51 protein-coding genes (1 of these 51 running past the window's edge) are annotated in these 57,671 nt (G+C 46.6%); 43 read left to right on the forward strand and 8 right to left on the reverse strand.

The window, feature by feature from the left end:
* Positions 1-43: 43 nt before the first annotated feature.
* Positions 44-919 (reverse strand): helix-turn-helix domain-containing protein, encoded by an 876-nt coding sequence (locus tag ACE3K2_RS06780; RefSeq protein ID WP_421888410.1) that lies wholly within the window; start codon positions 917-919, stop codon positions 44-46.
* A gap of 191 nt (positions 920-1,110) precedes the next feature.
* Between ACE3K2_RS06780 and ACE3K2_RS06785 the strand changes: the two genes are divergently transcribed.
* Positions 1,111-2,628, forward strand: a complete 1,518-nt coding sequence (locus ACE3K2_RS06785) for a tagaturonate reductase (RefSeq protein WP_421888413.1) — start codon at positions 1,111-1,113, stop codon at positions 2,626-2,628.
* Entirely contained in the window at positions 2,625-4,139 is a 1,515-nt protein-coding gene (locus tag ACE3K2_RS06790; protein ID WP_421888415.1) for a UxaA family hydrolase, read from the forward strand. Before ACE3K2_RS06785 ends, ACE3K2_RS06790 begins: the two co-directional genes overlap by 4 nt.
* Positions 4,140-4,239: 100 nt before the next feature.
* Here ACE3K2_RS06790 and ACE3K2_RS06795 read toward each other — a convergent pair whose 3' ends face one another.
* The 3 genes from ACE3K2_RS06795 to ACE3K2_RS06805 all read right to left on the reverse strand — a co-directional run bounded on the left by ACE3K2_RS06795 (position 4,240) and on the right by ACE3K2_RS06805 (position 8,381).
* Complete coding sequence (locus tag ACE3K2_RS06795; protein WP_421888418.1) at positions 4,240-4,926, reverse strand: AlkZ-related protein; 687 nt, start codon at positions 4,924-4,926, stop codon at positions 4,240-4,242.
* A 19-nt stretch (positions 4,927-4,945) separates the two neighbouring features.
* The gene (locus tag ACE3K2_RS06800) at positions 4,946-5,917 is read right to left on the reverse strand and encodes a helix-turn-helix transcriptional regulator (RefSeq protein WP_421888420.1); all 972 of its coding nucleotides are present in this window, start codon (positions 5,915-5,917) and stop codon (positions 4,946-4,948) included.
* Between the two features lie 436 nt (positions 5,918-6,353).
* Complete coding sequence (locus ACE3K2_RS06805; RefSeq protein WP_421888423.1) at positions 6,354-8,381, reverse strand: beta-galactosidase; 2,028 nt, start codon at positions 8,379-8,381, stop codon at positions 6,354-6,356.
* A 129-nt stretch (positions 8,382-8,510) separates the two neighbouring features.
* On the opposite strand from ACE3K2_RS06805, the gene ACE3K2_RS06810 reads away from it, so the two are divergent.
* The 16 genes from ACE3K2_RS06810 (at position 8,511) to coaD (ending at position 28,067) form a co-directional block, all read left to right on the forward strand.
* Complete coding sequence (locus tag ACE3K2_RS06810) at positions 8,511-9,344, forward strand: AraC family transcriptional regulator (RefSeq protein ID WP_421888426.1); 834 nt, start codon at positions 8,511-8,513, stop codon at positions 9,342-9,344.
* Positions 9,345-9,488: 144 nt separating this feature from the next.
* Entirely contained in the window at positions 9,489-10,277 is a 789-nt protein-coding gene (locus ACE3K2_RS06815; protein WP_421888429.1) for an alpha/beta hydrolase, read from the forward strand.
* Between the two features lie 36 nt (positions 10,278-10,313).
* Entirely contained in the window at positions 10,314-10,976 is a 663-nt protein-coding gene (locus ACE3K2_RS06820; RefSeq protein WP_421888432.1) for an SGNH/GDSL hydrolase family protein, read from the forward strand.
* 15 nt (positions 10,977-10,991) lie between these two features.
* Entirely contained in the window at positions 10,992-11,873 is an 882-nt protein-coding gene (locus tag ACE3K2_RS06825) for an SMP-30/gluconolactonase/LRE family protein (protein ID WP_421888435.1), read from the forward strand.
* A 392-nt stretch (positions 11,874-12,265) separates the two neighbouring features.
* Positions 12,266-15,346, forward strand: a complete 3,081-nt coding sequence (locus ACE3K2_RS06830; protein ID WP_421888438.1) for a X2-like carbohydrate binding domain-containing protein — start codon at positions 12,266-12,268, stop codon at positions 15,344-15,346.
* Positions 15,347-15,619: 273 nt separating this feature from the next.
* Positions 15,620-17,167, forward strand: coding sequence for a response regulator transcription factor (locus ACE3K2_RS06835; RefSeq protein ID WP_421888441.1), 1,548 nt, complete (start codon positions 15,620-15,622; stop codon positions 17,165-17,167).
* Positions 17,168-17,185: 18 nt separating this feature from the next.
* The gene (locus ACE3K2_RS06840) at positions 17,186-18,955 is read left to right on the forward strand and encodes a sensor histidine kinase (RefSeq protein ID WP_421888444.1); all 1,770 of its coding nucleotides are present in this window, start codon (positions 17,186-17,188) and stop codon (positions 18,953-18,955) included.
* A 351-nt stretch (positions 18,956-19,306) separates the two neighbouring features.
* Entirely contained in the window at positions 19,307-20,590 is a 1,284-nt protein-coding gene (locus ACE3K2_RS06845; RefSeq protein WP_421891043.1) for an extracellular solute-binding protein, read from the forward strand.
* Positions 20,591-20,721: 131 nt separating this feature from the next.
* Positions 20,722-21,621: a carbohydrate ABC transporter permease gene (locus tag ACE3K2_RS06850; protein ID WP_278295763.1), complete on the forward strand. Its 900-nt coding sequence runs from the start codon at positions 20,722-20,724 to the stop codon at positions 21,619-21,621.
* Positions 21,614-22,444 carry a carbohydrate ABC transporter permease gene (locus ACE3K2_RS06855; protein WP_421888448.1) on the forward strand — a complete coding sequence of 277 codons (831 nt, stop codon included), beginning with the start codon at positions 21,614-21,616 and terminating at the stop codon, positions 22,442-22,444. Before ACE3K2_RS06850 ends, ACE3K2_RS06855 begins: the two co-directional genes overlap by 8 nt.
* Before the next feature lie 163 nt (positions 22,445-22,607).
* Positions 22,608-25,655 carry a glycoside hydrolase family 2 TIM barrel-domain containing protein gene (locus ACE3K2_RS06860; RefSeq protein ID WP_421888451.1) on the forward strand — a complete coding sequence of 1,016 codons (3,048 nt, stop codon included), beginning with the start codon at positions 22,608-22,610 and terminating at the stop codon, positions 25,653-25,655.
* A 174-nt stretch (positions 25,656-25,829) separates the two neighbouring features.
* Positions 25,830-26,135, forward strand: coding sequence for a hypothetical protein (locus tag ACE3K2_RS06865; RefSeq protein WP_062833752.1), 306 nt, complete (start codon positions 25,830-25,832; stop codon positions 26,133-26,135).
* Positions 26,136-26,177: 42 nt separating this feature from the next.
* Entirely contained in the window at positions 26,178-26,459 is a 282-nt protein-coding gene (locus ACE3K2_RS06870; protein ID WP_421888454.1) for a hypothetical protein, read from the forward strand.
* Positions 26,460-26,502: 43 nt separating this feature from the next.
* Positions 26,503-26,649 carry a hypothetical protein gene (locus ACE3K2_RS06875; protein ID WP_421888457.1) on the forward strand — a complete coding sequence of 49 codons (147 nt, stop codon included), beginning with the start codon at positions 26,503-26,505 and terminating at the stop codon, positions 26,647-26,649.
* A 301-nt stretch (positions 26,650-26,950) separates the two neighbouring features.
* A complete protein-coding gene (rsmD, locus tag ACE3K2_RS06880) occupies positions 26,951-27,559 on the forward strand; it encodes a 16S rRNA (guanine(966)-N(2))-methyltransferase RsmD (protein ID WP_421888459.1) in 609 nt (202 codons plus the stop codon).
* Between the two features lies 1 nt (position 27,560).
* Positions 27,561-28,067: a pantetheine-phosphate adenylyltransferase gene (gene coaD, locus ACE3K2_RS06885; protein ID WP_085981453.1), complete on the forward strand. Its 507-nt coding sequence runs from the start codon at positions 27,561-27,563 to the stop codon at positions 28,065-28,067.
* On the opposite strand, the gene ACE3K2_RS06890 is transcribed toward coaD, so the two are convergent.
* The gene (locus ACE3K2_RS06890; RefSeq protein WP_421888461.1) at positions 28,045-29,373 is read right to left on the reverse strand and encodes a nucleoside recognition domain-containing protein; all 1,329 of its coding nucleotides are present in this window, start codon (positions 29,371-29,373) and stop codon (positions 28,045-28,047) included. The two genes, coaD and ACE3K2_RS06890, sit on opposite strands and share 23 nt — an antisense overlap.
* 314 nt (positions 29,374-29,687) lie before the next feature.
* On the opposite strand from ACE3K2_RS06890, the gene ACE3K2_RS06895 reads away from it, so the two are divergent.
* Complete coding sequence (locus ACE3K2_RS06895) at positions 29,688-30,728, forward strand: SepM family pheromone-processing serine protease (protein ID WP_421888464.1); 1,041 nt, start codon at positions 29,688-29,690, stop codon at positions 30,726-30,728.
* 323 nt (positions 30,729-31,051) lie between these two features.
* Here the strand turns inward: ACE3K2_RS06895 and ACE3K2_RS06900 are convergent, their stop codons facing one another.
* Both ACE3K2_RS06900 and hmpA read right to left on the reverse strand, forming a co-directional pair.
* Positions 31,052-32,284 (reverse strand): nucleotidyltransferase, encoded by a 1,233-nt coding sequence (locus ACE3K2_RS06900; protein ID WP_421888467.1) that lies wholly within the window; start codon positions 32,282-32,284, stop codon positions 31,052-31,054.
* A 225-nt stretch (positions 32,285-32,509) separates the two neighbouring features.
* On the reverse strand, positions 32,510-33,745 hold the full coding sequence (hmpA, locus tag ACE3K2_RS06905; protein WP_421888469.1) for an NO-inducible flavohemoprotein: 1,236 nt from the start codon (positions 33,743-33,745) through the stop codon (positions 32,510-32,512).
* Positions 33,746-34,204: 459 nt separating this feature from the next.
* Between hmpA and ACE3K2_RS06910 the strand changes: the two genes are divergently transcribed.
* The 21 genes from ACE3K2_RS06910 to ACE3K2_RS07010 all read left to right on the forward strand — a co-directional run bounded on the left by ACE3K2_RS06910 (position 34,205) and on the right by ACE3K2_RS07010 (position 54,182).
* A complete protein-coding gene (locus ACE3K2_RS06910; RefSeq protein WP_315936351.1) occupies positions 34,205-34,711 on the forward strand; it encodes a DUF177 domain-containing protein in 507 nt (168 codons plus the stop codon).
* Between the two features lie 65 nt (positions 34,712-34,776).
* The gene (gene rpmF, locus ACE3K2_RS06915; protein WP_017689233.1) at positions 34,777-34,950 is read left to right on the forward strand and encodes a 50S ribosomal protein L32; all 174 of its coding nucleotides are present in this window, start codon (positions 34,777-34,779) and stop codon (positions 34,948-34,950) included.
* Positions 34,951-35,322: 372 nt separating this feature from the next.
* On the forward strand, positions 35,323-35,871 hold the full coding sequence (gene fapR, locus ACE3K2_RS06920; protein ID WP_062833760.1) for a transcription factor FapR: 549 nt from the start codon (positions 35,323-35,325) through the stop codon (positions 35,869-35,871).
* Positions 35,868-36,863, forward strand: coding sequence for a phosphate acyltransferase PlsX (plsX, locus tag ACE3K2_RS06925; protein WP_017689231.1), 996 nt, complete (start codon positions 35,868-35,870; stop codon positions 36,861-36,863). Before fapR ends, plsX begins: the two co-directional genes overlap by 4 nt.
* A gap of 8 nt (positions 36,864-36,871) precedes the next feature.
* On the forward strand, positions 36,872-37,861 hold the full coding sequence (locus tag ACE3K2_RS06930) for a beta-ketoacyl-ACP synthase III (protein WP_421888473.1): 990 nt from the start codon (positions 36,872-36,874) through the stop codon (positions 37,859-37,861).
* Positions 37,862-37,886: 25 nt separating this feature from the next.
* Positions 37,887-38,828: an ACP S-malonyltransferase gene (gene fabD / locus ACE3K2_RS06935; protein ID WP_421888475.1), complete on the forward strand. Its 942-nt coding sequence runs from the start codon at positions 37,887-37,889 to the stop codon at positions 38,826-38,828.
* A 211-nt stretch (positions 38,829-39,039) separates the two neighbouring features.
* Positions 39,040-39,789, forward strand: a complete 750-nt coding sequence (fabG, locus tag ACE3K2_RS06940; protein ID WP_017689228.1) for a 3-oxoacyl-[acyl-carrier-protein] reductase — start codon at positions 39,040-39,042, stop codon at positions 39,787-39,789.
* Between the two features lie 152 nt (positions 39,790-39,941).
* On the forward strand, positions 39,942-40,175 hold the full coding sequence (gene acpP / locus ACE3K2_RS06945; RefSeq protein WP_024630176.1) for an acyl carrier protein: 234 nt from the start codon (positions 39,942-39,944) through the stop codon (positions 40,173-40,175).
* Positions 40,176-40,353: 178 nt separating this feature from the next.
* Positions 40,354-41,592, forward strand: coding sequence for a beta-ketoacyl-ACP synthase II (fabF, locus tag ACE3K2_RS06950; protein ID WP_062833763.1), 1,239 nt, complete (start codon positions 40,354-40,356; stop codon positions 41,590-41,592).
* 13 nt (positions 41,593-41,605) lie between these two features.
* A complete protein-coding gene (gene rnc / locus ACE3K2_RS06955) occupies positions 41,606-42,310 on the forward strand; it encodes a ribonuclease III (RefSeq protein ID WP_091031948.1) in 705 nt (234 codons plus the stop codon).
* Between the two features lie 218 nt (positions 42,311-42,528).
* Positions 42,529-46,098 carry a chromosome segregation protein SMC gene (gene smc / locus ACE3K2_RS06960; RefSeq protein ID WP_421888478.1) on the forward strand — a complete coding sequence of 1,190 codons (3,570 nt, stop codon included), beginning with the start codon at positions 42,529-42,531 and terminating at the stop codon, positions 46,096-46,098.
* Positions 46,099-46,207: 109 nt separating this feature from the next.
* On the forward strand, positions 46,208-47,221 hold the full coding sequence (gene ftsY, locus ACE3K2_RS06965) for a signal recognition particle-docking protein FtsY (protein ID WP_421888480.1): 1,014 nt from the start codon (positions 46,208-46,210) through the stop codon (positions 47,219-47,221).
* Between the two features lie 147 nt (positions 47,222-47,368).
* On the forward strand, positions 47,369-48,016 hold the full coding sequence (gene trhA, locus ACE3K2_RS06970) for a PAQR family membrane homeostasis protein TrhA (RefSeq protein ID WP_421888482.1): 648 nt from the start codon (positions 47,369-47,371) through the stop codon (positions 48,014-48,016).
* Positions 48,017-48,274: 258 nt separating this feature from the next.
* Complete coding sequence (gene ylxM, locus ACE3K2_RS06975) at positions 48,275-48,625, forward strand: YlxM family DNA-binding protein (protein WP_017689221.1); 351 nt, start codon at positions 48,275-48,277, stop codon at positions 48,623-48,625.
* Positions 48,626-48,694: 69 nt separating this feature from the next.
* Positions 48,695-50,071, forward strand: a complete 1,377-nt coding sequence (gene ffh, locus ACE3K2_RS06980; RefSeq protein ID WP_062833767.1) for a signal recognition particle protein — start codon at positions 48,695-48,697, stop codon at positions 50,069-50,071.
* A gap of 53 nt (positions 50,072-50,124) precedes the next feature.
* On the forward strand, positions 50,125-50,397 hold the full coding sequence (gene rpsP, locus ACE3K2_RS06985; RefSeq protein WP_017689219.1) for a 30S ribosomal protein S16: 273 nt from the start codon (positions 50,125-50,127) through the stop codon (positions 50,395-50,397).
* A gap of 23 nt (positions 50,398-50,420) precedes the next feature.
* On the forward strand, positions 50,421-50,651 hold the full coding sequence (locus tag ACE3K2_RS06990; protein ID WP_017689218.1) for a KH domain-containing protein: 231 nt from the start codon (positions 50,421-50,423) through the stop codon (positions 50,649-50,651).
* A 292-nt stretch (positions 50,652-50,943) separates the two neighbouring features.
* Positions 50,944-51,456 (forward strand): ribosome maturation factor RimM, encoded by a 513-nt coding sequence (gene rimM, locus ACE3K2_RS06995; protein WP_091031941.1) that lies wholly within the window; start codon positions 50,944-50,946, stop codon positions 51,454-51,456.
* 1 nt (position 51,457) lies between these two features.
* Positions 51,458-52,225, forward strand: coding sequence for a tRNA (guanosine(37)-N1)-methyltransferase TrmD (gene trmD / locus ACE3K2_RS07000; protein ID WP_421888486.1), 768 nt, complete (start codon positions 51,458-51,460; stop codon positions 52,223-52,225).
* A 185-nt stretch (positions 52,226-52,410) separates the two neighbouring features.
* Complete coding sequence (locus tag ACE3K2_RS07005) at positions 52,411-52,785, forward strand: VOC family protein (protein WP_421888488.1); 375 nt, start codon at positions 52,411-52,413, stop codon at positions 52,783-52,785.
* 149 nt (positions 52,786-52,934) lie between these two features.
* Positions 52,935-54,182: a hypothetical protein gene (locus ACE3K2_RS07010; protein WP_421888490.1), complete on the forward strand. Its 1,248-nt coding sequence runs from the start codon at positions 52,935-52,937 to the stop codon at positions 54,180-54,182.
* A gap of 3 nt (positions 54,183-54,185) precedes the next feature.
* On the opposite strand, the gene ACE3K2_RS07015 is transcribed toward ACE3K2_RS07010, so the two are convergent.
* Positions 54,186-55,151, reverse strand: coding sequence for a polysaccharide deacetylase family protein (locus ACE3K2_RS07015; RefSeq protein ID WP_421888492.1), 966 nt, complete (start codon positions 55,149-55,151; stop codon positions 54,186-54,188).
* Between the two features lie 401 nt (positions 55,152-55,552).
* On the opposite strand from ACE3K2_RS07015, the gene rplS reads away from it, so the two are divergent.
* The 3 genes from rplS to ylqF form a co-directional block, all read left to right on the forward strand.
* Entirely contained in the window at positions 55,553-55,894 is a 342-nt protein-coding gene (rplS, locus tag ACE3K2_RS07020; RefSeq protein WP_024630190.1) for a 50S ribosomal protein L19, read from the forward strand.
* 304 nt (positions 55,895-56,198) lie between these two features.
* A complete protein-coding gene (gene lepB, locus ACE3K2_RS07025) occupies positions 56,199-56,819 on the forward strand; it encodes a signal peptidase I (RefSeq protein WP_421888494.1) in 621 nt (206 codons plus the stop codon).
* Between the two features lie 30 nt (positions 56,820-56,849).
* Positions 56,850-57,671: the 5' portion of a ribosome biogenesis GTPase YlqF gene (ylqF, locus tag ACE3K2_RS07030; protein WP_036670353.1), read on the forward strand. It continues 42 nt past the right edge of the window; 822 of the gene's 864 nt are visible here — the first part of the coding sequence; it begins with the start codon at positions 56,850-56,852; the stop codon falls past the right edge of the window.

Genomic DNA, 57,671 nt, shown 5'->3' on the forward strand with positions numbered 1-57,671 from the left:
ACACGCCCTAGAGCCAGGAAGCTACCTCCAGGCTGGTTCTATTTTAACGTGAACTGTTCATGGTTCTGCGGTAAACAGCCGGAGTTGTACCAGTTAATTTTTTGAATTGACGGTAAAAGTGGGGCAGACTGTCGAACCCGCAAGCATCGGCCACCGCTGCCATCGTCTCATCGCCTTGCACCAGATGTTCTTTCGCCATAATGACCCTTCGCGCTAATGCGTAATCCGTTAGAGTCATGCCGGTGTATCGTTTGAAGGCACGACTGAAGTGGGCGGGTGATACCGCAGCATACTGAGCGAGTTCAGGCAGGGAAAGGCCATTCCGCAAGTTATTGTCAATATGAGAGATCGTAGAAGAGAGCCATGAGGGACCCGGAGCGGTTTTACCCGGATTCGCAGGTCCCGCAGCTTCCAGACGTTCCAGAAAAATGAGCAACAGTTGTAGCCTTAACAGGGCCGCATGTGCACTTAGATGATGACCGAGCTGGAATTCGGTCTGAATATCATCAATAAGGGATGCTACCTGTAATTGCTCCTCTGTATTCAGATGTCTCTTGTACACTCGTTGTCTACGACAACGTTCAAACAGGTTTAACAAGGAAGAAGCAGCGCCTCCAGCGGTAGATCCCAGCAATCCCGGGCTGAAGAACAATGCGGAAGATGTGACAGGATTTCCTTCATCCGGCAAGGCGCGATGAACCGTGCTGCCCGGTATAATGAACAGATCTCCTTCCTGCATATTTTCAAGTCCTGTATCAATAAAGATGCTTCCCTGACCCCGATATACATAGATAATTTCATGCCAGTCATGAAGATGATCTGGCAGTTCGTTCTGAGGGGATTTGGTGTCATTGTACACCAGGCGGAACGGAATACCGGATTCTGCCTGAATCGTCGTACGAACAGGTGAACGTTCCATAAAGACTCCTTTCCAGACGATCTTCTTCAACGAGATGGATTCCTGGTCATGAGAGAGTATATTTACCGCAATATAAGCAATTTAATTTCCTTTTATTGATGATACAATGAATTTAAAGCGTTTACAATAAAAGGGTGCAGAGCCTTTGAACTGCACTCCGACAGTACAAATAATCGATGAGGTGAGTGTCCATGTCGGCAAGCACAAAACGGCCAAGGTTAAAGCTGAATTTACTGGGGAGCGATGGTCAGCGCAAGTGCAAGGAGATTATGGAGCGTCCCGTGAAGGTTTTGCAGATCGGAGAAGGTAATTTCTTGCGGGGATTTGCAGACTGGATGCTTCATGAGAGTGCCAGACAAGGCAAATTTCATGGAAGTGTAGCTGTGACGCAACCGCGACCGGGAGGCAAAGCCAAGCTGGAGCAGATTCGTGATCAGGACGGGTTGTATACGATGATTACGAGAGGGCTGTCTCAAGGGAAACCAGTTGAGCGAACAGAGTTGATCTCCATTTTCTCACAGTGTATTAATCCGTATGAGGAATGGGATGACTTTCTGAACTTGGCGGAACTTCCTTCACTTGAGTTTGTTATTTCCAATACAACCGAATCAGGATTGAAATATACGTATGCGGACTATATCGAGGGTGAACCTGTTCAATCATTTCCGGGGAAATTAACGGTTTTCCTGCATCGGCGATATTTGAAATTTGATGGTGATCCATCCAGAGGTTTGATTCATCTGCCATGTGAGCTGCTTGAAGGCAATGGGAATGTGCTGCGCAGTTGTGTCCTCCAGCATAGTGAGGATTATGGGTATTCAGATGGTTTTCGTTCATGGATCGAGAATCATAATCATTTCCTGAACAATCTGGTAGATCGAATTGTGACAGGTGCGCCGACCCGGGAGGAAGCTGATTCCTTGACGAATCGCTGGGGGTATGAGGATCAGTTGATTAATACGGCAGAGCCATATCATTTCTGGGCCATTCAGGGTGATGAATCATTGGACAAAAAACTTCCTCTCAAACAGGCAGGTCTCAATGTACATTGGGTGAAAGATCTGAAGCCTTTCCAGATACGCAAGGTTCGTATTTTGAATGGGGCACATACCTTAATGTCATCCCTCGGCATTCTGCAAGGCAAGCAGCATGTGAGAGAAACGATGGAAGATCCACATTTTGGCTCATGGATCAGGGAAGCTGTGCATCAGGAGATCGTCCCTGCTCTGGATATGCCCGATCATCAACTGGACCAGTATGCGGAAGAAGTCTTCGAACGCTTCCTTAACCCGTATATTGATCACAAATTGCAAGATATTGCACTGAATACGATCGGAAAATTCAAGGTTCGTGTGCTGCCTACACTTTTGTCTTACGAGCAAAGTCAGGGAAGTTGGCCAGAACGTTTAATTCAAGGGTTTGCTGGATTATTGTGTCTCTATCGTGCTGTAAATACGCCAGAAGGTTACAAGGGACAACGACTGAATGGGGAAGCTGTTCTGCTGCGGGATGACCCGGATGTCCTGGCTGCTTTGGCTGCACACTGGGACGGTTATGACACGCTCAACAGGGATCAGAAGCAACTGGATAATCGGGTAGCGGCTGTGTTGTCAGATGCTCTGATCTGGGGCGAAAATCTGAATGCAAGAAAAGGGCTGCGTACAGCACTTGTTCGTGAAATCGGTATGTTGGAAGGTGAAGGGAAATGAACACCACAAGTACAATCAATGACTGGATTGCCATTCAACCGCAGGATGATGTTATTATAGCGCTTCGGAATTATGTCAAAGGAGAAAGCATTACACTGCCGGACGGTGTTTCCTTTACACTGCTGGATGATGTGCCAAAGGGGCATAAAATTGCTGTGCATACCCTGGCGCCAGGTGATGATGTGATGAAGTATGGTTTCTCTATCGGGATTGCCCAGGAACAGATTGAGCAGGGAAGCTGGATTCATAGTCACAACCTGAAGACGGGGCTGCACGGATTGCTTGAATACGAGTACCAACCGGGAGCCCAGGTTCAGACGGATATGCCTCCGGAACATCTGCGCTCATTTGATGGATATTTACGTCCCAATGGTGAAGCAGGTATTCGCAATGAGATCTGGATTGTGAATACGGTTGGATGTATCAATAAAGTGTGTGAAGCTTTGGCACGTATGGGTCAGTCCCAGTTTGGAAGCCGGGTAGATGGTGTATATCACTTTCCGCATCCATTCGGATGTTCACAGCTTGGCGATGATCTAAAGTATACACAACAGCTGCTAGCCTCCTTGGTTGAACATCCGAATGCAGGAGGTGTGCTGGTCATCGGTCTGGGTTGTGAGAACAATCAGATTGACCAGTTCCGTGAATGTATTGCTCCAGAATATCGGGGTAAAGTGCGGTTTCTCAAAGCACAGGAAGCGGATGACGAGCTTGAGGAAGGGCTTCGGCTGATGGAAGAACTTGTGGAGATCGCCGAACATGAACATCGGCAGCCGCTTCCGCTCAGCAAACTCAAGATTGGTTTGAAGTGTGGCGGTTCCGATGGTTTATCCGGCATTACAGCCAATCCCCTGGTCGGTGCGGTTGCAGATATGCTGGTTGCTGCCGGGGGTACGGCTATTCTGACTGAAGTTCCTGAGATGTTTGGTGCGGAGACGATCTTAATGAACCGGGCTGCCAATGAGCAGGTATTTCATGATTTGGTGGACCTTGTGAATGGTTTCAAGCAGTATTTTGTGAACCATGGGCAGAACATCTATGAGAATCCTTCACCTGGTAATAAGGATGGTGGCATCACAACGCTGGAGGAAAAGTCACTTGGATGTACGCAAAAGGGAGGACGTTCTTCCGTAGTTGACGTTCTGCGTTATGGCAAACGTGTAACTCAAACCGGTCTAAACATTGTAGAAGCACCGGGTAATGATCTGGTGTCTGTTACTGCACTGTCTGCTGCCGGAGCACATATTGTGCTCTTCACCACAGGGCGGGGGACACCATTCGGAGGTCCGGTACCTACCGTGAAGATTGCAACTCAATCCGATCTTGCGAACCGCAAAAAACACTGGATTGACTTCAACGCAGGTCAGCTGTTGGAGGGGCGAACGATGGATGAGGTCAAAGTACAGCTGTTCAGCCAGCTGATTGACATTGCTTCAGGACGATCACATACACTCAGTGAGCAGCATGGATTCCGGGAGATTGCCATATTCAAGGATGGCGTGATTCTCTAGATCCATTCTGGGTGGAGGGTGCTTATCTCTGCGAGACATTATATGGTGAACCACAGCCACTCCCGGTTGAAATGTGCACGACAACCGGGAGTGGCTTTATTTAGATTTCACGGATGCCCAGCGCTTTGGTAATGCTTGATAATGCGGCGGATGATGCGTGTTTCTGTAGTTGCGCAATCAATCGTTCACGTGCCTCTTCTACGCTGCCTTCAAATGGCTTAATGCCATGACGTTGCATCCAGTGATCTGCGGTCTCATATGCGGAGCTGTTCCAGGCGACTTTACCTTCTGCGAGCCCTTCTTTTTCCTTGGTTCCGCTGATCACAATGGTTGCACAGCCCTGAAGGTCGAGAAGTCCACGGTCAAATGTTTTTTTCTCCTCTTTTGCCCCGAATCCTGCCTGAGAACGAAGCGCACGTCCATCGATGCCTTCCTGTTCTGCAATTAATGCATAGAGTTTGAACGCTTCACGGGAGAGCAACCCTGCTTCATACTGTTCCTCGATCGTTCTGGAGTCGGCAAGCAGTCGGTGTACCCAAGGGAAGTATTCACGCGAGACAAGAAGCGCTTTCTTTTTGACGAATTTTCCATATGCAGCCATGCCTTCTTCAGCCATGCGTGAACGCCATAACCAGGGATCGAGTTCATCATCCTTGTGCCAATGTTCTTTGGGGGTTAGCGATGACAGAGAAGGATATTCGGCAAATAGTGGTGCCAAAGGGAGCAGCCCTATAGACTGGATACGCTGCACTGCTTCTTCGTACGTAATAACGGGTTCATATGTCATGATATCAGTTGGCTCCTTTTCATATGTAGTCAGGATACGACTTCGTTGAAGCAAGGTATCTTCGGCTCACTTCCTCGGCATGCTGACGAATCTCGCTGCGAAGTTGGAGAGGTTCAATCACTTCGGCTTCACGTCCCAATCGGTAAAAGAATCGTACAGCCCAGTCCCATTCTCCTGGTGGACAGAGAAATGACAATTCCCAGAGATCCGGGGCAATTTCAGTCATCTTTTCACCGATATGCTCGTCCTGTTCGGCTTCAATCATGCCCCGATAACTCAGTCGCACCCTAACCAGGGTTGGCGGCTGTTCTGGGGGGATCGGCTTGCTGCGCTGTTGCTGCACCTGTCCGTTAAGCTCCTGTGCATCCTGGGGTTCGATCGCCTTAACTTCGATCATTCGGTCGACCCGGAACAGGCGCTGTTCACCATGTTCGATGGAATATGCTTCACAGTACCAGAAGCCGGAGGAAGCATATACCCGTGTGGGACAGAGATGAAGCCATCGCTGACGCGATACGGAGCGGTACAGCACACTCAGCCACCCTTGTTCAGGTATGCAGGCCAGCAATGGGTCGAGGTGATGAAGGATGTAATTGCGATCTGGAATGTGATGGTTCAGTTGTTTGAGCATGGGGTCAATTCGGGCCATGATATCATCCGGAATGATGGTCTTAACTTTGTTCATCAGGGTCCAGCGTTTCTCATGAAAGGGCGTGTCGGCGTAACGACTCAGACCCTCAAGAGCGAAGATGAGCGTTGCTGCCTCTACCGGGTCAAGCTGTAATGGGGGCAATACGTAACCTTCCATAAGTCTGAAACCGCCTCCCGGCCCGGAAATGGCAATAATGGGCACATTCATCTCCGAGAGGGACTGAATATCCCGGAGAATCGTGCGGCGGGAAACTTCAAATTTCTCGCCTAATGAGTATGCCGTTTCGTGACCATGCTGTAATGCCATTACGATGGCAGCAAGCCGATTTGTTCTGTTCATGTCAGCCACTCCGTTTCGATCTTTACGCCGCCGGAAAGTGATGTCGTAGTTATATCTCTATTGTAACAATGAATAAGTGACATCATGAGTGTCACCAATATTTCAGTTGTTCAACATTTTATAATGGATCAGCAACAGGGTTCACAAGCATGTTCCGGCAGGCTTTGTTAAAATGTGTGTCTCGTCCATTTCGCTTTGCATAGTGATATTTCCTTCTATCAAAAAGACCACAGATCATGCCAAAAACCCGCATCCGGTGTAGACAGATACGGGAAGTAGCAGCTTTTAGCTTGCAGAAGACAATTAAGGTATGAAATCTATACCAATATGCTCGCTGAAGACAATAACAAGACAAAAGGAATGAATATGTGACACTTTGTATCACATGTTTTCCTTTGTATAAATGATTCCATTATTACCAATAAAGTGAAGTCACTTATTTCATTTCGAGCAATTGCACCCCGCGGGCTTCAATCTCAACATTCCCCGAGAGCTCGCGATCGGTGAGCAGATCATGTGCCTTGGCTGTACCGAGGTGATAGGATTGCGTGGTTGCGTTATGGTTCATGACAAACAGGTAAGGTTTGCCGTCTTTGGTACGTGAGCTTACTTCAACACCTTCCGGTGTCTCAAGCAAGGATTCCACGTTCTTGGCTGCTGCAAGCTGTCCCAGCAAACCATCAAGGAAGCGCTCATCCGGGTCGGATGCAACGTACCAGGCTTCACCTTGACCAAAGATATTACGAGTCACAACAGGCATGCCTTTATAAAAATCGTCTCCATACTCCGCGATGACTTCCGCTCCTTCACTGTGCAGCAGGTCACACAGCATACCGCAGCCATATTCTCCTTGAAGATCACCGTAGGTTTCTTTGAGGACAATGCGGTTTTTTTGCTCAGGCAGCAGCGCATCAATCTCTTCCACCCAGATTCCGAGCAGTTTGCGGAGTTCTCCCGGATATCCACCTGTGGTCACGAGATCGTTCTCGTTGACAATGCCACTGAAGAAGGTTGTCAGGAATGTTCCACCGGCTTCAACAAACTTCTCCAGTTTGGCGGCAAACCCTGGTTTAACCATGTAAAGAACAGGGGCAAGGACAATGTCGTATTTGCTCATGTCCGTATCTACACTGATGATATCTACTTGTATGTTACGACGGAAGAAGGCTGCGTAGTATTTATGGATCTGATCCACATAGTTCAGGGCAACCGTAGGTCCGCTTGATTTTTCGATGGCCCACCAGTTATCCCAGTCAAACACAATTGCTACTTTGGATTCAACAGACGCATCCAGTGTGGTGTCACCAAGGAGCTGCAATTCCTTGCCAAGCTCAGCAACTTCGCGGAATACACGGGTATTCTCATGTCCAGCATGCTCAATAACTGCACCATGATACTTCTCACAGGCACCGATGGAACGGCGAAGCTGGAAGAACATGATGGTATCGGCCCCGTGCGCAACAGATTGATAACTCCACAGACGCATTACACCTGGACGTTTCAGTGAGTTATATGGCTGCCAGTTCTGCTGACTTGGTGTTTGCTCCATAAGCATGAACGGTTGCCCATCCTTAAGTCCGCGCATAAGGTCATGAGCCATTGCCGTGAAGCTAACGGGTGTTGCGAGACCGGGATAGCTGTCCCAGGATACAATATCCAAATATTTTGCCCATTTGAAATAGTCCAATTGCTTGAAGAATCCCATCAGATTGGTAGTTACAACGGAGTCCGGAATGTGTTTTTTGATCGCATCGTATTCCAACAGATAACAATCCAGCATGCTGTCGGAGTTGAAGCGGGAGTAGTCCAGCGAGATTCCCTGGAACGTTGAATTGTTGTTACCCCAATGTTCGCTCAGGTTGCTCGGCAGTACAATCTCGTCCCAATCGTAGAAGGTATGCCCCCAGAAATTGGTGTTCCATGCTTTGTTGACCTGTTCCAGAGACTGATAGCGTTCTTTCAGATATACGCGGAATGCTTTCTCACAGTTCTCACAGTAACATTCACCGCCATATTCATTGGAGATGTGCCATACGAGAACTGCGGGGTGATCCTTGTATCGTTCGGCCAGTTTATCTGCAATCTTCTCAGCGTATTTGCGATAGGTCGGGCTGTTGGGACAGGAATTATGGCGCCCACCAAATTTGCGTTTGCGTCCATCGGCATCTACACGAAGCACATCAGGATATTTCTTTGCCATCCAGGCCGGATGGGCAGCCGTGCTTGTTGCAAGGCATATATAGACACCATTCTCATGAAGACGATTAATCAGTTGGTCGAGTTCTTCAAAACGGTAAGTAACTTCATCAGGCTGAATCAGTGCCCATGAAAATACGTTGATTGTGGCCATATCAATGCCTGCCAATTGGAACATGCGCAGGTCTTCAAGGTGGGTTTCGTGGTCCCACTGTTCGGGGTTATAATCGCCGCCGTAGAACATTTTGGGTAGTTTGCTGCTGATCAATTGTGTTCACCTCTTGTATAAGAATAATCCTATACTATAGGATACATATGACTTTTAAAATATAATAAAAGTAATGACCGATATAAGAATACGGAAATATAATTCAGCTTATACCCAAGGAGGCCCCCCATGTTTATCTCACCCAGACATCAACGATATTTCATGACATCACGTGATCAGCCGCTGCCTCTTTATATTGAGAGCCTGGGTTATAACGGTAATCAGGAGAAGGTGTCCAGACCTGCGGGGTATCCCTGTTATCACTGGCTTCAGACCGTGAAGGGAGCCGGAGAATTCAAGTTTGCCGGGTCCACGGTCATACTGGGGGAAGCATGCGGTATTTTGCTGCCGCCAAATGAACCGCATGAGTATGTGCGCGCCCAGGGAGAATGGGAGACACTTTACATTACATTTGGTGGTTCCCAGTGTCCGGCAATCATGGAGTCGCTTGGTCTGAGTGAAGCGGCGTTCCATCAATGGGAGCAGAGCAGCCCGTTCAATGATTACGGTCAGGAAGTGCTGAATTCGATCAGAAGTGATCAGGATTTGTCGGGACTCGAGGCGTCAGCGGATATATACCGATTTTTGATTTTGCTCAAAAAACATGGCATGACGGGCAATCGTTCTTCCATCTCACATGCCGTGGAGAGACTCGCTCCGCTCATTGCATTCATGGAACAGCAATATGCGAATCCCGAGATTGGACTCGAACATATGGCTGCCGTAACGGGGATCTCATCCAGACATCTGAACACCTTGTTCAAGCAGTCCTTTGGCATGACAGCCTACAGTTATTTCATTCTGCTGCGTATTCGCAAAGCCAAGGAAATCATGACCGGGGATACCGCCCTGACGATTAGGGAAACGGCAATTCGGGTTGGCTTTCGGGATTCCAGCCATTTTGTTGCTACCTTTCGCCGGATTGAGGGAGTCACTCCTGAACAGTTTCGTAATTTGTACTAACCTGTACCCAATTGAACAAAAAGTGATGCCAGGAAGGTATTGATGCGTTAGGGTCATTACCGTTATGATGGTATCGATTCCTGAGATTCGAAAACGTTTAAACGGACACTTAGTATCCGTTCTACTTGGAGAGGATGATTGAAGATGACAACCACGATACCCTTATGGGATGATGCTGCACCTTACGCCGCCCAGGGCCATGAAGACGACATGCCACATTTGATTCCATTTCTTCAGCCTGGTTCCGAGAGCGCTGTCATTGTATGTCCCGGGGGTGGTTATGGATTTTTGGCTGATCATGAAGGTGCTCCAATAGCCGAATTGTTGAACCGTGCAGGCATCAGTGCATTTGTCCTGAAATATCGGGTGGCGCCTCACCAGCATCCTGCACCGATAACTGATGGTCAGCGTGCCATACGTTATGTCCGTGCGCATGCCGATCAGTATGGTATCAATCCAGCCAAGATTGCCGTGCTTGGTTTCTCCGCAGGCGGGCATCTTACTGCAACACTGGGAACGCTGTATGACGATGGACAACCGGATCATGAGGATCCGATTGAACGTCAAAGTTCACGCCCGGACCGGGTTATTCTCTGTTATCCGGTCATTACGATGGAGTCCTATGGACATGCCGGTTCCCGTGAAAATTTGCTTGGGCCTGACGCGAGTGCTGAGCAGATTAAGGCTTTCAGCGCGGAGCAGCAGGTGAGAGCGGATGCTCCTGAAGCGTTCATCTGGCACACTAGCGATGACCAAGCAGTGCCTGTAGAGAATAGCTTGCGTTATGCACTTGCGTTGGGTGCGCACGGCATTCCTTATGACTTGCACGTTTTTGAGAAAGGCTCACATGGACTTGGATTGGCTGAGGACAACCACGCGGTTCGGGTATGGTCGGATCTATGCTTGACGTGGCTTAAAAATCAAGGCTGGTAATTATAATAGTGCTTTAGAGCGAAGGAGAAAACGAAGATGAAATTACAGAAAAATGACAAGCTTCTGTTTATCGGAGACTCGATTACGGATTGTGGTCGGCAGCATCCTGTAGGTGAAGGCAGTTCAGGTCTGGGCCATGGTTATGTTGCGCAAGTTTATGCCCTGTTGCGTTCCATCTATCCGGAATTGATGCTGCGTGTCCAGAATGTGGGTAATGGTGGAAATACGATTCGTGATCTGAGACAGCGCTGGGATCGTGATGTGCTTGACCTTAAACCGGATTGGCTGACGATTATGATCGGTATTAACGATGTATGGCGTCAGTTCGACAACCCATTATCAACAGAATCACATGTGTTTCTTGAAGAATACGAATCCACATTGCGTGAACTGGTGGCTTCGGTTCGTCCCAACCTGAAAGGTCTGGTACTGATGACGCCTTATTATCTTGAGGCCAATCCGGAAGACCCGATGCGGGCAACGATGGATATCTACGGAGAAGCGGTACGCAGGGTAGCGAGTGAGTATGATGCGGTGTATGTGGATACGCAGGCTGCATTTGCTCCATTTTGGGATCATTTCTATACGTCTGTGCTGACTTATGATCGGGTACATCCGGATGCAACGGGCCATATGGTATTGTCCAAAGCATTTTTGGATGCCATCGGATTCGAATGGTCAGGCGGCGTCAAATCTTAATAAGGACGTGATGGCATGAGCAACGTAACTGTAGCAGTACAAACCCCGGCATTACTGGGGGAAGGTCCAAGCTGGGATGCGGAGAACAATCGATTATTGTGGGTAGATATTGAAAGCTTCAAGGTACATGTGTATGATCCGGCTACAGGGCAGGATCAGGCTTATGATGTCGGTGAACATGTCGGCGCTGTTGTTCCTTATCGTGGTGACGAAGTTGTGGTTGCTTTGCGCAGTGGATTCCACACGTATAACTTGCTTACGGGTGCGCTGCATGCCATTGAGGATCCTGAACAAGAGAAGGATACCAATCGATTTAATGATGGCAAGTGTGATGCGCAGGGGCGCTTCTGGGCAGGTACGATGAGCATGAATAACGAGAGCAAAGCCGGATCACTGTATTGTTTGGAGCAAGGACACCCTGTGCGCACGATGGTACAAGGTGTATCCACATCCAACGGCCTGGGTTGGAGTCCGGATCGGCAGACCATGTATTACATTGATACCCCGACACGTTCTATTGACCGGTTTGATTTTGATCTGACGGGAGGTACGATACAGAATCGGACAAGTGTCATTCACATACCGGAGGACTTTGGTTTTCCGGATGGGATGACGGTTGATGCTGAAGGCATGCTGTGGGTTGCGCACTGGGGCGGAGGAAGAGTCACTCGCTGGAACCCGGATACATCAGAACTACTGCAACAGATCGAGGTGCCGGCGGATCAGGTAACATCCTGCTGTTTTGGTGGACCGGATCTCGAAGAGTTATACATTACAACAGCACGTATAGGGATTAAAGAAGAACGTCTGAAAGAGACACCGGATGCGGGCTCACTTTTTGTCATCAAACCGGGAGTTAAAGGCCAAGAGACTCACGTCTATGGTAGCTTGAAATAAACAGGTGCCAATCATGTAGTGAATCTCTGCCTGGTTTGCCAGGTAAGAAACGATTCCAATTTGTAATCTTATATTAAATGTCGAAGATGCTGTTCTAATAGCATCTTTTTTTTTGTATAAAACACGTTTAAATACTGAAAATATTTTACAAAAATCGGAATTTAGACAGAGGGGTTTGGTGATTGCCATCGAATGTTATTTATTGAAAGTATTATCCAGAAAACCGCGAATTAATAACATTTATGTAAGCGCTTAACACCATGACGGGAAGGGGGTGAGGCTTCTTGTATGAAGGATTGCATTGATTCGTCTGGCACGCCATCATCAGCACGATGAGACAGCGGGGATAGACCGAAATGCAGTGACAAAGTGAAAGAGGAGGATGAGTTGATATGAGAACGTTTATGGGGAAATTACGAATCATGAGCCTGACGGTTGCTGTAGTAACCGCTTCATTAGGAGGACTTGCTGGAACTACATCGGCGGCACCGAGTGAAGCCTATGAGTGGAAAAATGTGGTGACTGGTGCAGGAGGCGGTTTTGTACCTGGCATTATTTTCAACGAGTCGGAAAAGGATCTGATCTATGCCCGCACGGATATCGGGGGAGCCTATCGGTGGAATGCGGCTGACGAGAGCTGGATACCCTTAACGGATTTTGTCGGCTGGGATGATTGGAATAAGAATGGTGTGGACGCACTGGCTACGGACCCGGTTGATCCTGATCGGGTGTATATGGCCGTTGGGACGTATACGAACTCGTGGGACCAAAATAATGGTTCCATCTTGCGCTCTACGGATCGGGGAGATACATGGCAGACCACAACACTTCCGTTCAAAGTGGGCGGTAACATGCCAGGACGTTCGATGGGAGAACGCCTGAGCGTGGACCCGAATGATAACCGTATCCTGTATTTCGGTGCACGAAGTGGTCATGGATTATGGAAAAGTACCGATTACGGTGTGACCTGGAACGAAGTCACAAGCTTCCCGAATCCGGGAAATTATGTGCAAGACCCATCGAATGAGTATACCAGTGACATCGTAGGTCTGACATGGATTACGTTTGACAAAACAACAGGTTCGGCAGGACAAGCAACCCAGACAATCTATGTGGGTGTTGCAGATAAAGCTCAAAGTGTATATCGCAGCACCAATGGCGGCCTGACCTGGTCAGCTGTCGCCGGTCAACCTACAGGGTATATCCCGCATCATGGTGTGCTTGATTCAGATGGCAGCCTCTATATTACGTACAGCGATGGAGTTGGACCTTATGATGGGACGAAAGGCGATGTATGGAAGTTGAACACCTCAACAGGTGTCTGGACCAACATCAGTCCTGTTCCGAGCAGCAGCACGGATAATTACTTTGGATATGGCGGATTGGCTGTTGATGCACAGAATCCGGGTACATTGATGGTTGCGACATTGAATTCCTGGTGGCCGGATGCCACGTTGTTCCGCAGTACAGATGGCGGAGCGACGTGGACACGCATATGGGAATTTGAAGGATATCCGAACCGAAAGTTACGGTATACACAGGATATTTCGGCAGCGCCATGGCTCACATTTGGCACGAATCCTGCCCCGCCCGAAACAACTCCAAAGCTGGGCTGGATGATCGGTGATCTGGAGATTGATCCGTTTGATCCGGATCGCATGATGTATGGAACAGGGGCTACGATCTATGGAACGAAGAACCTGACAGATTGGGATGATGATGAAAAAATCAATATTTCAGTGATGGCGAAGGGTGTCGAGGAGATTGCCGTACTGGATCTGATCAGCCCGCCAAGTGGTGCACATTTGGTAAGCGGATTGGGGGATGTCTCTGGATTCCGTCATAACAATCTGGACCAGGCGCCAGCGACCATATTTACGAGTCCGAACTATCCTTCCACAGAAAGTCTGGATTTTGCAGAGTTAAGTCCGAATACGATGGTTCGCGTAGGGAAAGCAGATTATGCTGCCGATCCAAATGCAAGATCCATTGGTTTATCCAGTGATGGAGGTACTACGTGGTATAAAGCGAGTGCAGAACCTGCCGGCACAACCGGAGGGGGAACTGTAGCCATCTCTGCGAATGGTAACCGATTGGTGTGGAGCACGTCAGACAAAGGTGTACATTACTCAACTGGCGGCAACTCCTGGACGGCAAGCACGGGGATACCTGCACAGGCGAAAGTGATTTCTGATCGTGTCAACCCAAACAAATTCTATGGATTTGCAGCGGGCAAAATCTATGTCAGTGTGAATGGTGGTGCTACCTTCACGGCATCACCAGCCACCGGACTTCCGATGGAAGGAAATGCCGATCTGGATGCCGTTCCAGGTGTGGAAGGCGAACTCTGGTTTGCAGGGGGGAGTGAGGACGAAGGTCCTTACGGATTATGGCATTCCACCGATTCAGGGGCGACATTCACGAAGCTTGCCAATGTAGAGGAAGCAGACAGTATCGGATTTGGTAAAGCGGCCCCTGGTCAGAGCGTTGTTGCATTATACACGGTTGCACAGATCGATGGAACACGTGGATTTTTCCGCTCCGATGACGGTGGTGCCCATTGGGTTCGTATCAACGATGATCAGCATCAGTATGCTCGTGTAACCACAATCACGGGTGATCCGCGTCTGTATGGCAGAGTATATCTCGGAACGAATGGTCGTGGAATCCTGTATGCTGACCGTGTCGGAGGTAACGGTGGAGGAGACGACGGGGGTACAACACCAGTGACCGACGCTGTGATTACACCAGTTACAGCCGAATTTGATCGCAAAGCAGGTAATCAGGTAAATATTCCGGTTACGTTAACGCTGAATGGCAATACACTTGTATCCATTCGTAACGGGAATGCAACGCTGGTTTCAGGTACAGATTACACATTAACAGGTAATGAGGTCGTATTGAGTAAAAACTATCTGGCTTCTCTGCCAAATGGCGCAGCGTCACTAACCTTCCAATTCAGCGCAGGCGCTCATGCGACCTTGAATCTGCTCATTAAAGACACCACAGCTGCACCAGCGGGAACCATACGCATTGAGATGTATAATAGCAACACTTCAGCGACGGGCAGTTCGATTAGCCCCAAATTCAAACTGACGAATACGGGGACTACAGCATTAGATCTGTCTGATGTAAAAATCAGGTACTATTACACGATAAACGGTGAACAGCCTCAGAACTTCTTCGCTGACTGGGCGACTGCTGGCAGTGCGAATGTAACAGGCACGTTCAGTGCAATCAATCCAGTACGGACAGGTGCTGATCACGTGCTTGAGATTGGTTTCATGGCTTCGGCTGGAACATTAAATGCGGGACAAAGCACAGAAATCCATACTCGCATCTCCAAGAACAATTGGACCAACTATACACAAACGGATGATTATTCTTTTGCAGGTAGTCAGACTTCCTATGCGGACTGGACCAAAGTTACCGGTTATATTGCGGGAAGTCTCCAGTGGGGTATTGAACCATAAGTGAGCGATTTAAACGAAATAAAGGATTGAAAATAGGGGTCCTGATTAGCCAATTGATCGAATGGCGATTCAGGGCTTCTTATTTTGTCGAAATATAGTGTAAACTATAGATAGTTACCATTGAATAAAGGATCATTTTAGGATATAAAAAGATGTACAATCAATAAAAATTTAATGTAACCGCTAACACTGGAAAGTGTTTATAACCGATATATAATAATAGGTATAGCCTGTACAGATATAGAGGAAAGATTAGACAAGGGGGTCGCGATCATGAACCGGTTGTGCAAGGTGCTGATTGTTGACGATGAGTTTCTGGTAAGACAGGGCATAAAGCATCATATGAACTGGGAAGCAGAAGGATTTCTCATTGTGGGTGAAGCTTCCAACGGTGAAGAAGGATTACAGCAGGTGAGCCTGTTAAAACCGGATATTGTGATTACCGACATTGTCATGCCTGTCATGGATGGCGAAACGTTTGTCCGTACACTAAAAGCCAGTAATCCGCAGATTGAAGTTATTGTACTTAGCAGCTTCAGTGAGTTCGAGTATGTACGTTCTACGCTTCAGCACGGGGCAGCCGATTATATACTGAAACCAAAGCTGGATACGAATGAATTATTGCAGGTCCTTCAACGCACAGCAGGTAAAATTCCAGAGCTACAGTTTGAGCCTTCGCACGATGGCTGGAGACTTGGACAACTGATGGAGAAGATGTTATCCGGATTTACACTGGACGAGAATAGTGAAATGCCGATTATTCGAGACACTTTTCCGTATGAATCTTTTCGTTTGCTTGTGTATAAACCGATGGATGCTGGAGGGAATCCACTGAAGCTGGACAAGGAACAGATGGAATCCAAGCTTCGCAGTGATCTGCCTGATGTGGAATGTGCAATGGTTCCCGCAGAGGGGACATCACCTGTGATGCTTCTTAATGTTGATCCTGCGAGAGACGGATGGATGCTTGAACGGATTAGGCAGTTGGCCAGTGAAAATGCAGCAGGAGAAGGCAGTCCTGGTTGGGTGCTTAGTGAAAGCTTTACTTCATTTGAACAAATGGGTGTGGTCTACCGGGAACGCCTGATTAAGCTGATGGAATATCGCTTCTATTATAAGGATCGGCCAATCCTGGTGTATGGTGAACTGCCTCCAATGCATCCTGCAGGGTACCAGTTTAATGTGAATATGTTTTTACAGCATGTGAAACGTAACCGGGTCGAAGCGGCAAGAGAGTATTTACAGGATCATGCGGCAACACTTGGACGGGATTATATTGCCGATGTGTTTGAGATCAAATCATTTCTCGGTAACTTGATCTTCAACGTGACCATTACCCTCGCGGATATGGATGTTCAGTCTGCCGGGCTGGAAGAGAGCAAATATACGTATTTTAAAAATGTGGACGGGGCTTCGAGTCTAGGCGAAGTTATGACAGTGCTTGACCACTTCATGACTGAAGTTCAGGAGTGCATCGTTGGTGCGGGTGGCAAACGAAGTGATCCGAATATGAAGATGCTGCTGGATTACATGCATGAGCACTTTGATCAGCCGCTTGGGCTTGCTGAAGTAGCCAAACACTTTCATTTTAATCCATCGTATTTATCCAGTTATTTCTCGTCTCACAAAAAAGAAGGATTTAATGAATATTTGAATAAAATTCGGATTGAAAAGGCGGAGGAACTGCTCCGATCCGATGATGTAACCATCTCTGAGATTAGCAGTATGGTTGGTTATTCCGATCACAGTTACTTTTGCAAAGTGTTCAAAAAATTCACCGGACTATCACCAAGCCGATACCGGCGCAAATTCTGGGCATAAAGTCAGAAGGATAAAATCATGAAGAAATGGTTGAACAGATTATCTCGTCTTGGATTATTTCCCAAGTTGTTTCTGGTTATGGTCATCAGTATTGTTCTCGTCTCTGTACTCATCTTATGGACAACCATTCACATGTCCACCAATCTGTTTACCGAGACGTTCAGTATCACAAACTCCAAAGTGCTTAATCAGATCAAGACGAATTTTGAATCCTTTAATGAATCGATCGCTGCGGTTACCAATAATGTAGCTCAAAGTGGTGCCATTCGGGGTTTTCTGTCAGAGGGGGATGCAGACTCAGTCTCAACGGCCAAATCTTTCTATAATATGCGTGAAACCATGAATCGGGTTCAAACCATTATTGAGTCTTATGAAGTAGGTATTACCATTGTGGGAGTAAACGGACGAAGTTTTTCCACCAATCCGGCTTACATTAAGAAGACAGGGGACGAATTGAAGCAGGAGCCCATTACCAAAGCAGCAATTCAATCCCCTAGCAGGCTGATTTTTGACTATTACCGCAGTAATACCAGTGAAGGCGAGATACAGATGATCTCGGCAACAAAGGCATTGACGGATCGAACAAGAAATCACATATACGGGACCCTCTACGTTACTATGAGAGAAGTGGAGTTCCAACAGTTCTATTCCAGTTTCACGAGTCGAGGTAATGATGTTGTTATTATGAATGAAAAGGGCGAAATTATATCTTCCAACCGTCTGGACTGGATCGGTACAATTCAGCCGGAGCTGCTCACATATGCTAAGGATTTGAGTGTGGACGTTTCGAAGAGTATTAATGCCCGTGTCATGGGGCAGGAGAGCATTATTCTATCTGAGTATTTGCCCTTTTATCGCTTTTACCTGATTAATGTAGTGGATAAAGAAATGGCAATGGGACAGCTCATTGACATGAAGACGGTTGCGCTCATCTGTACAGCGATCGTGATCGGTGCGCTTGTCCTGGTGTTTCTGATTACCAGCCAAATCACCAAATCATTGCGCAGACTGGTGAAGCAGATGTCTAATATCACAAAAAGTGATCTGGATAACTATATACCGGTTAGTGGCAGTTACGAGAGTAGGCAATTGGGTCATGCGTACAACTATATGCTTGATGAATTGCATGATTATGTGGATCAATTAGTACAGACACAGCATGAACAACGTAATGCAGAGCTGGCGGCATTACAGAGTCAGATTAATCCTCATTTCTTGTACAATACTCTTGCATCTGTCAAAGTTCTGGTGCAACAAGGCAACAAGGACAGGGCAGCGGAGACCATTAATGCATTAATTGGATTGCTGCAAAATACGATCAGTGATGTGAGTCAGACGGTTACAGTGGAGCAAGAAGTCGAGAATTTGAAAAATTATGTCTTCATTAATCACGTTAGATACGGTGGCCGGATTAAAGCTGCTTTCTACGTCGCTCCGGATTGTACACACTATCATGTACCAAAGCTGGTGATCCAACCGTTTATTGAAAATGCATTTTTCCATGGATTCATCAAGAAAGAGACGGGTACGATTCATGTCATGGTTTCCAGAGCAGGGGAATCACTCATCTGTGAGATCATGGACAATGGTGATGGAATTGAAGGGCTTGTCATGGGAGAGACCTTACCCAATCCGAAGAATAATCGTCAACTATTCAGCGGCATCGGTATTCGGAATGTACATGACCGTATTGAGTTATTATATGGATCGCCTTATGGTGTCACCATTATGAGTACCGTTGGGGAAGGAACAAGAGTCACCGTTACACTGCCTTTAATCACGAGTTGAATCGCAGCCTATTTTAATTGAATACAATCAAAATCGAGATCCCTCGTTGCTGTGTTTCTACAGAAACGGGGGATTTTTATATGTCAGAGTTGAAGTGACCACACATATTTGTACGATTTCAAGATCAAGATAATACAAAATCAAAAGAAATTACAAAAAAACAAATTTAATGCAAACGGTTTCTGTAAAGGTTTTCATTGTGGCAATAAGATGACAAATCCGCACAAAATTATTACTAACGAATGGAGATATGGGAATGATAAGATGAATACATCGAAAGCAACCGCTTTCAGAAAACGTAAACAAATTACACACAAAGAGGTCGAAGGGGAGTTGAATGTTTTGAAAAAAATGTGGGTATTGATGCTCGTTACAGTACTGCTGTTGTCCGCATGTTCATCCGGTGGAGGAAGTAATTCTGCCAGTGGTGGAGATGAAAAAACAAACGAAATTACAATCTGGGCTTGGGACAAAGCATTTAACGTCGCTGCTCTTGAACAAGCAAAAGAAATTTATCAAAAAGAAAATCCTGATTTGAAAATCAACATCATTGAGAATGCTCAAGATGCGATTATCCAGAAGCTGAACACAGGATTGAACTCTGGAACAAGCAGCGGTCTTCCAAACATTGTTTTGATTGAAGACTATCGTGCACAAAGCTTCCTGAGTGCGTATCCGGATGCGTTCAAAGATTTGTCTTCTACGATTAAAGCTTCCGATTTTGCAGATTACAAAATTGGACCAACATCTTATGAAGGCAAACAATATGGAGTTCCATTTGACTCCGGCGTAGCAGGTTTGTACTACAGAACGGATTTGCTGGAACAAGCGGGCTACAAGTCTGCTGACTTGCAAGACATCACTTGGGATGATTACATCCAAATCGGTAAAGATGTAAAAGCAAAAACTGGTAAAGAGCTGCTGTCTCTTGACCCGAACGATCTTGGAATCATTCGCATGATGATCCAAACAGCAGGCAAATGGTACACTGCAGAAGATGGCAAAACACCTGACATTAGCACTAACCCTGCATTGAAAGAAGCTTTCGAAACGTATAAAAAAATGATGGATGCCAACATTGTTAAATTGCACTCTGACTGGAGTCAATTCGTTGCCAATGCCAATAACGGCAGTGTAGCAACAATTCCTACAGGTAACTGGTTCTCACCATCTGTACGTCAAGAAGCTTCCCAATCCGGTAAATGGGCTGTAGCTCCAATGCCGAAAATGGCTGGTCAATCTAACTCTGTACATGCATCCAACTTGGGTGGTAGCTCCTGGTATGTGATGAACAATGTTCCTGGTGCAGATCAAGCAGCTGATTTCATGGCAAAAACATTTGGTTCTGACAAACAATTGTATCAAGATTTGTTGACAAATATTGGTGCGATCGGTACGTACAAACCGGCTACTGATGGTGATGCGTACAACAAGGCAGATGAATTCTTCAGCGGTCAAAAAATCTTCAGTGATTTCGCAAACTGGACCAAAGAAATTCCAAACGTAAACTATGGTAGCAACACATATGCGATTGAAGACATTCTGGTTGTTGAAATGCAAGCATACCTGAATGGTAAATCAATTGACGAAGTTTTGGCCGAAGCACAAAAACAAGCTGAAGCACAATTAAACTAGGATACCCAAGGTAACTTATAGAACCCTAGGTAACTCGGAGCCGTCTCCCTTGTCTGACGCAAGTCAAACCGGATAAGGCGAGAGGCTCTGTGGGTTCTATCCATGTTCCGTGGAGAGAGAGGAGCCATACTGTGAAAGCCATAAATACAGGAGACAGTCTCCAAAAGAAAAATAATTTGACTGGATGGGCTTTTGTTTTGCTGGCTGTTATCGGAATTGTAGCATTTTACTTCTATCCGATGATTCAAGCGCTGCTCTTATCATTCAAGTCTGGCAAAGGTGCCAATCTTGAATTTTCGGGCCTTGCGAACTACAAAAGATTGTTAGTTGATACAACGTTCCGCACAGCATTATCAAACACATTCATCTACTTGATCATTCAAGTGCCTGTAATGATTATTCTTGGTTTGTTTATTTCCGTATTGCTGAATGACAGCACACTGCGGTTCCGGAGTTTCTTCCGTACAGCGATTTTCTTGCCTTGTGTAACTTCATTGGTAGCATACTCTGTTGTATTTAAATATTTGTTCGCACCAGATGGAATGGTGAATCAATTCCTGATGGGTCTTCACATTATTGGCGACCCAATCCAATGGATCACAGACCCATTCTGGGCTAAAATTACGATCATAATCGCCGTTACTTGGCGTTGGACCGGATATAACATGATTTTCTATCTGTCATCTCTGCAAAACATCGATCAATCGATCTATGAAGCTGCAAGAATTGACGGAGCGAATGCTTTTACACAATTTTTCAAAATCACAGTACCTTTGCTTAAACCAATTATCCTCTTCACGTCGATCACATCAACGATTGGTACATTACAAATCTTCGATGAGATCATGAATATAACCAAAGGTGGTCCAGGTAACGCGACCATGTCGATTTCACAATACATCTACAACCTTTCGTTCAAATATTCACCGGACTTCGGTTATGCAGCAACCGTTTCGTATTCCATCGTAATCTTGATTATTGTATTGTCCATCATCCAGTTTAAAGTGGCAGGTGATAATAAAAATGGCTAAATTTAAAGCAAAACGAGTTTTCACTTATGTGTTCCTGTCCATCGTCGCTTTTGTATCCATTTTTCCATTCTTCTGGATGTTGGTCAGTTCAACGAATGCGTCCGTCGATGTAACCAAAGGCAGATTGTTACCGGGTTCAGCTTTCATTGATAACTTTAACAAACTGCTTGATTCGACAAATCTCGTGCAGGCTCTTGGGAACTCGGCTATTATCTCGATAATCTCGACTGCTCTGGCGTTATTGATTGGTTCCATGGCGGGTTATGGCTTCGAGGTATTCCGTACGAAGTCCCGTGATATCGTGTTTAATATCCTGTTGTTATCCATGATGATCCCGTTTGCAGCAATCATGGTACCACTGTATCGTATGTTTGCAACAATCTCGGGAGTTACACCGGTTATCGGAATCAACACGATGGCAGCAGTTATCTTGCCAACCATTGCAACAGCGTTCCTGATCTTCTTCTTCCGTCAGAACACAAAAATGTTCCCGAAAGATTTGCTGGAAGCTGGACGTATTGACGGTCTGAGTGAGCTTGGGATCTTCCTGAAGATCTACATGCCAACGATGAAAACAACCTATGCAGCGGCAGCGATTATTACATTCATGAGTAGCTGGAACAACTATCTGTGGCCACTCATTGTATTGCAAACGCCTGACCAACAAACGATTCCGCTGTTGATCTCGAATCTGGGTGCTGGTTATGCTCCGGACTATGGAGTAATCATGACAGCAATCGTTATTGCAACACTGCCTACAGCAATTGTATTCTTCATCATGCAGAAACATTTTGTTGCAGGTATGGTAGGTTCCGTGAAGTAATGAAAACAGCATAATCCGTGTTAATGACGGATGCAGGAAAGAAGAGAGGACGCCAGTTATGGCGTACCTCTGTCTTTTTTGTTTGTTTATGTATAGCAAAAAGGAAATCCCGATGTAACCTTGAATCAGTCAAACTATAACGTTTTAGAGGGAGAGAGAGCCGATGAAAGCAACAAAGGCAGATATCAACTGGTTGGGAGACGTAAGTGTATTTGAGGTGAACCGTCTTCATGCCTATTCTGATCACCGTTATTACCAAACGATGGACGAGGCAGTAGGTTCAGGCGCGATGTCCATGCGTTATGATCTGAATGGTACGTGGAAATTCAACTATGCCATTCGTCCAGACAGCCGTTCCGAGTTTTTCTATACATCCGATTTCTCCAGTGAAGGCTGGGATGACATTGAAGTCCCGGGGCATATCCAACTTCAAGGATACGGACAGATTCAATATGTAAATACACAATACCCTTGGGATGGCCTGAACGAAATTCGTCCGCCGGCATTGCCACAGGATAAAAACCCTGTTGGAAGTTACATTCGCACATTCCACCTGCCGACAGGTTGGGAGTCGAATCCGGTATATATTTCTTTCCAAGGTGTAGAGTCTGCATTCTATGTATGGCTTAACGGACAATTTGTAGGATACGGGGAAGACAGCTTTACGCCATCTGACTTTGACCTGACGCCATTCCTTCAGGATGGCGAGAATAAACTCGCCGTTGAGGTGTATCAACGCAGCACAGGCAGCTGGCTGGAAGATCAGGATTTCTGGCGTTTCTCCGGTATTTTCAGAGATGTGTATCTGTATACGGTCCCTGCTGCACACGTACGTGATGTTCGTGTCCGCACAGATCTGGACAAGTCCTATACAAACGGTACATTGCAACTAGATTTGAAACTGGAAGGAAAAGCGGTTGCTGGAGCACGTGTAGAGGCTGAACTTCGTGATCGTGAAGGCAATACCGTTAAAACGTTTGAATCCAAAGTTAACGATGGACAAGTAAGTCTTCGTGAAGACATCGGTACAGTGAATCTGTGGAGCGCAGAGATCCCATACCTGTACCGTCTATATATTCGTGTATATGATGCTGCGGGTACACTGGTTGAGGTTGTTCCTCAAGCCGTTGGTTTCCGTACATTTGAAATGATTGATAAAGTGATGCACATCAACGGTAAACGTATTGTATTCAAAGGTGTGAATCGTCATGAGTTCAACCCGCGTCGTGGACGTGCGGTTACGAAGGAAGACATGCTGTGGGATGTTCGTACCATCAAACAAAACAATATGAATGCCGTACGTACGTCACACTATCCAAACCAAAGTCTGTGGTATGAGTTGTGTGATGAATACGGACTCTATGTTATTGACGAGATGAATCTGGAGACGCACGGATCTTGGCAGAAGCTTGGCGCTGTTGAACCTTCTTGGGTTATTCCAGGGGACAAACCGGAATGGCATGATATCGTTATGGACCGCGCTGTATCCATGGTGGAACGTGACAAAAACCATCCGTCCATTCTGATCTGGTCTTGTGGTAATGAATCCCATGGCGGTGAAGTCATTTACAAAGTATCGCAATACTTCAAAGCAGCTGATCCGACACGTCTGGTACATTACGAAGGTGTATTCCATGATCGTCGTTTCAATGAGACAAGTGATATGGAGAGCCGCATGTATGCCAAACCGGCTGACATTGAGGAATTCCTGAATGCAAATCCGATCAAACCTTATATTAGCTGTGAGTACATGCACGCCATGGGTAACTCTATTGGTGGGATGCACAAATATACGGAGTTGGAAGACAAGTACCCAATGTATCAAGGTGGATTCATCTGGGATTACATCGACCAATCCATTTATAAAAAAGACCGTTACGGTAAAGAATTCCTCGCTTATGGCGGAGATTTCGGTGATCGTCCATCAGACTATTCGTTCTGTGGCAACGGTATCGTTCATGCGGACCGTAAAGTAACTGCAAAAATGCAGGAGGTCAAATTCCTGTATCAGAACATCAAGCTGTTCCCGGATCGTGAAGGTGTCAAAATTGTGAATGGTAACCTGTTCGCAGATACATCTGCGCTGGAACTGGTATACAGCCTGGAGCGTGAGGGCCATGAAGTGCTGCGTGGAACATTGGAAGTGAACGTCGATGCGCAAAGCGAGACGGTAGTAAAACTTCCGCTGGGTGCAGAATCCCTGGCGGGCGGCGAGTACGCTGTGAACACTGCATTTGTGTTAAAAGAAACTACCCTGTGGGCTGACAAAGGCGAAGAAGTGGCATTTGGACAGTTTATTTTCACACAGGATCAGGTAAATGATGCAGTTGAAGTCGACTTGAACCTTGTAAGTGATGTACAGGTGGTTGAAGGTGACGTTAACATTGGGGTTCGTGCTGGCAAGACGCATGCGCTGTTCTCCAAACAGTTCGGGACACTGGTTTCCTTGAAATTGTCTGGTCGTGAGACCATTGCGGTACCACCTGCACCGCTCTTCTGGCGTGCAATGACGGATAATGACAAAGGTATGGCGATGGGCTTTGAGCTTGGTGCCTGGTATGCTGCGAGCCTGATGCCACGTTCTGTAGAGTGGAAAGCGGAACAGAAACCGGATCAATACCGGATCGAGTTCACGTACAAGCTCAACATTTCGGAGGATGTACAAGTGAAAGTGGTGTACACCGTTCATTCAGATGGAAGCGTACGTGTGCATAATACGTACAAAGGTACTGCCGGATTGCCTAACCTGCCAATTCATGCATTGTCCTTCAGAACATCACCTGACTTCGAAAACGTGGAATGGCTCGCGATGGGACCAGAAGAAAACTATGCAGACCGCGCATTTGGCGCACGTCTGGGTATCCATGGCAGCAAGGTAGCTGATACTGTAGCTCCATATCTGGTACCACAGGAATCAGGCAACCGTACGGGCGTACGTTGGGCCAAATTGACAGACAACGCGGGACGTGGCTTCAAAATTGAGGCATCCGGAACTCCGGTTGAGCTGAATGTATCACCATATACGGCATTTGAGCTGGAGAATGCGCAACATGCGTACGAATTGCCACCTGTGCACTATACGGTTGTGACTGTAGCGGGTAAACAAATGGGTGTTGGCGGTGATGACAGCTGGGGTGCTCCAGTTCATCCGGAATACCTGATCCCTTCGGACGGCGAACTGACATTTGAATTTGTCATTCGTGCACTGTAAATAAAGAATCGAACAGAATAAAGAATGTATTCTTATAAAGAACAGAGGTCTTCGCTCGTCGGAGGCCTCTGTTTTGTTATGCCAACGAACAGCTTGAGAGGCATTGTATGAAACCGTTCTCTCTCCAACCTCGTAATGTACAAGACAGGAAACACATATAAGAGGGGGTTCAAGATGAGTAGGAAAGCAAAGACAGGTATATGGGTGACGGTGTTGGTCTTCTTGGGCATCATAGTTGGATGTTTCATATGGTATTTCAATACCGCTTCGGGTGAACGTGCCCTCAAAACGATGAGGTCCAATAACTCGGGTGGCCTGGAGAGAGTTGTTAAAGTGTACAGCAATAATGGTGAATTGATTCAGACCTATGATGGTAAAATTGACGTGGAAGATACGGAATACGGAAATAAAGTATTGTTCGATCTGAATGGGAAACGTGTTGTGATCTATAATGCAACGATTGTTGTTGAAGAGAAGTAAAGCAAAAATAAGGAAATGATATAAGGGTCGGGTGAGATTTTTATGATGGATATGTACCTCATAATCCTTGTTGCTATCTTGGGAATGACTCTGTTCTATAGCTTGATCGCTTATTTCTTGATTCGTTTCATTTCGAAAAAAGCGTTCAAGCTGACGTTAACCAGATATGAAATGATGGAGATCATGACCTGGCTCGCCGTACTGTTTATTACCTTCATGATGATTAAGAATGGTTCAATAAATCTTCTCTTGCCGGTTGTTTTACTTATCATTCCATTGATCAATTTGCGGCGGTCCAATCGGAAACAAAGAGAGATGAATTAGCATATCTTGTTTAGTTGGGTAAGACATATGAGTTTTATGCGTTTTGAGTGAAAAGATCCAGAAGTACAAGATTGAACATCTAAACACAAATGAATTTATCGCAGATATGGGCATGTGGCTGAGGGAGATCGGATGGTTGCAGACGGAAGAGGAAGCTGACATAAGTGAATTTGAAGAAAAATATAACTAACAACATAAATGAAAATATAAACAACAAAAAGAAGCCCTCTTTCGAGAGCTTCTTTTTCATGGGAGAGGAGAAACCGGACGAAGAGCTTATGGGGAAACGTAAGTCTTCTCCGCGGTTGTCTACGACACTTGTGATGTCGATAATTATAGAATCCCCCGATTGTTTCCTTTTTATACATATGCGTCAACAATTCGTCAACAATTTTTCAAGGCATATGAAGACCGGACATTTTTCAAACTGAACCCGAGTGTGGTACGATAGCTTTATCATTAAACTTACATAGAGAAAAGGTGACTCGTCAGTGAGAGTGGTATCTGGGAGTGCAAAAGGCAGGCCGCTGAAGGCTGTTCCTGGCACAGGCACGCGACCGACCACCGACAAGGTGAAGGAAGCGTTATTTAGTATGGTTGGTCCTTATTTTGAGGGCGGTACAGCATTGGATCTGTTTGCAGGCAGTGGGGGTCTCGGTATTGAGGCACTAAGCCGCGGCATGGACAAGGCTGTTTTTGTTGATTTGGAATCAAAAAGTATTGAAGTCATCCGCATGAATCTGAAGGCGACCAAGCTGGAAGACCAGGCGGCCGTATATCGTAATGATGCAGGTCGTGCGTTGAAGGCACTCGCCAAGAGAGGCGCAACGTTTGATCTGGTATTTCTCGACCCGCCCTATCGCATGAAGAACGGGCACGAGTTGATGCTGACCATGCACGAATTGGAACTTCTGGAACCCGAAGCAACCATCGTGCTTGAATATGAATCCAAACATGATTACCCTGAGCAATTCGGCCCGTTTGAACAAACGCGCAAGGCTTTGTATGGGGAGACGGCAGTATCCATCTATTATTATGCGCCTGAAGCAGTTGAAGATGGAGAATCCATTACACCGGAAGAGGAGGCTCCTCATGACTGAAATGATACATCGACAGGAACGGATCGCCGTATATCCTGGAAGTTTTGATCCCGTAACGATGGGGCATCTGGATATTATCGCCAGAGCGTCGAAGCAATTTGATCGCGTCATTGTGGCTGTGTTGAACAATATGAGCAAAAATCCGCTGTTTACGGTGGAGGAACGCAAAGAACTGATTACGGAAGTAACCCGCCATCTGCCCAATGTGGAGGTGGACAGTTTCCGCGATCTGACAGCCAATTACGTCCGGCAAAAGGAAGCTCAGGTCATCGTTCGTGGTATACGCTCCGTAACTGATTTTGAATACGAATTGCAATTGGCATCGACCAACAGCAAGTTGAATCCGGATGCGGAAACGATATTTATGATGACCAATCCGAAGTATTCCTATTTAAGTTCCAGCATCGTGAAAGAAATTGCTCATTATCATGGAGATGTTACAGATCTTGTCTCACCTGAAGTGGAAGCAGCGCTCCGTCAGAAAATCAGCGAGAAAACCGGCGGTTAAACCAGAAGGTAAGACCCGATAGACTGATCATCACTGCAAGAAGTAATGCAAAACCTATGCATGCAGCAGGGAAGACACTCCAAATGGTGTTGATCGGGTAAGTGTTACCTGGACTATGTATGAATAACCAACCGAATGGTGTTAAGAGGTCCTGCTCTGCATTCGTCTGTAATGTGGTCCAGACTTCTGTGTTATAACGGCTGAACGGCATCCATAGGAACAGACTGATGAAAAACGCGATTAATCCATGAGTCAGACGAACTCCGGCAAAGTACAACATCGATTTGCTGCCCGGACTAGTTGTTTTCAGGACAGCAGAGACTTGCAGATGGGAGCATAAACCACCCCATCCCAGAACGGCTGCAAGTAGAGACATGAGCAGTGCGGGTGTTAGTGAAGTCTGGCTCAAATGATAGGTGCCCAGGTGAAGTTCAAAGAAGGCTGGCCACAGCGCAGCAGAGGACCCGGGAGTCAGATAAAGGGAGACCAGCCGGATAAACACGGCAAAACCGATCATGTAACCTCCAGTCATCATCAAGGTCTGCACAGCTTGGGATACGGTGTCACCGAGCAGTTTGCCAAACCCTCTTCCATCACGACTATGGGCTTCCCTGGCTGCAATCATCAGTTCAGACCATATACGGCGTCGTTTAAGCGTAGAGTGATGGGTTGCAGAAGAGTGACTTGTGGAACTTGCAGGCTGAGAGTCAAGAGAGCTGGTATTTGCTTGCACAGCTGTCGAGCCAGCCCTGTTTGTCTGCTTCCCTGGTGCAGGCAGGAGACGTGTGGCAAGAATGGCTGCAATCCAGCCGCTGATCCAGTGGACCACGAGTAGGAAATAACCGGCCGATGGCTGATGAAGAAAAGCAGCACCAACGACCAGTATGATCATCATTGGGTTGGCAAAATGAGATGCCGCCGCAAGGACAACCGCCTGCTTGGCGGTAATTTGTCTATCCTGAAATAAACGGGACACCGCATCAGCTCCTGCGGGGAATCCGCCGCACATGCCAACGGCAATTGCCAGACCTGCGTTACCAGGGAGTCTGAACCATCGTTGCATTAACGGTCCGAGCAAGGCGCCGATCGCGTGGGTGAAGCCAAACGCAGTGAGCATTTGGGATAACATGAGGAATGGGAGCATGGCAGGAAAGATGATTTTCCACCATATATCCAGACCTTGAATAGAGGCATCAAACGCTTCTTTGGGGGAAGCAACTACCGCAATGACCAACATTAAAGCGCCGGTACTCAGGATGATTGTTCGTAACGGACCAGAATCTTTAACCTCGCTCTGTAATGTCATCGTTTCACCTCATATCAGATAACGCCCACTCGGCATTTGAATCGTTATGGACGGCCGAATGACGCCCGAAGGGCGGTTCGGCCTTGACCGGACAGGCTATTGTATACAGCGGCCTATCCGGCCTGTACCATTGTATGCACAGGGACCAGAGTGTTAGACTTGAAATAAATGATGAAACAAGATGAGCTGAGCATCGCATTACAAAAAGTGTGAATCTAACTGGAGATTGTGAAGGAATCAGAAGGTGGGATTACGATCACTGATTAGTGTAGAGTTCAGCTTATATAGAGATACAAAGAACGGAGGCTCATGCGATGAATCGGATTCGGAAATATGGCGGATTCAGAGCTTCGATCTTTGTGATCGTGGTGGCTCTGGTCGTCTATGTTGCTGTGTACATGCCAACGCCGTATATCATATATATGCCTGGCAGTGCAGATGAAGTAAAACCTATGGTAACCGTTAAGGTTGGGGACCAGGAAGAACGCGGTGTGTTCATGATGACGACCGTGTCGGCAACATATGCCAATGTGTTTTTGCTAGGAACCTCTCTGTTCAATAAAAATGCTCAAGTGGATAAAAAGGAAGACCGACTGCGTGGCAAAAGCGAAGCGGAATACTCTGCCGAACAGGTGTGGTTCATGAGTGACTCACAATCCTCCGCAATGGAGGCTGCATATGAACAGGCTGGTGTGGCTTACTCTATTGTACCTGAGCATATCTTTGTATTTGGACTGTCCGAAAACCCCAAACCGGAAGGAGATATTGCTCCGGGCGATATTATTCTGGGTGTAAACGGAACTGCTACGCCGGATAATACGGTGCTTTCTGCCCAGTTAAAAGATAAAAAAGTCGGAGATACGGTTGAAATGCAGCTGGAACGTGGTGGAGAGACCATTAGCCGGGACGTGAAACTGATCCAGGTCAAAGACAATAAAACAGGTGAAACCCGCCCGGGACTCGGCGTAATGATTGGTGCGGTTCAGAAGGTGAAAGCTGAAGATCCGAACAAACAGATTTCCTTCACAGATACTCAGGTTGGTGGTCCGTCTGCCGGCTTGATGTTTACGTTGGAGATCTATAACCAGTTAACACCTGGAGATCTGACCAAGGGGCATCGAATTGCGGGTACAGGTACCATTACGAAGGACGGTGTGGTGGGTGCCATTGGTGGTGTCGTGCACAAGATTGTAGCCGCTGACCGGAAAGAAGCAGAGATCTTCTTTGTGCCGAAGGATAACTATAAGGAAGCAGCAGCCAAGGCTGAACAGATCGGCACCAAAATGAAACTTGTGCCTGTGAGCACGGTGGATGATGCACTGGCTTATCTGAAAACTTTATCTGTGAAATCATAGGATTATGATCGGGTGGAAAGAGATGGAGCCAACGTTGAAACGGATGAATAATTACGGATGATATTGGAATGTATTGATTGCAGCGATAGAAGTGTGATCAAGAGAAATGAGCGTATCAGCAGATTCAAAGGGTGAACCAAGAGAATCAAGATAAATAAGGGAAGTTAATGAAAGAATCCCCTTGTTGCGATGTGCCTGAGCGGCGCGCAGCAAGGGGATTTTTTTACTTGTATAGTTGAGTGTCGAATAATTGAAAATCAATGATCCGTAAATGATGGAATGAAAAGCTCCATATGAGATGAAGCCTTTTGGTCAAAAGAGGATTACACTCTCATAGGCGACTCATAGTAGTCACTGAACATCCTGCGTGTGTCCCTGTGCTCGCAAGCGAGCCCATACGCAACCTGAGCTTGTATATCCAGTTCAAGTTGATTGTGCGGGAACGTCGAAGGTTTCAGCACAACTGGCAACGACGCGGTCTTTTTCATTTGTTTAAGCAGCCTCTGTCCTTGAGTATTAAATCCGAGGACTCGTAGATACCCGGGTCCGGCAGCTAATTGCTCTGGTGAACACTCGGCTTTGGTGTGATTCAGGAGCAGGTGGGCGAGCATACGCTGGAGTTTGGTGCGTGTGTAACGTTTGGTCTTTAATGCATTCAGGAGTGCTTCGACTGAAGGCTCCGGGAGCTGAGCGAGTGCACGGCTCAGCCGATGTTCCAGGCCTTCCGTGACTTCGGCGATGCGTTCCAGCTCGGAGGCACGGCGGGTGGCCGCAAGGTGCAACAGCGGCTGTGCAAAGCGCTCCCAGTGCACGGGAGCGCGCCCCTCTTGCCATTCGCGATGCAGAATGGCAAGAGTTGCCGCCGGCACGTATGGTGCGGCGGCGTTGGGCCCGTCCGCCATCAGAAGGCGGCGGACGGCTGTGGCACTGGCGATCGCCCCCGGCCCGGGCGTCGCCTCATGATACGCGGCACCGGTACGCGCCGCCGTAAAGGGCTGGATCGCGCTGCCAAGACGCTGCAGCGCGATCAGGTAGTGCAGCCCAAGTGAATTGTTGGGCTGCTCCAGCAGTGCAGCGGCGTCGTGAGCATCGACGCCGCCGGGCGCCAGTGCAGCCGCCGCGCCTGCGTACGCGGCGGGATAGCTGGCGCCTTCCCGCAGGCGGCGCGCGATGTCCTCGCGCATCCCTGCGGGCTCCACAGCCAGCACGCGCGCAATGCGCTGCAGGCTGTCCAGGTCACCGGACTCGCTGCCAAAGCAGAGCGAGTCCACAACGCCGGTGCGGTCCAGCAGGGATACCGCACCGAAGGCAAACCACTCCGCCGGTTGCACAGCATAAGCCACCGGCAGTTCAAGCACGAGATCCGCGCCTGCGTGCAGCGCCATCTCGGTGCGCGCCCTTTTACCCACGATGGCGGGTTCGCCACGCTGGAGAAAAGGGCCGCTCATGACTGCAACAACGGCGTCTGCGCCGCTTAGCCGCCGAGCTTCTTGCAAATGATAAACATGCCCATTGTGCAAGGGGTTATATTCAACAATGACGCCTACGGCTTTCATGATTAGAGGTACTCCTTTCGATTGGATAACCGAGTATGTATAACATCCATTCCATCATAGGGGATGTCATGTATTAGATCAAATCATGCACCAATGCAGACAAGAAAAAAGCAAAAATCCGACATCAATGGATGTCAGACTGTGCCTGCAGATCTATTATATTACACAATTTGGATAATCGGAGAATGACCTCTTCATAACTTCATCTTAATAATCTCAGAATGCTTAGACACTCTCCGGTGCGGGAGAAAGACTTGCTTTCGGCCCAAAAAATTCATAATGTATGTTGTCCGCTGCCACACCAAGCGTCTGTAGCTCCGTATACACTGAGCGCATGAACGAAACAGGTCCGCACAGATAATAGGTGGCATCCAGTTCATCAATCACTTGGCGAAGCCAGACCGCATCCATATAACCTTCCTTATGAAAATACTCATTTTCACGATCCGATACAGCAGGTTGAGTATAACAATAATAAGCTTTAACGCCCTGAATACGTTCGGCCAGACTGTTCACATGATCACGGAACGCGTGAGATTGACCATTCGGACTTGCATGCAAAAATGTAATTGTGCGATTTTCGTTCAAGTCAACCAGCGTATTTAACATGCTGATCATGGGCGTTAGACCGACACCACCACTCAGGAGAACAACAGGACGTTTATCGTCTGCATTCAATGTGAAGTCACCAGCAGGAGCGGATAGTTCAACTTGACTACCTTCTTCAATGTGATCGTGAAGATACGTGGATATGACGCCATCAGGACGTTCTAATCCACCCAGCTCGCGTTTAACGGAAATGCGATAATAAGGTTTACCCGGGGTATCCGAAAGGCTATACTGACGAATCTGGGTAAATGATTGTGCTTCTGGTTTGATTCTGATACTGATGTATTGTCCTGGTTCATAGCTGGCGATAGGCTGAGCATCGTCTGGAACGAGGTAAAAGGACGTAATGACATCACTTTCCTGCACTTTCTTGGCAACCTTGAAGGTACGAAATCCTTCCCAGCCACCCGTCTGGTTTTCTGCTTCAGCATACATGTCCTGTTCGATCCCGATAAAGGCACCTGCAATGACATTGTAGGCTTCACTCCATGCCGTGATAATTTCATCCGTTGCTGCGTCTCCAAGGACATCTTTGATGGCTTGTAGCAGATAGGTGCCGACAATCGCATATTGCTCCGGAACGATACCCAGGCTGCGATGTTTGTGTGCAACTTGTCGAATGGCAGGCAGGATGGAAGGCAGATTATCGATATGCAGGGCAGCAGTGTATACCATATTGGCAAGGGCTGCTTGCTGCCGTCCCTGTTTCTGATTTGCGTGATTAAAAATATTGAGCAGTTCCGGATGTGCTGTAAACATCGTTTCATAGAAGTGGCGTGTGATCGCTTCGCCGTGGACTTCAAGAACGGGGACTGTTGATTTAATGACTCTAATGGTGTGCTCGTTTAACATACCTTTCCCTCCCGATATGATATGAGATCGTTGGATAATAAACGGTTATGGAGCTGATCGTGCTTTGGTTTATAGCAAGTATAGGTAGGGGGAAAGAGGCTCTGTGTGATATAGATCACACTAAACGTTAACGAAATGTGACCGCTGTTTGCAAGGAACTACAACTAAAATGACGACTTGTAGTTTATCGTGATGTGAGTCTATAATAGACCAGATGGAGTAAAAGTTCTGAGCGATTGGTTTAAAATAGGGTGTAAAGTTAAAAGTGTTGACAAACGTCTTGAAAAATCGGTATAATGATTTTTGTTTGTTAAGTCAATTTCATAATACTTTTAACGATGAATCGTCAGAATACATACAGTCAGGATTTATTGCTTTACAAAAGCAGGCTTGACCTGTATAACTGTCGTGATACGTTTGACATGAATTATGAAATTGGTTTCGTTTGGAGTGATGGAAATGTTAATGCCATTTCGCAAAGTGGCTACCAGTGATGGTCCCCTGAAGTTTAACGAACAGTGGGATATCAAGGAACTGGTTTCTAACCGACAAGATATCACAGCCGTTACCCCCCTGACTGCCGATTTATCTGCAGAAATCAGAGAAGGTGACGTTGTGGATGTTCATGGCAAGCTGACAGTGGGAATGGACATGTTGTGCTCCCGTTGTCTTAAGCCGATCAATGAACATTTTCATATTGATTTTCATGAGCAATTCAAGCAGGGAAAACAGCCAGAGGAATTACACGAAGATGACGATACGCTCTATGTGGATGGGGATAGCGTTGATCTGAAAGGTTATGCCGAGGAAGCTTTTCTGCTGGATCTTCCGTTTATACCGCTATGTAGCGATACATGCAAAGGGTTATGCCCTAAGTGTGGCCATGAGCTGAACGAAGGTGACTGCGGTTGTGATAACCAGGTTATCGATCCGCGGCTTGCAGGGCTCAAGGATTTTTTTAAATGAGCATGATTGAAAATCGAACGTAACAACTACCTGCAAAGGTTGATTTTGATAAGGAGGTGGGAATAATGGCAGTACCTCAACGGAGAACGTCCAAGACGCGTCGCGACAAACGTCGCACTCACTTTAAATTGGCTGTACCGGGCATGGTGAAATGTGAACAATGTGGCGAACTTAAACTTAGTCACCACGTGTGCAAAGTGTGCGGAACGTACAAAGCAAGAGAGATCATCTCTCAATAATAGTTGGACATTAAGTAGCACTTCATTTCGATGAGGTGCTACTTTTTTTGGATTAAAAAGTGTAGGTATAATGAGTTAACAAGCATGAAATCCATGTTCCGCGAGGGTGAATTGTTTTTGTTAGGCCAGCCTTTCTTTTTGACACGGGATGAGATATACTATAGTTTAGTACCAGGTTCTAAGATTTGACGTTACATATAGATGAACCATAATCCGTTTGAGAACGACCCTGGTGACCAGGGATGCAACTATAGAAGCAACACGAAAGAATGGTTGAACTGGCCGGATGGGACGGTTCCGTAAACGATACAGCGGGGGGTGTCAGGCATCGAACGTGTACCGAAGAGACAGAGGCAACAGCAGTTAACCAAAATGATAGAAGAGAACCCTTTTGTGACGGATCAGGAACTTACGCGCCAATTGAAGGTGAGTATTCAGACGATTCGTCTTGACAGACTGGAACTTGGAATACCCGAACTTCGGGAGCGGATGAAACTGATGGCAGAGCGCTCGTATGATCAGGTGCGCTCGTTGCCCCTGCATGAGATTATCGGTGATATTGTGGATCTGCAGCTGGACAAGAGCGGGATTTCCCTGTTTGAGATTAAGGAAGAGCATGTGTTTTCAAGAACAGGGATTGCACGTGGGCACTATGTCTTTGCACAGGCCAACTCCTTGGCTGTAGCCATTATTAATGACGAGATCGCGTTGACTGCATCAGCAGACATTCGCTTTGTCCGTTCGGTTCATTTGGGAGAGAAATGTATTGCGAAGGCTTATGTGAGATCCATTCCGGGTCAAAAGGGCAAAGCCAAAGTGGAAGTATTCACTTATGTAGGTGAAGAAATGGTGTTTCAAGGCAACTTTGTAATCTACCATTCAGGTGGAGAAGACAGCGGAGAAGGAGGTCATTTGGAATGAAAATCGTCATTGATGCCATGGGAGGCGACAATGCACCTGCATCAACGGTAGAAGGTGCGATTGCCGCAGCCACGGAATGGGCGGATACACAGATCGTCCTGATCGGCGATGAAGCCAAGCTGGAGCCTCTTTTGAGTCAGTCAGGTGTTAGACCTGCCAATCTTACGGTCCGGCATGCTTCCGAAGTGATCGGTTCGGATGATGAACCCGTCAAAGCAGTACGTCGCAAGAAGGATGCCTCCATGGTGGTCGCAGGCCGCATGCTGAAAGAGGGAGAAGCGGACGCGATGATCTCGGCGGGCAATACTGGAGCGCTGATGACAGCGGGGTTGCTTGTTGTAGGTCGGATGGAAGGCATTGAACGTCCGGCGCTTGCGCCCATGATTCCAACGATTGATGATGTGGGTGTACTTGCGCTGGATCTCGGAGCGAATATGGACGCCAAACCGGAACATCTTGCACAATATGGCCTGATGGGCAGCTTGTATCGGCAAAAAGTACAGGGCATAGAGTCCCCACGAGTGGGCTTGCTTAATGTAGGAACAGAACCGGGCAAGGGAAATGAGTTAACCAAACATGCATATCCTTTGCTGGAACAACTCCCAATTCGGTTTGTCGGTAATGTTGAGGCACGTGATGTGCTGACTGGTGCTTGTGATGTGCTTGTATGTGACGGTTTTGCAGGAAATATACTGCTGAAGTCGCTGGAAGGCACAGCAGGTGCCATTTTCGCCTTGCTTAAGGAACAATTCTCATCTTCTCTCAAAAGTAAACTGGCTGCGGCTGTACTGATGCCTGAGCTGCGTGGGTTGAAACGGAAGCTGGATTATACGGAGCATGGCGGAGCACCGCTCCTCGGTTTGAGCAGACTGGTTGTGAAAAGTCATGGATCTGCTGATGGCAATGCCATCAAAAATGCTGTGCGCCAAGCTCGGATTGCAGTGCAGAATCAGCTGGTAGAGAGCATATCTAAGGAAATTAGCGGGAAGTGAGTGACGATATGAATAATTTGCGCCCAGTAGGGGTTATTGGTACAGGGAAATATGTGCCTGAGAAAATTTTGACAAATAGCGATCTGGAGAAAATGGTCGATACCAATGATGAGTGGATCGTCAGTCGTACAGGAATCAAAGAGCGTCACATCGCTGCACCCGATCAAGCAACTTCTGATCTGGCATATGAAGCGGCTATTAAAGCCCTTGAATCTGCTGGCATGACAGGCAGTGATCTTGATCTGATTATTGTTGCAACCATTACCCCGGATTCTTCGTTCCCATCAACAGCCTGCATCTTGCAGGACAGATTGGGTGCAAAAGGTGCGGCAGCATTTGATCTCTCGGCTGCTTGTTCCGGATTTGTATACGGTTTGGCAAGTGCTACGAGCTTCATCCAAAGCGGTATGTACAACAATGCGCTTGTAATTGGTGCGGACTGCTTGTCTCGTATTACGGATTATACAGACCGTAACACATGTGTCCTCTTTGGTGATGGAGCAGGCGCAGTAGTTGTTGGTGAAGTTCCGGAAGGTCGCGGATTCAAAGCATTTGATCTCGGCGCCGAAGGTGCTGGCGGCAGTCTTCTTCAGATGGAAGGAGGCGGTTCCCGTCTGCCTGCTTCCGCAGAGACCGTTGAAAATAAGAAGCATTACATCTACATGAACGGTCGTGAAGTGTTCAAGTTTGCGGTACGTGTCATGGGGACAGCTACCATTGAGGTATTACGTAAGGCTGGTATGGAGCGTACGGATGTGGATCTGTTTGTTCCTCACCAAGCGAATATTCGGATTATCCAATCTGCGATGCAACGACTTGAACTTCCTGAAGAAAAGGTTGTAGTCAACGTGGATAAGTATGCAAACACATCGGCTGCTTCCATTCCGCTTGCTCTGGTAGAAGCGGCAGAGGAAGGTCGCATGAAAGCCGGAGATACCGTCCTGATGGTTGGATTCGGTGGCGGTTTGACATGGGGAGCATCGGTCCTCGTTTGGTAAAATAGACATCTGGGAGATGAATGAGATGGGTAAAATAGCATTTGTATTTCCCGGACAGGGATCACAGGCTGTAGGCATGGCCAAGGACGCGTATGAGTCCGTGCCTGCGGCAACCGAGATTTTTCGCACAGCAGATGAAACATTGGGTTTCTCGCTGAGCAACCTTGTATTTGAAGGACCGGAGACCGAGTTGAAACAGACATCAAATACACAACCGGCTCTATTGACGGCAAGTATTGCCTTGCTTGAAGCTTTCAAAGAAAAAGGAATTCAGCCTGACTATACGGCTGGGCACAGTCTGGGAGAATACAGTGCACTGGTGGCAGCGGGCGTTCTTTCGTTTGCTGACGCAGTGAGCACTGTACGGGCACGTGGTCAGTATATGGAACAGGCAGTACCGGGTGGACAAGGAGCGATGGCTGCTGTGCTCGGTGCGGATCGGGAAGCGCTGGGGGTGCTTTGCCGTGACGTATCTGAAAGTGGTCATGCGGTTGAACTTGCCAACATGAATTGTCCGGGACAAATCGTCATTTCTGGTGTGAAGGAAGGCGTAGCTGCTGTCGCGGAACGAGTGAAAGAAGCGGGCGGCAAACGCGCCATTCTACTTGAAGTAAGCGGTCCGTTCCACTCTTCATTGATGAAGGGTGCAGCTGAGAAGCTGGAAGAGAAACTGAAAACCGTTACGTTCTCACCGGCAGCGGTCCCTGTAGTCGCTAATGTGACTGCAAGACCTGCAGAGGATGGACAGTTTCAGGATTTGTTAACGGCTCAGGTCTATTCTCCTGTATTATGGGAAGACAGTGTGACATGGCTTATTGAGCAAGGCGTGGATACGTTCATCGAGATTGGATCTGGCAGTGTATTGACCGGTTTGATTAAAAAAACAGATAAAACCGTAAAACTGTACAATGTGAACAGTCTTGAAACGCTCGAAGCAACGGCAAGTGAATTAGAAGGAGTTATATGAGTTAAACTAAACTTTTTACACGAGAACGGAGAGGACAGAAAAAAACTGGAGAAGCGGAGCGTTCGCCTTTAGCACCGGATTTTCCCTTTAAAAAAGGGGATCAAAAAAATCTGGGGATAACAGCGATCGGAAGGTTATTCTGTCATCAGAGTGGCAAGTGTAAACATTCTTTGGTTGAACTGATATAGATTTGGGGAAAGGAGGAATGATTATGTCTAAACCATTAGAAGGTAAAAATGCACTCGTTACCGGAGCATCCCGGGGCATTGGGCGCAGTATTGCACTGGCACTTGCAGAAGCTGGAGCGAACGTAGCCGTGAATTATGCGGGTAGCCAAGCGGCAGCTGAGGAAGTGGCGGAAGCGATTCGTGCCAAAGGAGTCAAGGCGATTACACTTCAAGCCAATGTTGGTCTGATGGATGAAGCTGAACAAATGGTCAAAGCTACACTCGAAGCATGGGGCAATGTTGATATTCTGGTGAACAATGCTGGTATTACCCGTGATAATCTGATCATGCGTATGAAAGAGGAAGAATTCGATCAGGTTATTGAAACCAATCTCAAAGGTGTGTTTAACTGCCTTAAGGCGGTAACACGTCCAATGATGAAACAACGGTCGGGAAGAATTATCAATATCTCCTCGGTTGTAGGTGTGCTCGGTAATGCTGGACAAGCAAACTATGTTGCTGCCAAAGCAGGAGTTATTGGCCTGACAAAGGCATCTGCTCGTGAACTGGCTTCTCGTGGAATCACCGTCAACTGTGTTGCACCAGGTTTCATTGAGACGGATATGACAAAAGAGTTGTCCCAGGAGCTGGTGGACGGTATGCTAAGTGGTATTCCGTTGTCCCGTTTGGGTCAACCGGATGAAATCGCTGGTGTAGTCACGTTCCTGGCTTCACAGGCTTCATCTTATATGACAGGGCAGACGCTGCATGTCGATGGTGGCATGTACATGTAATTCTTCCCGGACTTGAACAATAGTCGGGGAACAGGCGCTGGACGATCCGAAATGCCGGAAAAAGGCCGGGTTCCCCGGCCGGGAGCCGCATATGTCTTCTATGGCATTTTGCCTGCGATTCTCGTATAATACCAAAGAAGGAGGTGAACCGGATGTCCGATGTATTGGAGCGTGTAAAACGCATCGTCGTCGACCGCTTGGGCGCAGACGAAGCTGAAGTTACACTTGAAGCATCTTTCAAAGAAGATTTGGGTGCTGATTCTTTGGATGTAGTGGAATTGGTCATGGAATTGGAAGATGAATTTGATTTGGAAATCTCTGATGAAGATGCAGAAAAAATCACGACCGTAGGTGAAGTTGTAAACTACATACAATCTCATACCTAAAGTCATTTTTTAGTCCCGCACATGTTTTCGAACAGGCGGGACTTCTCATCATTCATTGGTTTTTCTCATTCCGCAAGCAGCTCTACTCAAGCAGGCTTATCTTGGTTGAATAGATGTCTGTTTGCGGATATTCCCACAAAATAATTGCGTAATGCAGTCGATATAGAGGTGACTCGGTTTGAAACAAAGAGTAGTAATTACCGGAATGGGCGTAATGACATCGCTCGGAAAAGATTTGGAAACGTTCTGGGGCAGTTTAATGGCAGGAAAGTCCGGAATCTCTCAGATTGAGGCGTTTGATGTTAGTGAATACACGACACAGATTGCAGCTGAGATCAAGGATTTCAACCCGGAAGAATATATGGATCGCAAGGATGCTCGCAAAATGGACCGTTTTGTACAGTTCGCTGTGGCAGCGGGCTTCAAAGCCGTTGAAGACAGTGGTCTGAAAATTAACGAGAATATTGATGCGGAGCGTTTCGGTGTATCCATCGGATCAGGTATTGGTGGATTGGGAACTTGGGAGGACCAACATAATGCATTGTTGCAAAAAGGTCCAAAACGGGTAAGCCCATTCTTTATTCCCATGATGATCTCCAACATGGCTTCAGGCCAAATGTCCATCTCTCTTGGTGCCAAAGGTCCTAACATTAACGTGGTTACCGCTTGTGCAACAGGTACACACTCTATCGGAGATTCCTTCAAGCTCATTGCCAATGGTGATGCAGATGCCATGATCTGTGGTGGTGCGGAAGCAACAATCAGACCAACCGGTCTTGCAGGGTTCTGTGCCATGCGCGCAATGTCTACACGTAATGATGATCCTGCGAAGTCCAGCCGTCCTTTTGATACAGAACGTGATGGTTTTGTTATGGGCGAAGGCGCTGGTGTTCTGATTCTGGAATCCCTGGAGCATGCTCAAAAACGTGGAGCACGCATTTATGGTGAAGTAATAGGTTACGGTCTGACAGGTGATGCACATCACATGACAGAACCAGATCCGGACGGAGCAGCACGTTGCATGAAGATGGCACTTCGTAATGCGGGTATTGAGCCTGAAGAAGTGGACTACATTAATGCACACGGAACTTCGACTCCTGTAGGCGACAGATCCGAAACGCTTGCGATCAAAAAGGCGTTTGGTGATCATGCGTACAAGCTCGCAGTGAGTTCGACTAAATCCATGACGGGCCACATGCTTGGCGCTGCTGGTGGTGTAGAAGCGGTCATCTGCGGATTGTCATTGACACATCAGACACTGGCTCCAACGATCAACCTGGAAAATCAGGACCCGGAATGTGATCTGGATTATGTTCCAAATGTTCCACGTCAAACCAAAGTTAATATTGCCATGTCCAATTCATTTGGATTCGGCGGTCACAATGCCACCATTATTCTCAAAAAATTTGAAGCATAAGGGGCTAGTTCGTTTGAGTGAAGATCTGAAGCAGTTACAACATAAACTTCAAATCAAATTTGACAACAGGCAGCTTTTAAAACAAGCGTTTACCCATGCTTCCTATGTAAACGAACACCGGTTCAGTCAGCATCAGGACAACGAGCGTCTGGAGTTTCTGGGCGATGCCGTGCTGGAACTGACTGTATCGGAATACTTGTATCATTTGTATCCTAACCGTCCGGAAGGCGAATTAACTAAGCTGCGGGCATCCATTGTCTGTGAGCCTTCCCTCGTCAAATTTGCTGAAGCGTTGGGTTTTGGGCAGTATGTACTTCTTGGTAAAGGTGAGGAACTAACTGGAGGACGGACACGGCCGGCTCTGTTGGCGGATGTGTTTGAATCTTTCATTGGTGCATTGTATCTGGATCAGGGGCTAGCGCCTGTCCGGGCATTTCTCGATCAGCATGTCTTCCCATTAATCGTGTTGGGCAGCAAGCTGCAAATGAGTGATTACAAAACGGAACTGCAGGAACTTACTCAGCATCACAATATGGGAGCTTTGGAATACCGTATCGTTGAGGAACGGGGACCTGCCCATGAACGTGAGTTTGTCTCGGAGGTCCACATGGGTCAAGAACGGCTTGGCAGAGGTACAGGGCGTTCCAAAAAGGAAGCGGAACAACAGGCTGCATCTGCAGCACTTGATCGACTGAAGCTTCCGGAAGCCGGAGCTTAACCAATAGCGCATAGACAAACGAAGAGCAAAGAGCAGCCCGCGGGTCCGCCCCGGCGGAAGTAATCGGCCGGACTGCTTTTTGCTCTTTTTTTTGTAAAGAGGTTCAGGGGGAGTTTGGCCTGATCGTTAACTAAAAAAGTGAACTTTATTTTGGTTCAATTTATTTAGGCGCTGGAATGCAATATTGAAATTTGCAAGAGGAGGTGACGAGAAACCCTATGTTTTTAAAACGGATTGAATTGGGTGGATTCAAGTCATTCGCCGACAAAACGGAGATGGAATTCGTTCGTGGCATTACGGCTGTTGTAGGTCCGAACGGAAGTGGCAAGAGTAATATATCGGACGGAATCCGTTGGGTTCTGGGGGAACAAAGTGCCAAGTCGCTGCGTGGTGGCAAGATGGAAGATATCATCTTTGCAGGCAGTGACGCACGAAAGGCCGTTAATTTCGGTGAGGTATCGCTAACGCTTGATAACGAGGATCACGCACTTGCATTGGATTTCGGTGAAGTGACTGTGACTCGTCGTGTACATCGCAGCGGAGATAGTGAGTATTTTATTAACAAGCAATCTTGTCGCTTGAAGGATATCACAGAGTTGTTTATGGATACCGGCATTGGCAAGGAAGCCTACTCGATTATTGGACAGGGACGAATTGAAGAGATTCTGAGTACCCGTTCAGAGGATCGCAGGGGCATCTTTGAAGAGGCTTCAGGTATCGTTAAATATAAATCCCGCAAGCGGGATGCTACGCGCAAACTGGATGAGACAGAACAGAATTTGCTGCGTATTCATGATCTGGTGACTGAACTGGAAGATCAGATTGGACCCCTAAAGGAACAATCGGAGAAAGCGATCCATTATAAGGAACTTCGTTCTCAGCTCAAATCGCAGGAAATTTCCATGTATGTGTACCAGATCGAACAGATTCATGCATCTTGGAGTAAGGCCAACGAAAGGTTGCAATCGCTAAAACAGGAAGAGGTTGGACTGGCGGCAATTGTCTCTACGCATGATGCCAAGTTGGAAAATGATCGGAATGCGCTGCGTATCTTGGAAACAGAGACAGAGCAACTTCAATCCGCCTTATTACAATTCAGTGAAGCGACGGAGAAAAGTGAAGGTCTTGGAGAACTGCTCAAGGAGCGCTCACACCATCTGCAAACGAATCAGGAGCAGCTCAAAGTAACGCTTGCAGCCAGTGAAGAGAGACACCGCGAACGGGAAACCGAGCTGCTTGCACTGCGTGATAAGTTTGGCAAACTTGAGCATGAACTGGATGAAGTTAGAAACCAGTTGTCCCAGGAAGAAGCAAAACTGATCGGTGTCACAGGAGGCATCAGTCAGCAGCAAGAGGAAAGCCTCAAAGGCAACTTGCTGGAACTGATGAATCAGATGGCTCAGACACGTAATGAAATTCGTTATGTGGATCAGCAGAAAGAAACGCTGGAGCGCAGAATGAATCGAGCGGCTGAAGAGTCAGGCAAATGGGAAGATCAGAAAGAGACACTGGAAAGTCGAAAAGCGGACATTGAGAAAAAAGTGGTTCGTTTGGGCAAAGAAATCAGTGATTTACGTGGTGGTTATATTACGGAAAGTGAACGACTCCAGTCTTTGCAAAAACTGCTCGAAGAAAGTCGGGGCACGGTCCGTAAATGGGAACAGAAGCGTGAAGCTCAAGTCTCTCGCCGCGATACGATGAAAGAGATGCAGGAAGATTTTGACGGATTTATGTTGGGTGTCAAGGAGGTCCTCAAGGCTTCACGTAAAGGTACACTGAACGGTGTTCATGGAGCTGTGGCTGAACTCGTTAAAGTTCCCGAGAAGATCGAACTTGCAGTAGAGACAGCAATGGGAGCATCCTTGCAGCATGTGGTCATGGAAAATGAATCAGTATCCAGACAGGCGATCGCTTTCCTGAAGCAACGTCAATTGGGACGTGCAACGTTCCTGCCTCTGGATGTCATTCGTCCTCGTGCCATTGGAGCGGCTGAACGTTCCATGATCGAAGGTATGGAAGGCTTTGTGGGGATTGGTGCTGATCTCGTACAATTCGAATCCAAGTATGCTGCGATCATTGGCAGTCTGTTAGGTAATGTTATTATTGCCGAAACGTTGGAGGTCGCCAATAAAATAGCGGCTCGCTGCCAGTATCGTTTCCGGGTAGTGACACTTGAAGGTGACGTGGTTAATGCGGGTGGTTCCATGACAGGTGGTAGCCAGCACAAGAAAAATGTGAGTCTGCTTAGCCGGAAACGGCAGCTGGACCAGCTCGATCAGGATATTTTGGATACCGAAAATCAGATCGTGAAACTGCATCGCAGTGTGGATGATGTAAAAGTTCAACTGGAGCAGTGTCAGGACAAACTGGATGAACTTCGTCAGTCCGGTGACGACACCCGAAATGCAGAACAGCAGGCTTCGATGGAAATGAAGCAGGTAGAGCATGAGCTTCGTCACGTGCTTGAACAGGTGGCCGTTGCCGGGCAGGAGAAGAGCGGGTTCACCGAAGAGATCAAAGAGCTGGATACGGCTCGTATCGTTGCTGTGAAGAAGCTGGAACAGCTTGAAGAGGAAGAAAAAGCAACGCATCGTGCCATACATGCAGCTGAGTTTGCTCGGAAAGCCAATGAATCCGCGAAGGAAGAATTGCAGAGCCAACTCACCGAATTGAAAGTACGCGAAGGCAAGCTCGATCAGGAGCGATTCTCCAATGGGGAACAATTGCGACGTCTGGAGCGGGAAGTGGAGTCGCTGGTCAAAGATCTGCGTCAGAATCGTACGTTGTTAGCTTCGATGGAAGCAGATCTCAAGAAAACACAGACCGAGAGTGTCAAGCAGATTGAAGATCTGAACCAGTACAAGCTGAAAAAAGCGGAAGCTTCCCAAGAGCTGGACTTCAAACGTGCTGCCCGAAGTGAGTTGTCGAAAAAGCTTGAACTTGCCGAGAGCGAAACGAAGGAACAGCGCACGCAGTTGAAAGCTGTGGAAGAGCAGATGCGACAGACGGAAATTTCCGTGAACCGGTTGGACGTTGAACTGGAAAATATACTGCGGAAGCTGACGGATGAATACGAACTGGGCTATGAACTGGCCAAAGAGCGTTATCCTGTGCCCGAAGATGTAGAGCATACACAGGCAGAGGTACAAAAGCTCAAACGCAGTATATCCGCCCTGGGTGATGTTAATCTGGGAGCGATTGAGGAGTTCCAACGGGTCAATGAGCGATATGAGTTCCTGAGTGAACAGAAGAATGACCTGGTGGAAGCCAAAACAACGTTGTATCAGGTGATCCGGGAAATGGAAGACGAGATGGCGAAGCGATTCAAGATCACGTTTGATGCAATTCGCCGTGAGTTTGGTACCGTGTTTACCAAGCTGTTTGGCGGGGGACGTGCTGACCTTGTTCTGATGGACCCGGAGCGATTGCTTGAAACGGGAATAGATATTGTGGCTCAGCCACCAGGCAAGAAACTGCAGAACCTGCAACTGTTATCCGGTGGGGAGCGGGCTTTGACGGCGATGGCTTTGTTATTTGCCATTCTTCATGTCAAACCTGTACCATTCTGCGTGCTGGATGAAGTAGAGGCAGCGTTGGACGAAGCTAACGTGGTACGTTTTGCCCAGTACTTGCGTGAATTCTCCGAACAGACACAGTTCATCGTTGTTACCCATCGTAAAGGTACGATGGAAGAGGCTGATGTGCTGTACGGTGTTACGATGGAAGAGGGCGGAGTATCCAAGCTCGTTTCGGTTAAACTGGAAGATGAGGAAGCAGTAATTGCCTGATCTGGTCCCAACTTACGAGACAAATGAACTCATTGTAATCATTGAAAATCATTCAGATTGAGCATTTTTTGCAAATGCGCTTAGATTATGTACACGATGGAGGGGCTTTATGAGTTTTTTTAAAAAGCTGAGAGACAGCATTGCAAGCAAAACGGAGTCGGTTACCAAACAGTTTAAGGATGGATTGGAAAAGACGCGTAAAGGGTTAGTGGAAAAAGTGTCGGATCTCGTAATCCGCCGCAAAAAAATCGATGAAGAGTTCTATGAAGAACTGGAAGAGATTTTGATCGGAGCAGACGTTGGCGTAAATACGGTCATGAATCTGATCGAAGACCTGCGCGTTGAGGTGAAAAAACGCAAAATTGAGGACGCGGCTGAGCTGCAGCCTGTATTGTCCGAGAAACTGACGGATCTGCTTCGTGGTGAACAGAACAACGAACTGAAAATGAATCCGAATGGCATTACCGTCATTTTGTTTGTTGGCGTTAACGGGGTTGGTAAAACAACAACGATTGGCAAGCTGGCGCATCGATTTAAACAGCAAGGTAAAAAAGTCATCATGGCAGCTGGAGATACGTTCCGTGCCGGAGCCATCGAACAGCTGGAAGTATGGGGACAACGTGCCGGTGTTGATGTTATCAAACAGCAATCCGGTTCTGATCCAGCAGCAGTTATGTATGATGCGGTGCAGGCAGCGAAACAACGGGGTGCCGATGTTCTCCTCTGTGATACAGCAGGTCGTCTGCAAAACAAATCTAACCTGATGGACGAGCTTAACAAGATCTATCGTGTCATTCAGCGTGAGATTCCCGAAGCTCCACATGAAGTACTGATGGTACTGGATGCAACAACAGGTCAAAATGCCTTAAATCAGGCTAAACTTTTTGGCGAGAAAAGCGGCGTAACCGGCCTCGTACTGACGAAACTGGATGGAACAGCCAAAGGGGGGATCGTTGTTGCGATCCGTCAGGAGCTGGACTTGCCAGTGAAATTCGTGGGACTGGGTGAGAAAATTGATGATCTGCAGCCGTTTGATTCGGAGCAATTTGTGCATGCTTTGTTCGCCGGATTGATTCAGGAACAGCCAGCTGAAAGTTCTGAAGAAGAGGAATCTAATTCCTAGAAGCATTAATTAATAGGTTGAATCTAATAGCGTTAACCGTAATTGCCAGTGATATACGTGATAAGTGTCACGTGTAATGTCACTGGCAATACGTGTATAATGAGAATAAAGCAGGCAATGCTAAAGGTTTAGAAAGGACGGTTGAAAATGGCCAATACTCATACCTATTCTCGCCGTGAAGAAGTCGCCAATGCGGTGACACATGGAATCGGCGCTGCACTCAGTGTAGCTGCACTGGTGATATTGATTGTATTTTCAAGTATGAAAGGCACAGCTTGGCATGTGGTCAGTTTCACGATCTACGGGATCACCATGCTGCTGCTCTATACGAGTTCTACACTCGTGCATGCATGGAAAGATGGAAAAGTGAAAGATTTATTTGAGATTTTCGACCATTCTTCCATTTATTTGTTTATTGCGGGGTCGTACACTCCACTTTTGTTTATTGCTGTTCGGGGTACACTTGGCTGGTCCTTGTTCGGTATAATCTGGGGAGTCGCATTATTCGGCGTGATCTTTAAGGCTTTTTTTACGAAAAAGTTTCTGTTCATGTCCACGATTTTTTATATTGCGATGGGCTGGCTCATCGTTATTGCCTGGCAACCGCTTATGGCTGCCATTCCTACAGGTGGAATTGTGCTGCTGGTTGCTGGAGGCCTGATGTATACACTGGGTACGCTTTTTTATATGTGGCGTGGATTTCCTTACCACCATGCGATTTGGCATCTCTTTGTGTTGGCCGGCAGTATTCTTCATTTCTTTATGGTACTGCTGTACCTGACACCACTTCGCTAGAACACCATTAACGGGTGCATCTCCACGGACGGAGACGCATTCGTTTTTTTCTACATAGAGGTGAGCCTATAGGTAGAGATAGGATTTGCTTGTTGTGAAAAAGGTCATAAATCACCCGTTAAACATGAAATAACATCTCATCAGAGCTGTTTTTATTGTGACAAGTATTTTTGCTTGACAACCTGATTTGTTTTAGGTATTATTAGGAACGTTGCAAGAGTGTAAAGTGTTTTTCCTTGACGAAGGGAGTGCCCCGATGTGAGTCAAGAAAACCGGCTTGAGAAGACAAACCGGATTAACTTGCTGTTTGCTTTTTATGAATTGTTACTTACCGAGAAACAGCAGACTTTTCTAAAGTATTACTTTCATGACGATTTTTCACTTGGTGAAATTGCAGCCGAGTTTGAGATCAGCCGCCAGGCGGTATACGAGCATATCAAGCGTGCCGAACAAGTGCTGGAAAATTACGAAAGCAAGCTGGGCTTGCTGGAAAAGCATGAACGGCGTAATCGCAATCTTGAAGATTTGCAAAATGCATTGGAACGCGCAGGCGTCTCCATTGATAACAACAAACAAATACACGATATCGTTGCTCAGCTTAGTGAATGAGAAGATTATAACGACTGAGTGGAACGTATTGGTCTTAAAAACAGTAATAAAGCTTAAGGAGGTGGGATCATGGCATTTGAAGGATTAACGACCCGATTACAGAATGTGTTCAGCAAGCTGCGCGGCAAAGGCAAGGTATCTGATGAAGATGTAGCCGAGGCTATGCGCGAGGTACGTCTGGCATTGCTCGAAGCGGATGTAAACTTCAAAGTGGTCAAGGAATTCATCGCCAAGGTGAAAGAGAAGGCTGTTGGCAAAGAAGTGATGGAGAGCTTCACGCCAGGAATGGTCATCATCGACATCGTTAACAAGGAACTAACGGATTTGATGGGTGGAAGCCAGGCCAAACTGGCTAAAGCAAACAAACCGCCTACGGTGCTGATGATGGTTGGTTTGCAGGGTGCTGGTAAAACAACCACATCAGGTAAACTGGCTAAAATGCTGCAAAAGCAAAACAGCAGACCATTGCTTGTTGCAGGTGATATTTATCGTCCGGCAGCGATCAAACAGTTGCAAGTACTTGGCGAGCAGATCAAAGCGCCGGTATTCACACTGGGAGATCAGACAAGCCCTGTTGAGATTGCACGTCAAGGTCTTCAACACGCCAAAGATAACGGTAATGACTATGTTATTATCGATACAGCTGGACGTCTGCATGTTGATGAAGAGCTGATGGAAGAGCTTCGCCAGATTCACAGCGTAGTGAATCCGGATGAAGTACTGCTTGTCGTGGACAGCATGACAGGTCAGGATGCGGTTAACGTAGCGGAACACTTTAACCAGCAGCTTAATCTGACCGGGGTTGTCCTGACGAAGCTGGATGGTGATACTCGTGGTGGTGCTGCGCTTTCTGTCAAAGCAGTTACGGGTTGTCCAATCAAGTTTGCTTCCCTTGGAGAAAAACTTGACGCTTTGGAGCCGTTCCACCCGGAACGGATGGCTTCACGGATTCTCGGTATGGGTGATATGTTATCTCTGATTGAGAAAGCACAATTAAACATTGATACCGATAAAGCCAAGGAAATGGAACGGAAGATGCGTAATGCAGAATTCACGTTTGAAGATTTCCTGGAGCAGATGGATCAAGTGAAAAAGCTGGGACCAATCGATCAGATCATGGATATGATTCCCGGCATGGGCAAGATGAAACAAGCCAAGGACTTGAAGGTTGATGATAAACAGATGGGCCGGATTGAAGCGATCGTTTACTCAATGACGACCGAAGAGAAACGCAACCCGGACATGATTAACCATAGCCGTCGGAAGCGTATTGCTACCGGAAGCGGAACATCTCTGGCTGAAGTAAATCGTCTAATCAAGCAATTTGATGAGATGCGCCGCATGATGAAACAGTTCTCGGATATGATGGGACCTAAAGGCGGTAAAAATAAAGCGATGAAGCAGCTTAAAGGTATGGGTAAAGGAATGAAGTTTCCTTTCCGTTGATTTAAGCGAAGCTGGATCATATACAGATTTCATTGAAGGAGGTGAATTTTCAAATGGCAGTTCGTATTCGTCTGAAACGTATGGGTGCTCACAAAGCTCCTTTCTACCGCGTAGTGGTATCGGATTCCCGTTCCCCACGTGACGGTCGTTTTATCGAGGAGATCGGTTACTACAACCCGGTTGAACAACCGGCTGTTGTTAAGATCGATGAAGATAAAGCATTGGCATGGCTTCAAAACGGTGCACAAGCATCTGACACTGTCCGCAACTTGCTTAGCAAAGCGGGCGTGATGAAGAAGTTCCACGAGTCTAAATTATCTAAATAAAGTGCTGATTCGGAGGGTCATCTATGGAAGAATTAGTAAGCATAATTGCTAAGGCTTTAGTCGATCATCCGGAAGATGTGACGGTTCGGACGGTTGAGAAAGACCGGCTTGTCGTTTATGAGTTAACCGTTCATCCTGACGATGTCGGGAAGGTTATTGGTAAACAGGGACGAATCGCGAAGTCACTTCGTACGGTCGTCACATCAGCAGCAGTTAAGATGGATAAACGGGTTACCGTTGATATCATATCTTAAAGATATACGAAAGGGGGTTAGGATGCATGTCCTAGCCCCTTTTCGTGCATGCTGAAACTTAAATAATATGATTGAAATAGCTCGTTAAGTATGATTATTTGCGGAAGTAGTGAAGGGTACGGAATCGATTCTGAAGAAGCGTCAGCGCTCGCCTTTATCACCGGATTTTCACCTTTAAAAATAATTAAAAAAATTAGGGGATAACAGCGATCCGAAGAACGATCCGTAACCGGAACGGTCGCATGGAGATCATCAAATATGAGTACCATATGAATGGATTTTAGGAGGAAATATGGCAGAGTTTATGAATGTAGGTAAAATCGTTAATACGCATGGAATTCGCGGTGAGGTGAGAATCATGCCTTTAACCGACTTCCCGGAAGTGCGTTTCGCGAAAAATGCAGAGTTGTTTTTCTTTACACCAGATAATCATCCAGTCATGGTTAACGTGGAATCTTCACGTTTGCATAAAAATATGTATATTCTTCGTCTGAAAGAGTATGGAAATATTAATGAAGTAGAGAAGTTTAAAGGCGGCATGGCCAAAGTGTTAAAAGAGAACCTGGCTGAGCTGGACGAAGGTGAATACTACTTCCATCAAATCGTTGGGTGTTCGGTCATCACCGAAGAGGGTGAAACGCTCGGAACGATCTCTGAAATACTGACTCCTGGTGCCAATGATGTATGGGTTGTCAAGACACCGGCAGGCAAAGAAGTGCTGATTCCCGTTATTGATGATGTAGTGCTTGATGTGGACATCGAACAGAAGCAAGTGAAGATTCACCTGATGGAAGGGCTGCTGTAACATGAAAGTGGATGTATTAACGCTATTTCCAGAGATGTTTGACGGTGTGTTCGGAGCAAGCATTCTGGGCAAAGCTCAAACGAAGGGGCTGGTATCCCTCGGTGCAACCAACTTCCGTAATTATGCGACCAATAAACATAATACAGTAGATGATGCTCCTTACGGTGGGGGTGGGGGGATGGTGTTAAAACCAGATCCGATCTTTGCTGCTGTAGAAGATGTTCTGGAGCAACGCGGAGAAGCTGCGGCAACGATGAAACCTCCACGGATCATTCTAATGTGTCCGCAAGGTGAGACGTTTACACAAAAAAAAGCAGAAGAACTTGTGCAGGAAGATCATCTGATTTTTATATGTGGACATTATGAAGGTTACGATGAGCGAATCCGCGAATTTCTCGTAACGGATGAACTATCCATTGGTGATTACGTACTCACTGGTGGGGAGCTACCTGCAATGGTTGCGATTGACAGTATCGTACGTCTTATTCCTGGTGTGCTTGGCAATGAGACAAGTGCCGTAACGGATTCATTCAGTACTGGACTCCTCGAATATCCACACTACACGCGTCCACCTGAGTTTAGGGGCATGAAAGTACCGGATATGCTGTTGTCGGGACATCACCTTAACATTGAGGCGTGGCGCAGGGAACAGTCGTTGCTTCGTACGCTGGAGCGCAGACCGGAGATGTTGGAAACGGCCGACTTGACGGAGAAAGAACGAATTTGGCTGAAAAAAATACGCTCAGATCGTAAACATAGCACAGAGTAAATATACGTATCGTATAAAACACGTTAATATTTTTTAGAGTTCAAAACGGCTGACCTTGATACCCAAGGTTGGCTTTTTTTTGTGTATGTTGAGAAGAAGGTGGATTTTCATTGGTATATTCTATAAAATAGAATTATAATTAATGAAACTTAGTTTCATCAAGTGAAACTAAAGGTGGTGTATGAATGACTTACCGTATGATTGGTCTTGATCATATTCAGCTCGCAGCACCAGAAAGTTGTGAAGCGGAAGCACGTCATTTTTATAATAACGTGTTGGGCTGGACGGAGATTCCTAAACCTGAAATCCTAAGAAAACGGGGTGGTGTATGGTTCGAGTGTGGCAGACACCAAGTTCATATTGGAGTACAAAAAGATTTTGTTCCCGCTACAAAAGCTCATCCGGCATTTCATGTACAGCATTTGGATCAGTTGCGTGATCATCTGATTCATAACCATATTCATATTGTCGATGACGAAGCAAGGGTTGAGGAAGGTGTAAGGCGTTTCTATATAAATGACCCATTTGGTAATCGGCTTGAGTTTTTAGAGTGGGTTTAAATCATTCGTTTAAAAATCGTTTATGGTTGATGTGGACAGTTTTGCAGCTTTGAACTTTTTTGCATAAGTACTAATCAGGGTTGTAAAAAACCGGAATTTTATTTATGGTGAACTCAGTTGGAACTGAATAACAACTGAGGGGGAAGGTTATGAATCATCAACCTTATGAAATCGCCAAAATAGATATTAGCCAAGCCGGAGAACGCTGCAAAATGCTTTTGGGAGATCTGGATGGAGATGGCAGACTTGAAATGTTGCTGGTACAGGCAGATGGAGGCATCGACGATCGGTATGTCCCGCATCAGGTATGCTGTTTGACTGCGTTTGATCTGGAAGGAATATTACTATGGCAGGTGGGAACTCCTGATCCCGATGCAGGTGGTCCAGGCTCAGACTATCCTGCTCAGATCGCAGATTGGGACGGGGATGGAACTAATGAAGTTTTGTGTGTCATGGACAAACAATTTATCGTGTTGGATGGCCGGACCGGAGAGGTCAAAGAAACACATGATCTGCCAGGTGATGAAGCACATGACTGCATTATTCTTGCCAACCTGACAGGTAACCAGCAAAAAATGGACATTATACTGAAAGACCGCTATAGAACGTTATGGGCACTCGACCATGATTTTAATTTGTTATGGAAGCATGAGGGGAATCCAGGACATTTTCCATGGGTATACGATATTGATGGAGACGGGAAGGATGAAGTGATGGCCGGATATGACATGTTGGACCATGATGGGAAGTTATTATGGTCTTGTCATAATCTTGATGATCATGCCGACTGTATATGGTTTGGAGACATTGACGGTGATGGGGAAGTTGAGGTTGTTATCGGGGGCAGTGTTACGGTCATGATGGACCGCTACGGTAATGAGAAGTGGCGTTATGAAGATTCGATTGAATCTCAGCATATTGCACTGGGCCATTTTATTGCTGAAATGGAAGGTTTACAGATTGCAGGTCTGGACCGGATTGTCCGGGGGGATGAGCAGGGTAAGGATGGGATGTTCATGCTGGATAGGGAAGGGAAGGAAATATGGAAAGAAAATCGCACGACCCGTGGCTGGTTAACCATTATAGAGCCTGTATGTAACTGGGATGAAGGTGGACTCGATTATATTTTGGCGTATCGCCGCGGCGGGGATGTGTTGCCTTCTTTGGTAGATGGAAATATGAAAACGGTTACTGAATTTCCAAAAGAGGGATATGCAGTACATGCAGATTTGGTTCAGACTGGACAGGAACAGATTATCATCTATGACACACAGGAAGCGGTGGTTTACTCCAATTCTCCGTTGACATTAACATTAACGGATACAAAAAGAGCCAAGCCACAGCTTAAAAGGCTGTATAACTCGACTCTGTATCCGGGCGGTGAAGTACAAGTCTAGGTTTCACTGGTCATTCTCCGATGAAGGTAGTCCGTTCTGCAGCCTAGATTCGGGTTGAAGCAAGGACGCCAAGTCAGTACCTGTCGTGACCGTCAAACGAGGCAGTTTCATGGGATGATCGCCTGGATGAACAAATCCGGAGCGTACGGTAAAGGCCATACGATATCCATGTTGCTCTAACTTGTAGATCATCTGTGTACTGGTATAACCAAAAGGGTAAGCCAAATAAGGTGTGTCTATTCCGGTTTCCTTCATTTGCTGGATATCATCATCCAGAAGGCTGGTGTCCAGACCGACAGGTACGCTGTTGCCACAGCGCATAAACCCCTTGTGATGCAAGTTGTAGGTATGGCTGTTAAATTCAAATACGTCAGTTGCTGCCTGCATCTCTGGTTTGGAGATGAAACTTTTTTTGGCAGGGTCAAATTCCGAAGGCTGATCTTGGATTTTGCTGCCAATGACAAACAATGAGGCGTGGAAATTATATTTTTGAAGTACAGGGTAGGCTAACGTATAATTGTTCTGGTATCCATCATCAAAGGTAATCACAATAGATTTTTGTGGTAAGGAAATCTTCCCGCTAACATATTGCTCAAGCTGATCCAGTGTAACCGTATGGTAGCCTTCATCATGCAGGTATTTCATATTTTGCTCGAAATCCTCCAGATTAATGATGGATTTATTGCCTGTCTCGTGATTGTTCAGTTTGGGTTCTATGTAATGATACATCAGTACAGGAACTTCTGTAGCGGTACCTTGTTCAATCTTGAAGGTAGAACGATCCAGCACAGATGGGCTAGAGAAGTCAGTGTGTGACAGCTGGAATGCTTTGCGTTTGACTATGTCCCAGGATGTGCAGGCTTTGTGTGACAGTGCATTCGTTGGATGGGTTACGGCATATGCATATAGTGTAATGGAGCATGTAAGTATGGCGAGTAAGACAAGTGTGATCTTTTTCCAATATTTCATGAGTCTTGGGGTTCTCCTTTTAAAGTGATCAATAAGTTATATCATAGACGATATTACTACACGGGAAGTTACAGTATTTTTTCCTGTATCAGGTTGACTTGCAGATGAGAGCGCTGATTTACGATCCATATGGGAGTAATCTGAAGCGAATAGCTGACTTGATAAAACTAACTAGTTCAACGTTCTCTGCTGTCCATTACTATACTTTAGTGGGATAATAGTGAGTTTCAGCGTTGCTGATTGATCAATAGGCATTTTGTTTAATTTCTCTTGTGTTTTGATATGCTGCGTGATACAATAAGTCTGTTATGTGGAATACGGCGGTCCTCTATGGATAATGAAGGAGACAAGGTGATCTCTGGAAGAAGTATGAACGCCTGTACGGAAGGAGGGAGTCATAGATGAATATCGTTCAAGCGATTACACAAGAACAACTTCGTAAGGATATTCCGAGTTTTCGTCCTGGTGACACTTTGAAAGTGCACGTTAAGGTAATCGAGGGAACTCGTGAGCGTATCCAATTGTTCGAAGGTGTTGTGATTAAACGCCGTGGTGGTGGAATCAGTGAGACTTTTACAGTTCGTAAAATTTCTTACGGTGTAGGTGTGGAAAGAGCTTTCCCGCTTCATTCCCCAAAAATCGATAGAATCGAAGTGGCTCGCCGTGGTAAAGTGCGTCGTGCGAAGCTTTATTATCTTCGTGAACTACGCGGTAAAGCAGCGAGAATTAAAGAAATTCGTTAATATAACGGATACCGGGAAGGGCTTGGAGACAAGCCCTTTTCGTTTTTGTCCGGGAAAAGTTGAACCGGAGGTACACTTCCGAGTAAAATGGTATGGCAACACATGTGGGGAATAGTCCGGGAGGCTTGTAAAATCAGTTATTGAAAACATTTGAATTGTGGATTAAATGTACTGTAATGCTTGGTGTAAGATTACATAACTGATGTGAATGTTTTGTATCCATCCCTTGAGTTATTGGAACGATACAGAATGCTGGATGTGTGTACTGCTATAAACATGTACTGTGAAGAGAGGAAGATCTTGAATGGAACAAGAAGTTCAACATGACCGGGGCAATCTTGCCGAAGAGAAAGACAGTCGATCCAAAAAAGCCAAAAATGAGATTGTTGAATGGCTTAAAGCCATTGTTATCGCATTAGTTCTCGTCATTCTGATTCGGTGGTTGCTCTTCAAACCGTTTGTTGTGGACGGACCGTCCATGCAGCCGAACTTTGAAACGGGTGAACGTGTGATTGTCAACGAAATCTTATATGATATCAGAGAACCGAAGCGTGGTGAAGTTATCGTCTTCCACGTACCATCCGAAGGTCGAGACTTCATTAAACGTGTTATTGCTGTAGAAGGTGATACGGTTGAGGTTCAAGGCGATACGGTGATGGTTAACGGCAAAAAGGTTGATGAAACGTATATTCAAGGAGCCATTGATGCTGCAGAAGCAAATGGTGGAACCTATAACGTGAAGAATTTCCCGAATGAGCAATTCCCTGATGGCAAAGTGCCGGCGGGTCATGTGTTTGTCATGGGAGACAATCGTCCAAATAGTACAGACAGCCGTATGATTGGTTATGTTTCGTTAGAAGATATTATTGGTCGTGCAGATGTTATTTTCTGGCCGATCGGTGAGATTAAGTGGATTAACCACTGATATTGAAGTAAATAATGAGGTGAAGACAAGGTGACGATACAATGGTTTCCAGGTCATATGACTCGAGCCAGACGCCAGATTCAGGATAAGTTAAAGCTCATCGACGTGGTCATCGAACTGTTGGATGCCCGTCTGCCTGTCTCCAGCCGTAATCCGATGATTGACGAAATATTGCTGGATAAACCCCGGATGATTTTGTTGAACAAGTCGGATTTGGCAGATGCCAAAGTGACGCAAGAATGGATTGAATATTTCAAAAAAGAAGGAATTACCGCCTTTCCTGTGGATGCCTCGACTGGCACCAATGTTAAAGACATCCCGGTACAGGCAAAGCTTCTTCTGAAAGAAAAAATTGACCGTCAAATTGCTAAAGGGATTAATCCTCGTGCGGTTCGCGGGTTGATCGTAGGGATTCCCAATGTAGGTAAATCCACGCTGATTAACCGACTGGCTGGACGGAGCATTGCGTTAACAGGAGATCGTCCTGGTGTGACGAAGGGGCAACAATGGATTAAGGTAGGCAAAGAAATGGAGCTATTGGATACTCCGGGTATTCTTTGGCCCAAGTTCGAAGATCAGAATGTAGGATATCGTCTTGCCGTAACAGGTGCAATCAAAGAGGAAATTCTGAATGCAGAGGATATCGCCTTTTTTGGAATCAGTTACCTGATGCGTTATTACTGGGACGCTCTGGAAGAGAGATACGGACTTCAGGAGTTCTCCAAGGATGCAGATGATTCAGACAGTGTTATTGCGATTATGGAACAAGTCGGCCGTATCCGTGGTTGTGTTGTGAGCGGTGGACGGATTGATCTGGAAAAGGCATCGCGAGCATTTCTGCGTGAACTGCGA

The sequence above is a fragment of the Paenibacillus sp. genome, assembly GCF_048976745.1.
In the GTDB taxonomy this organism is placed as follows: domain Bacteria; phylum Bacillota; class Bacilli; order Paenibacillales; family Paenibacillaceae; genus Paenibacillus.

Excerpts from the sequence above, each read along its gene's own strand:
- ACE3K2_RS06870 (WP_421888454.1), top strand. The coding sequence starts at position 26,178 with ATGATGGATATGTACCTCATAATCCTTGTTGCTATCTTGGGAATGACT.
- hmpA (WP_421888469.1), bottom strand. The coding sequence starts at position 33,745 with ATGTTAAACGAGCACACCATTAGAGTCATTAAATCAACAGTCCCCGTT.
- ftsY (WP_421888480.1), top strand. The coding sequence starts at position 46,208 with ATGAGTTTTTTTAAAAAGCTGAGAGACAGCATTGCAAGCAAAACGGAG.
- ACE3K2_RS06840 (WP_421888444.1), top strand. The coding sequence starts at position 17,186 with ATGAAGAAATGGTTGAACAGATTATCTCGTCTTGGATTATTTCCCAAG.
- ACE3K2_RS06895 (WP_421888464.1), top strand. The coding sequence starts at position 29,688 with ATGAATCGGATTCGGAAATATGGCGGATTCAGAGCTTCGATCTTTGTG.
- trhA (WP_421888482.1), top strand. The coding sequence starts at position 47,369 with ATGGCCAATACTCATACCTATTCTCGCCGTGAAGAAGTCGCCAATGCG.
- ffh (WP_062833767.1), top strand. The coding sequence starts at position 48,695 with ATGGCATTTGAAGGATTAACGACCCGATTACAGAATGTGTTCAGCAAG.
- ACE3K2_RS06810 (WP_421888426.1), top strand. The coding sequence starts at position 8,511 with ATGTTTATCTCACCCAGACATCAACGATATTTCATGACATCACGTGAT.
- ACE3K2_RS06795 (WP_421888418.1), bottom strand. The coding sequence starts at position 4,926 with ATGACATATGAACCCGTTATTACGTACGAAGAAGCAGTGCAGCGTATC.
- fapR (WP_062833760.1), top strand. The coding sequence starts at position 35,323 with ATGATAGAAGAGAACCCTTTTGTGACGGATCAGGAACTTACGCGCCAA.
- ACE3K2_RS06865 (WP_062833752.1), top strand. The coding sequence starts at position 25,830 with ATGAGTAGGAAAGCAAAGACAGGTATATGGGTGACGGTGTTGGTCTTC.
- ACE3K2_RS07015 (WP_421888492.1), bottom strand. The coding sequence starts at position 55,151 with ATGAAATATTGGAAAAAGATCACACTTGTCTTACTCGCCATACTTACA.
- ACE3K2_RS06800 (WP_421888420.1), bottom strand. The coding sequence starts at position 5,917 with ATGAACAGAACAAATCGGCTTGCTGCCATCGTAATGGCATTACAGCAT.
- ACE3K2_RS07005 (WP_421888488.1), top strand. The coding sequence starts at position 52,411 with ATGACTTACCGTATGATTGGTCTTGATCATATTCAGCTCGCAGCACCA.
- coaD (WP_085981453.1), top strand. The coding sequence starts at position 27,561 with ATGATACATCGACAGGAACGGATCGCCGTATATCCTGGAAGTTTTGAT.
- ACE3K2_RS06825 (WP_421888435.1), top strand. The coding sequence starts at position 10,992 with ATGAGCAACGTAACTGTAGCAGTACAAACCCCGGCATTACTGGGGGAA.
- plsX (WP_017689231.1), top strand. The coding sequence starts at position 35,868 with ATGAAAATCGTCATTGATGCCATGGGAGGCGACAATGCACCTGCATCA.
- fabG (WP_017689228.1), top strand. The coding sequence starts at position 39,040 with ATGTCTAAACCATTAGAAGGTAAAAATGCACTCGTTACCGGAGCATCC.
- ACE3K2_RS06835 (WP_421888441.1), top strand. The coding sequence starts at position 15,620 with ATGAACCGGTTGTGCAAGGTGCTGATTGTTGACGATGAGTTTCTGGTA.
- ACE3K2_RS06845 (WP_421891043.1), top strand. The coding sequence starts at position 19,307 with ATGTGGGTATTGATGCTCGTTACAGTACTGCTGTTGTCCGCATGTTCA.
- trmD (WP_421888486.1), top strand. The coding sequence starts at position 51,458 with ATGAAAGTGGATGTATTAACGCTATTTCCAGAGATGTTTGACGGTGTG.
- ACE3K2_RS06855 (WP_421888448.1), top strand. The coding sequence starts at position 21,614 with ATGGCTAAATTTAAAGCAAAACGAGTTTTCACTTATGTGTTCCTGTCC.
- ACE3K2_RS07010 (WP_421888490.1), top strand. The coding sequence starts at position 52,935 with ATGAATCATCAACCTTATGAAATCGCCAAAATAGATATTAGCCAAGCC.
- lepB (WP_421888494.1), top strand. The coding sequence starts at position 56,199 with ATGGAACAAGAAGTTCAACATGACCGGGGCAATCTTGCCGAAGAGAAA.
- rpsP (WP_017689219.1), top strand. The coding sequence starts at position 50,125 with ATGGCAGTTCGTATTCGTCTGAAACGTATGGGTGCTCACAAAGCTCCT.
- ACE3K2_RS06900 (WP_421888467.1), bottom strand. The coding sequence starts at position 32,284 with ATGAAAGCCGTAGGCGTCATTGTTGAATATAACCCCTTGCACAATGGG.
- ACE3K2_RS06890 (WP_421888461.1), bottom strand. The coding sequence starts at position 29,373 with ATGACATTACAGAGCGAGGTTAAAGATTCTGGTCCGTTACGAACAATC.
- ACE3K2_RS06930 (WP_421888473.1), top strand. The coding sequence starts at position 36,872 with ATGAATAATTTGCGCCCAGTAGGGGTTATTGGTACAGGGAAATATGTG.
- ACE3K2_RS06860 (WP_421888451.1), top strand. The coding sequence starts at position 22,608 with ATGAAAGCAACAAAGGCAGATATCAACTGGTTGGGAGACGTAAGTGTA.
- ACE3K2_RS06815 (WP_421888429.1), top strand. The coding sequence starts at position 9,489 with ATGACAACCACGATACCCTTATGGGATGATGCTGCACCTTACGCCGCC.
- smc (WP_421888478.1), top strand. The coding sequence starts at position 42,529 with ATGTTTTTAAAACGGATTGAATTGGGTGGATTCAAGTCATTCGCCGAC.
- acpP (WP_024630176.1), top strand. The coding sequence starts at position 39,942 with ATGTCCGATGTATTGGAGCGTGTAAAACGCATCGTCGTCGACCGCTTG.
- ACE3K2_RS06790 (WP_421888415.1), top strand. The coding sequence starts at position 2,625 with ATGAACACCACAAGTACAATCAATGACTGGATTGCCATTCAACCGCAG.
- ACE3K2_RS06785 (WP_421888413.1), top strand. The coding sequence starts at position 1,111 with ATGTCGGCAAGCACAAAACGGCCAAGGTTAAAGCTGAATTTACTGGGG.
- rimM (WP_091031941.1), top strand. The coding sequence starts at position 50,944 with ATGGCAGAGTTTATGAATGTAGGTAAAATCGTTAATACGCATGGAATT.
- ACE3K2_RS06830 (WP_421888438.1), top strand. The coding sequence starts at position 12,266 with ATGAGAACGTTTATGGGGAAATTACGAATCATGAGCCTGACGGTTGCT.
- ACE3K2_RS06910 (WP_315936351.1), top strand. The coding sequence starts at position 34,205 with ATGTTAATGCCATTTCGCAAAGTGGCTACCAGTGATGGTCCCCTGAAG.
- ACE3K2_RS06780 (WP_421888410.1), bottom strand. The coding sequence starts at position 919 with ATGGAACGTTCACCTGTTCGTACGACGATTCAGGCAGAATCCGGTATT.
- rplS (WP_024630190.1), top strand. The coding sequence starts at position 55,553 with ATGAATATCGTTCAAGCGATTACACAAGAACAACTTCGTAAGGATATT.
- fabD (WP_421888475.1), top strand. The coding sequence starts at position 37,887 with ATGGGTAAAATAGCATTTGTATTTCCCGGACAGGGATCACAGGCTGTA.
- ACE3K2_RS06820 (WP_421888432.1), top strand. The coding sequence starts at position 10,314 with ATGAAATTACAGAAAAATGACAAGCTTCTGTTTATCGGAGACTCGATT.
- rpmF (WP_017689233.1), top strand. The coding sequence starts at position 34,777 with ATGGCAGTACCTCAACGGAGAACGTCCAAGACGCGTCGCGACAAACGT.
- ACE3K2_RS06990 (WP_017689218.1), top strand. The coding sequence starts at position 50,421 with ATGGAAGAATTAGTAAGCATAATTGCTAAGGCTTTAGTCGATCATCCG.